Source organism: Lentzea fradiae (assembly GCF_900100955.1).
Classification (GTDB): Bacteria; Actinomycetota; Actinomycetes; order Mycobacteriales; family Pseudonocardiaceae; genus Lentzea; species Lentzea fradiae.
This window is the reverse complement of the sequence record NZ_FNCC01000016.1, coordinates 113164-169626: the sequence shown is the minus strand read 5'-3', so window position 1 is coordinate 169626 and position 56463 is coordinate 113164. Positions and strand designations below refer to the sequence as shown.

Below are 56463 nucleotides of genomic sequence, written 5' to 3'. Positions count from 1 at the left end.
GCCGGAGTGTCCGAAGACCCCGAACCGCGGAATGTCGAGCGCGTCGGCGATATGCGATATATCAGCTGCGGCGGACGCGACCGTGCGGTCCGGTACCGGGGTCGACCCGCCGTAGCCAGGTCTGTCGTACGACACCCAGCGCACACCCGGCCGGAACAGCGGTTCCGGTGGCAGGCCGAGGTTGGGTGTGCCGTGGTGCCAGAACACCGGCACGCCGTCACCGTGGTCGTACACGCGCAGCGTGCGGTCTCCCAGCCGAAGATCCACGTGTCAGCCCATCTCTTCCCTGACGTCGAGCGCGAGCTGCCGGTCTCCCAGCGGCGCGGAGAGCCGGACGGTCAGCGGTACCTGACGCACCTCGTGCGTGCACATCGTGCCGGGAGGCTGCTTGGTGACCGTGACCAAGGTGATCTGGACGACCTGGGCGGACTCGGCGGTCACCTCCGCGCGCGCCTCCTTGCAGTTGCCGCCGAGGCCGAAGACCTCGACGTCACGGCCGTCGCCGAAGACGTACGCCTCGGCGCGGTAGAGGTCTGACAACGATGTCGCATTGACCTTGTCGCCCGGTACGGGCGTGGCGTCGGGCGGTACGACGGGCTTCTGCTCCGAGATGGAGACGGGCGGCCGCACCGTGGTGTCCGTGGGGTTCGTGCCGGACGAGCCGGTCGAACCCGGTGCGGACGTGCCCGTCGCGGACCCGGACCCCGGCGAGCCGGACTCCTGCGAGCCGGCTCCGGGTGTGCCGGACGAGCAGCCGGTGAGCAGGGCGGCGAGAGCAACGACAGCGACGGCGTTTCTCATGCGCACCATCCTCGCAAACCGGGACAAGGGGTCCCGGTGAAGTGGGCGGTGCCCGGCCGGCGGGGCAGGTGCCGGCCGGGCACCAGGGGGAGGGAGGTCTACTTCTGCTCCTGCCGTGACGTCAGCACGAGCGTGCGTTCACCGAGGGGTTCGGCCAGCTGCACCGTCAGCGGGGGGAAGCGGATGTCCATGGTGCACATCTGCTTGGTCAGTGGCGTGGTCTCGACCAGCTCGACCTTCACCGACTGCGCGGTCTCCTCCAGCACGGACGCGCTGGCCTTGCCACAGCCGCCTTCCTGACCGATGACGCCGAGGGTCTTGCCGTCGCCCTGCGTCCACGCGGTGCGCGGCTGGTCGGGCGCCAGGTTGCTGGCGTCGATCTTCGTGACGGGTTTGCCGTCCGGCGGCAGCTCACCGGGGGCGATGCCGGGTGGCGCCTCGGAGGGCTCCGACGGCGCGGTCGGCGCGGCGGTGGGCAACGTCGGACCGCCACCCGCACCGGTGCTCGCGTTCTGCGCACTGCCACAGGCCGAGATGACCAGCAGCAGGACGCCAGTGCCAACTACGGTTCCTATGTGCCTCATGCACCAAGGACGGAACCGCGGCCACGACGGGTTGCAGCGACTTCCCTTCACAGTTGCCGCGACACGGCGGTGACGGCCTCGCGCAGCGCCTCCAGGCGGGCAGCGGACGCCAGTCCTCCGTGATAGAGGTGGAACTCCTCCACCCCGGCGTCGAGGTACGCCAGCCATTCCTTCGTCAGCACGGCCCCGTCCGCGGGCTTCGGCGGCAACCCCAGCACGTACGCGGCGATCCGGGTGTCCGGCGCGACCGCCCGCAGCGCCTCGATGCCGGGCACCGCGACCTCCGAGCCGGGCCAGCACATCGCCGTGAGGACGTCGACGTCGGCGTCCACTCCCCCGGCGACGGTCGCGAACGGCCCGGTGCCCCACGGGTCCGCTGTCACGTGCAGGCCGACGCGGACCGAGGGCGCCGCGGCACGGATCTGGCTGACGAGCTTGCGCCGCAACGCCCGCACCGCTCCGGTGCGCACGGACCGGACGTCGTCCGCGAGCGCCCCCAACGCTTCCTCGACGCTGGGAGCGCCGCGGTCGACACCGGCCCGGACGGCGGCGCGCAGTGCCTCCGGGTCGGCGTACAGGGCGGTGCACGAACCGCAGAAGCAGAGCGAGAGGAGCTTCTGCTGCACCGCGTTCCAGTCGGTGCCCTCGGTCTTCTCGTGGTGGCCGCCGTGGAAGAACCCGAGCGGCCCGCAGGCTTCCAGGATGACCCCGTCCGGCGCACCGAGTTCCAGCACCTCGGAGACCAGCGCGGACGCGTACTCGACCACGTCCGGCTGGGAGGTGCACAGCGCGTACGGGTAGCGGTCGCCGAACGCGTTCACCACGGTCACGTCCGGGTGCAGGTCGCCCAAGCGCGAGTTGTGCGTCAGCACAGTCCACGCGTACACCGGCAACCCGGCACCGCGCACCAGTGCGGACGCTTCGCCGAACGAGTCAGAACCGTCCATCCAGGACGGTTCGGCTGGCACAAGTCGCCCGTACTTCTCGGCACGCACCGGCAGGTAAAGCGCGGCGTGCCGGGCGTCGACCAGCCGATGCACCGGGTGCAGCGGTGTCGCGGCCCGCACTGTGTGGTACGACGCGGCCAGAGCGATGGCGTCGACGCCGAGGCGTTGGTAGCGCGCCACGGCGTCCGGGTCACCGATCAGGTCCCACGGATACGCGTGGACAACCGACTTCACCACCGGGGTCGCTTCCTCTCGTAGCTCGGGTCGAACTTGCGCATGTAGCTCGTGTCGTCGCGGGCCGTGATGCCGCACCGGGTGTAGTTCTCGGCGAGCCGGGCCAGCGCGTCGCGGTCGAGCGAGACACCGAGCCCCGGCGACTTGGGCACCGGCACGGCTCCGTCCACGAAGGACAGGACACCGGGCTCGACCACCTCGTCGGCCGCGTTCCACGGGTAGTGCGTGTCGCAGGCATAGTTCAGGTTCGGCGTGGCGGCGGCGAGGTGCGTCATCGCGGCCAGCGAGATGCCGAGGTGCGAGTTCGAGTGCATCGACAGGCCGATGCCGAACGTCTGGCAGATCATGCCGAGCTGCCGTGACCGCTGCAGGCCACCCCAGTAGTGGTGGTCGGACAGGACCACCTGCACGGCGTTCCGCTCCACCGACGGCCGGAGGTGCTCGAACGCGACGACGCACATGTTGGTGGCCAGCGGCATCGGGGCCGTCGCGGCGACTTCGGCCATGCCGGGAATGTCCGGTGTCGGGTCTTCCAGGTACTCCAGCACCCCGTCGAGCTCCCGGGCGACCTTCAGCGACGTCGCGGGCGTCCAGGCCGCGTTGGGGTCGAGCCGCAGCGGGTGGTCCGGGAACGCCTCGCGCAACGCCCGGATCGCCTCGACCTCCTGCTCTGGCGGGAAGACACCGCCCTTGAGCTTGATCGACCCGAACCCGTACGCGTCGACCAGCGTGCGGGCCTGCGCCACGATCCCGGCGGGGTCAACGGCCTCACCCCACTCGTCCGGCTCGCCGCCGGGGTGCCCTGCCCACTTGTAGAACAGGTAGGCGGAGTACGGCACGGCCGACCGGACAGCGCCGCCCAGCAGGTCGTGGACCGGGCGTCCCAGCGCCTTGCCCTGGATGTCCAGGCAGGCGACCTCGAACGGCGAGTACACGCGGTCCACGGTGCTTTCGGCGGTGATGTCGCCCGTCAGCCCGTGCTTGTCCAGCCCGACCTCGCCGCCCAACAGGGCCGCGACCCGTGCGTGCATCTCGTTGAGGGCGAAGACGTCCAGACCGATCAGAGCGTCCACAACGGACCGTGAGCGCTCCAGGTGTGCGAGGTCGCCGTACGTCTCCCCCAGCCCTGAGATGCCTTCGTCGGTGTGCACCTCGACGATCGTGCGCAGCGCCCACGGCTCGTGCACTCCGGCCGCGTTCAGCAGCGGCGGGTCGCGGAAGGCGACGGGCGTCAGGACGATCTCGGTGATCTTCACGGTTCCCCCTCAGGCCAGCAGGGCCCGGCCGGCGGCGATGATCTTGTCGAGGGCGGCGAGGTGCTCGTCCGACGGGTCGGCGAGCGGCGCGCGCACGCCGCCGACGTCGAGGCCGTTCGCCCGCACCGCCGCCTTGACCAGCGAGACGGCGTAGCCGGGGACCTTGTCGCGCAGCTCGACGAGAGGCTTGTAGAACTCGTGCAGGAAGCGGTTCGTCAGCTCGGTGTCACCCACGCGCACGGCGTTGTAGAAGCCGATCGAGATCTCCGGTGCGAAGCAGAACACCGCCGACGAGTACAGCTCGACGCCGATGCCCCGGTACGCGAGCTGCGTCATCTCCGCGGTGGGCAGGCCGTTGAAGAACTGGAACGGCTTGTCGACGGCGGCGCGGACCGCGAGCACGACGCGCTGCATCTGGTCGAGGTCTCCGAGGCCGTCCTTGAAGCCCACGACGTTCGGGATCCGCGCGACCTCGACGGCGGACTCCGGGGTGAACCGCGCGTTGTTGCGCTGGTACACGATGATCGGCAACCCGGTGACGGCGGCGGACTCGGCCACGTACCGCACGAGACCGGCGTCGGGGCTGGTGACCAGGTAGGGCGGCAGGAGCAGGACGCCGTCGGCGCCGGAGCGTTCAGCGGCCCGGATGAACTCCTTGGTCGCGACGACCGAGCCTCCCGCACCCGCGAACACGGGCACCCTGCCCGCCGTGGTCTCGACCGCCACGGCGACCGCCCGTTCGAACTCCTCCAGGCCCAGCGCGTGGAACTCGCCGGTGCCGCACGCGACGAACACCGCGCCCGGTCCGGCGGAGACACCGTGCTCGATGTGCTCGGCCAGCACGTCGTAGGCGATGTTCCCCTCGGTGTCGAAGGGCGTCACCGGGAAGAACAGCACACCATCGAGTCGCATACCTACACACTCATCCCTTGATCGCTCCGGTGGTGATCCCACGCAGAAAGGACTTCTGCAGCGACAGGTGCACGACGAGGCTCGGCACCAGCGCCGGCAACGCACCGGCCGGCACGATGCCCGTCCCGACCGTGTCGCCGGACCGGAGGGGTTCCCGTGAGGCGACGCCGGCGGCGCCGCCTCACGGGGTGGGTGTCGACGGCACCGCCGCCACTAGCCGTCGAGCCCACGTCTTGGTGGCCGGGTGGCCGCACCGCTGTCACCCAGTGAGAGTCGTGGTGGCCCTGCTTATTCAGGTATATGAACCACAGTCGTACTTGTGAACCTGTTGCAGGACTGTAAGAATCGGCACAGCAACGTGTCAAGGCCGTGTCGCGGCACGGTTCCCGAGGAGGCCAGGTGGCGTCGCCGATCGACAAGGGCACGGCTCGTCCGGGTGCGGTGAAGTCCGCCGACCGGACGGTGGAGCTGCTGGAGGTGTTGTCCGCGTCCGATCGCAGGCTGACGCTGACGGAGCTGCACCGCGAGCTCAGCTACCCCAAGTCCAGCCTCTACATGCTGCTGCAGACGCTGGTGGCGCGCGGCTGGGTCGAGGTCGACTCGGACCGGGGCACGTACGGCATCGGCGTGCGCGCCCTGCTCGTCGGCACGTCCTACCTCGACCACGACCCGGTGGTGCGGGCGGCGATCCGCGTGATGGAGCAGGTCCGCCAGCAGGTCAACGAGACGGTGCACCTCGCCAGGCTGGACGGCGCGGACGTCGTCTACCTGGCCAGCCGCGAGTCCGAGCACCACCTGCGCGTCGTCTCCCGCGTCGGCCGCCGGCTGCCCGCGCACTCGACGTCGCTGGGCAAGGCCGTGCTCTCGACGCGCACGCCGGAGGAGATCGACCAGATCCTCCCCGCCGAGCTGGCGCCGCTCACGCAGAACACCGTGACGGACCGGGCTGCGCTGCACGAGCAGCTGGCCGGGTTCCGCAACGCCGGCTACGCCCACGAACGCGAGGAGAACACGCCGGGCCTCGGCTGCTTCGCGGTGGCGCTGCCGTACCGCAACCCCGTGCTCGACGCGATGAGCTGCTCGGTCCCGCTCGGCAGGCTCGATCCCGACCACGAGCGGCAGGTCGTCGCCGCCCTGCTGGACGCCGCGAGGACCATCACCGAGCTGCTCCGCCAGTTCGGCCGCTGAACATCCGACGACGACGGAGGGGTCCACCATTGTGACCGCACGCATCCTGATCACCGGCGCCGCCGGCAGGGTGGGAACGTTCCTGCGTTCCCGGCTCGCCGCGGAAGGCCGTGTCCTGCGGCTGCTCGACATCGCGGAGCTCCCCGCGGCCGCCGAGGGGGAGAACGTCGAGATCGTCCAGGCCACGCTGACCGACATGGCCACGATGGAGGCCGCGACGCGGGACGTCGACGCGGTGATCCACCTCGGTGGTTACAGCCTCGAAGAGTCGTGGGACAAGATCCTGCACGTCAACATCGACGGCACGCACACGGTGCTGGAAGCCGCACGGCGGTCCGGTGTGCGGCGCGTCGTCCTCGCCAGTTCCAACCATGCCGTGGGCTACGTCGAACGCGCCAACGGCACCGCCGGCGACTACCTCTTCCCACGTCCGGACACCTACTACGGCGTGTCCAAGGTGGCGAAGGAGGCGCTCGGGTCGCTCTACGCCGACCGGTACGGCATGGACGTGATCGCGCTGCGCATCGGTTCGTGCTTCGAAAAGCCGCTTGACGTGCGGATGCTCGCGTCGTGGCTGTCGCCGGACGACTGCGCGCGCCTGTGCGAGGCGTGTCTTTCCGTTCCGTCACCGGGTTTCCGGGTCGTGTGGGGTGTGTCCGCCAACAAGCGCGGCTGGTTCTCTCTCGACGAGGCCCGCGCGCTGGGGTACGAGCCGCAGGACGACTCCGAGACGTACGCGCCGGAGGTGCTGGCGCGGGACGGCGAGCTCGACCCCTCGTCGTACGCTGCGAAGTACGTGGGCGGCGCCTGGTGCGGCCCCGACTTCGACACGGCGGCCAAGGAGGCGGGACGATGAGCGACCTCGTGCAGGGGTACGACCCGAGGACCGGGGAGCCGATCGGCGACCCGGTCGCCGAGAGCCCGGGCACGGAGGTGGACCGCATCGCCTCGGCGGCGGCTGTCGCGTTCCCCGCCTGGTCGGCGGTCGCGGCGGCGGACAGGGCCGTGGTGCTGGAGAAGGTCGCGGACGCGCTGGACGCCGAGTCGGAGCTGTTGGTCTCGACGGCCGACGGCGAGACGGCGCTGGGCGCGCCGCGACTGACGACGGAGCTGAAGCGCACGACGAACCAGCTGCGGCTGTTCGCGGAGGTGTTGCGCGAGGGCAGCTACGTCGAGGCCACTTTGGACTCGGCGGACCCGGACATCATCCCGCCGCGGCCGGTGCTGCGGCGCGTGCTCCGTCCACTCGGGACGGTCGCGGTGTTCTCGGCGTCGAACTTCCCGTTCGCGTTCTCGGTGGCCGGCGGCGACACCGCGTCCGCGCTGGCGTCCGGGTGTTCCGTTGTGGTGAAGGCACATTCGGCACACCCGGCCACCTCGCGCGAGACGGCGCGGATCGTCACGGACGCGTTGCGCGAGGCAGGTGCGCCCGAAGGTGTGTTCGGCATCGTCTACGGCACCCAGGCCGGTGTGGCGCTGGTGCAGCACCCCGCCGTCCGCGCGGTCGGCTTCACCGGTTCGACGGCGGGCGGTCGTGCGCTGTTCGACCTCGCGCAGGGACGACCGGACCCCATCCCGTTCTACGGTGAGCTGGGCAGCGTCAACCCGACGGTGATCCTGCCCGGCGCGGCGGCGGGAGAGGACATCGCCGCCGGGTTCGCGGCGTCGCTGACGATGGGCGTCGGGCAGTTCTGCACGAACCCCGGTCTGGTGTTCGCGCCGGAGGACCTGGTGCCCGCGCTGGGCGAGGCGGTCGCGGCGACCTCGGGCGGCGCGATGCTGACCGAGCGGATGTGCGACTCGTACACGGCTTCCACGGACGCGTTGGCGGCGTCGGACCTGGTGTCCGCCGTGTCCACGGGTGAGCGTCCCGACCAGGCGTGGGCCGTGGCGCCGCGGCTGTTCAGCGTCCCGGTGGCGGTGTTCGAGGAGAACGTCGGGAAGCTGACCGAGGAGCATTTCGGCCCGGCGGCGCTGGTCGTGACGTACTCGTCGCCCGCGGAGCTGCACTCCGCGCTGGCGAAGCTGCCGGGTTCGTTGACGGGCACGGTGCACGCCGCCGAGTCCGACCACGCGGAGGCCGGTGCGATCGCGGAGATCCTCCAGCGCGTCGCGGGCCGGTTGATCTTCAACGCCTGGCCGACCGGTGTCGCGGTGGCGTGGGGCCAGCACCACGGCGGCCCGTGGCCCGCGACGACGAACCCGCTGCACACGTCGGTGGGCGCCACGTCGATCCGCCGCTGGGTCGCCCCGGTGACGTACCAGTCGTGGCCGGACGCGCTGCTGCCCCCGGAGCTGCGGGACGCGAACCCGCTCGGGATCCCCCGCCGGGTCGACGGCGTGCTCGGCGTGCACTGACGGCTTGACCTTGGAGTGCACTCACAGGTTTAGCGTGGGTGCATGAGAGTCGCCGAGCTCGCCCGGGAGGCCGGGGTGCCACCGGACACCGTGCGCTACTACGAGCGCGCGGGTCTGCTGGCACCTCCGCCTCGCACGCCCTCCGGCTACCGGCAGTACCCGTCGTCGGCCGCGGACCGCATCCGGTTCATCCGCGACTGCCAGCGTCTGGGGCTGACGTTGCGGGAGATCTCGTCGCTGCTCGCCGTCCGCGACACGGGTGAGTGCCCGTGCGAACCGGCCGACGAGCTGCTGCGGCGGCACATGGCCGAGATCGACGCCGATATGGCGCGGCTCGCGCGGCTCCGCACGGACCTGGCGGACATGGTCGGCTCGTGTGCGCCGTGGTGCCCACCGGAGGGGAGGTGAGAGCCGTGGACGAGTGCTGCACCTGTTGCGAGTGCTGCTGACGCCCGGTCAGTGAGAGGTCTGGCGAGGCGCCCGCCGGACCCACTCCGCGATGATCTCCGCGCACTCCGCCGCCTCGGCCGTCGCCGTGTCGACCTCGACGTCGTAGGTCATCCCGCGGTGCACCAGGTCGGCCTGCACCGCGGCCATCCCGACGACCCTGTCCCCGCGCGCGAGCTCGCGGCCCGCGGCGACGGTGGCATCACACCGCACCCCGACCCACACGACGGCGAGCCCGTCGAGTGCCTTCTCCCACCGCTCCCGCGACTCGGCCCCGCCGAGGAACACGTCGTCCACGACGACCCGTGCCCCGGCGCGCACCATCGCGGCGACCCCGGCCATCCACGCGTCCTCGAGCAGCCGGAACTCGGCCCCGGTGGTGACGTCGCCGTCGTCGGCGAACCCGATGCCCTCCGACCCGAGCTGAAGCCGGGCGGGCATCACGTCGATCAGCGTGTCGACGCCGATCGCGAGCCACGCCTCCGGCAGGACCGCCTGCAGGCATCTCGCGATCCCCGACTTGCCCGAGCTCGACCCGCCGTTGAGAACGATCACCTGAGCACTCGACGACACACCCCGACCGTACCCATCCGCGGCCGGGCTCACGCCTGCGGCGCGGTCAGACGCGGGCGGCGCCCGCCTTCCGCTCGGCCTTCAGCTCGCGCTGGTAGTGGAGGAAGTCGACCTCGACCGTGTGCCGCTTCGAGGCGATGTACCGGCGCCGCAGCCCCTCCCGGTAGGAGGTGATCTCGGCCTTCATCTCCGGCACCGGCGGCAGCGCCGCCCGGCCCGACTCCAGGTCGGCGATCCACTCGGCCTGGGCCTCCGCCAGCGGCATGATCGCGCCGAGCGGCTGGATGAGGCCGACGAAGTACAGCCCGGGGTGGTCGGGGTCCACGACCCGCCGGTACAGCGACACCTCGTTGTCCTCCGACGACACGGCCGGGAACTCCGCGCCGTCCAGGAACGGGAAGTCGAACTTGTACCCGGTGCAGTAGAAGATCACGTCGATGTCCTCGCGGCTGCCGTCCTCGAACACGACACCGGACCCGTCGAGCTCCCGCACGTTCGGCTTCACCGTGATGTCGCCGTGGCCGAGCCGGGTCAGCAGGTCGTCGGACACCGTCGGGTGCGCGGAGAAGACGCCGTGCGACGGCTCCGGCAGGCCGTAGTCGGAGAGCTTGCCGCGGGACAGCCGCAGCATCATCGACATCGACAGCGTCTGCAGCCACTTCGGCGCGAACCGGGCGAGCGGTGACGTCGTCAGGTGGTCGGTCGGCATCCCGAACAGGTACTTCGGCATGATGTGCGCGCCACGCCGCATCGCCAGGAACGTGCGCTTGGAGACGCGCGAGGTCTCGACCGCGATGTCGCAGGCCGAGTTGCCGATGCCGAGGACGAGGACCCGCTTGTCCGCGAATGGCTCGGGCGTCTTGTAGTGGTGCGCGTGGATCTCCTCGCCGTCGAACGAGCCGGGGAAGGCCGGTTCGGGCATCCGGGGCGACCAGTGGTGGCCGTTGGCGACGATCACCGACCGGTAGACCCGCGAGGTCTCCTCGCCGCTGTCGCGGTCCCTGGACGTGACGGTGTAGCCGCCCGGCGCCGCGGTGACCGACACGACCTCCGTGCGGAACCGGATGCGGTCGCGGAACCCGAAGTGCTTCACGAAGTCGTCGAAGTACTCGGCGATCTGGAAGTGCGACGGGTACACCGGCAGGTGCGACGGCATCGGGTACGACTTGAACTCCATCATCTGCCGCGAGGTGTTGATGTGGAGCGAGCGGTACGCCGACGACATGCCGTTGTCGTTCTGGTAGCGCCAGTTGCCACCGACCTCGGAGCCCAGCTCCAGGCAGTCGTACTCGATGCCGCGGGCGCTGAGCACCTGACATGCGGCGATACCGGACGACCCCGCCCCGATGACACACACGCGTTCCATGAGCTGAAGTATTTTCAGGTTTGATCGGCGTGTCAACGCCGCCCTCGCAACCGGTCACCCGCAGGGTGGAACGGGGTGTCCCCGGGCCCGCCGGGACAATACGTTGTGCGCCATGCGAAAGCTTCTCGTGGCAGTCATGTCCGTACTGGCGTTCGGGATCTCCACCGGCACCGCGGCGGGGTCGCCGCTGCCGTTCCCGGAGATCTTCGCGACGAACAACACCGCGACCATCACCGACCCGGACGACCCACGGCTGCGCGACCGGCTCGTGCGGTTCGACCACGAGGTGCGCGGCATCGTGCTGGCCAACGGCGGCGCCACCGCCGGGTCGACGCTGCTCGACGGCGTGTTCTGGTCGGGCGACCGGCAGCAGCTGACGTTCGAGCGCTCCCGCAAGTTCGACGTGACGCTGAACGAACAGAGCCTGCGACACGCCGCCGGGACGGTCGCGAAGCGCTTCCGGCAGGAGTCGGTGCTGACGTTCCGCTTCCTGCCCGCGAGCTCCCCCGCGGTCGACGCCGTCCAGGTCGAGGTCCCCGGCGTCACCGCGCAGCAGGTCCGGCAAGGGCTGCTCAACGACGCGGTGGCCCGCGAGACGCTCGGCGGCGGCAGCATCACGTTGCAGGACAAGGCGATCCTGATCGCCGATGTCGACGACCTCCCGGTCGTGCGCGCGTTCGTCACGGGCATCGGAGGTGACATGGGCAAGGCCAAGGTGCGCAGGGGAACCTGGGAGTTCGTGTCCGCCTCGGCGGAAACTGCTTTGTGGAGCAAGCGAAACGCCGCCTAACCTCGTGGGCATGGCAGCAACCCTGGTCCGCGGCAAGAACGTGGACATCCGCATGTGGACTCGGCCGGACGAGGTCGAGGAGTTCGCCCTGCGGCAGCTGCAGAACATCTCCGCGCTGCCCTGGGCCTTCAAGCACGTCGCGGTCATGCCGGACGTGCACTACGGCAAGGGCGCCACGGTGGGCTCGGTGATCGCGTTGCGCGACGCCGTCTCCCCCGCGGCCGTCGGCGTGGACATCGGCTGCGGCATGACCGCCGTGCGCACGTCGCTCACGGCGAGCGACCTTCCGGACACGTTGCGCGGTCTGCGGTCCCGCATGGAGGCCACCGTCCCCGTCGGGTTCGGCCAGCACAAGGCGACGGCGTTCACCGACAGGGACGCGTCCGACTGGTCGACGTTCTGGAAGCGGTTCGACGACCTGACACCGGCCGTGAAGGCACGTGCGGACAAGGCGATGCACCAGATGGGCACGCTCGGCGGCGGCAACCACTTCCTGGAGGTCTGCCTCGACACCGACCAGCGGGTGTGGGTGATGCTGCACTCGGGGTCGCGGGGAATCGGCAACGAGCTGGCGCAGCACCACATCGCGGTGGCGCGCACCCTCGCGCACAACGCCGAGCTGCCGGACCCGGACCTCGCCGTGTTCCTCTCGGGCACGCCGGAGATGGCGGCGTACCGGCACGACCTGTACTGGGCGCAGGACTACGCGCGGCGCAACCGCGCCGTCATGCTGCGCCTGGTGTGCGACGTGCTGCGCGCCGAGTTCCCGCACGTCGCCTTCGAGGAGCCGATCTCGGCGCACCACAACTACGTCGCCGAGGAGAACCACTTCGGTGAGGACGTGCTGGTGACGCGCAAGGGAGCGATCCGCGCCGGTCGTGGCGAGCTGGGCATCATCCCGGGCTCGATGGGCACCGGTTCGTACATCGTGCGCGGGCTCGGGAACCCCGACTCGTTCGAGTCGGCGTCGCACGGCGCCGGCCGCAGGATGTCGCGCACCAAGGCCCGCAAGACGTTCACGACCGACGACCTGGCCGCCCAGACGAGCGGGGTGGAGTGCCGCAAGGACTCCGGTGTCGTGGACGAGATTCCGGGCGCCTACAAGGACATCGACACCGTGATGGCGAACCAGTCCGACCTCGTCGAGGTGGTCGCGAAGCTCAAGCAGGTGGTTTGTATCAAGGGTTGAATGTTTGCCGGGAAGTCGCGTGGGAAAGCCTCCGGACAGCTCTTACCCAGCCTGTCTTGGAGGTTTTTCCATGTCAACGGGCGCCATCATCGGCCTGGTGGTCGCGGTTGTTGTGGTGCTGGTGGTACTCGCGTTCGTGCTGAGGCCCGCCATGCAGCGCAAGAAGCTGCGCGACCGCTTCGGCCCCGAGTACGACCGCGCGGTGTCGCAGAGCGACAGCAGGACCGCCGCGGAGAGGGAGCTCGCGGAGCGGGAGCACCGCCACAGCGAGTTCGACCTGAGGCCGCTTTCCGCTTCGGCACAGGACAGCTACCGCCAGCACTGGGCCGACGTCCAGGCCAAGTTCGTCGACTCGCCGGAGAGCGCGATCGCGGACGCCGACCGGCTCGTGACCGACCTGATGGCCGAACGCGGTTACCCCACCGAGGGGTACGAGGCGCAGCTGAGCGTGCTGTCGGTCGAGCACGCGCGCACTCTGGAGCACTACCGCAAGGCGCACGACATCTCGGAACGCCACGAGATCGGCGAGGCGAGCACCGAGGACCTGCGCACCGCGATGGTGCACTACCGCGAGATCTTCACCGACCTGCTCGAACACGGCGCCGACACCCGCGAGGAGCACAGGGCCGTGCGAAAGGAGAAGTCCGATGTCTGAGACCCCCACCCACGCGGCGGTTCCCACGCCTGCCTCGGCGAGGCCGCAGCACACGGACAGTTCGGTGCGCACCGAGCGCGGCTCGCAGTCCGACCGGACGCAGCAGGCCGAGCGGCACGTGGACCGCACGCAGCACACCGAGCGGCTGCCGGAACAGGGTCAGCGCCAGCAGACCCAGGCACAGCACCACGTTCCTTCGCAGCACACCGCGTCCGACCGGACGGCGACCGACCACACGGCGTCCGACCGGACGGCGACCGACCGGACCTCGTCCGAGCGGGCGCAGGACTCCGCTGCCGGGAACCGGACGGCCGGCAAGCTCGAGGACGAGTGGAAGGCCGTGCAGTACGACTTCGTGGACGACCCGAAGTCGGCTGTCCGCAAGGCCGACCAGCTCGTGACGCGGGCGATCGAGGAGCTCACCGCCCGGCACCGGTCCCTCACCGAGCAGCTCGAGGGAAACCGTGATCCACAGACCGAGGACCTGCGACTGGCCCTCCACCGCTATCGGGAACTCTTCAAGTCGCTGGTCGCCGTCAAGTAGGTGTCGAAGCCCCGGCGTCGTGGCCGTAACAGGCGACGGCGCCGGCAGGCATGTCCGCACCCGTCCCGTCAGCCGGGCAGTTCGCGGATCTCCATCTCCAGCACGTCGATCTCGTCGCTGATCGCCTCGTCGAGCATGTCGTCCAGCAGCTTGCGGCACTCCACCGACCCGCAGCGCGACTGGCCCGCGCCGAACCGCGGGACCTGCTCCCACCACACCGCGGGGTTGTTCCAGAACGACCCGGAACCCTGGTCGACGCCTTCGAGGCAGCGCAGTTTCCCATCGGTCTCCGGAAGAGCTCGCACGAACTCGATGAACACGGCGAGGGCGTCGGGATTGCTCACCGGGACGGCGCCGTAGCCGCGCAGGCAGTCTTCGAGTTCAGCGAGGAACTCCGCCTTGAATGACACGGCACACCCCCGCTCCTCCCGCACCGTTGCGGAGATCCTGAGTTCGTACCATCAACAGTACCGCCGCGTCGCGCACGGGAAACGAGTGCGAACGGGCGGTATCTCCCTGTTCTCACACGAGGTGCGGTAACCCGCAGTCACCGGGAAAATGAACCCGTTGGGGCCCGAAAGAAGTTCCGGTCCACTGTGGACAGAGGGTTGCGCACTGCGGCTATCGGTCGGCGTGCAGCCTCGCGACGAAGCTGAACCGATCACCCCGGTACAGCGACCGGGCGCGTTCGATCGGCCGCCCGTCGAGGTCGTAGGTCACGCGGTGCAGCAACAACATCGGCAACGCGGGGTTCGTGCCGATCAGCAACGCCTCCCTGGGCGTCGCGAGCACGGTCTCGACCCGTTCCTCCGCCTCGGCGAACCGGACGCCGAGCCGTTCGGTGAGGCAGGCGTAGAGCGATCCCGCCGGGTCGAGCTTCTCCAGCAGATCGGGAAAACGGCCGAGGCCGAGGTAGGTCGATTCGAGCCCGATGCGTTCGCCGTCGGCGAGCAGCACGCGTTCCAGGTGCACCACCGGGTCACCCGTCTCGATCGCCAGATCGCGCGCCAGACCCTCGTCGGCGCCGAGCTGTTCGACCGTGATCACCGTGCGGTCCGGCTGGACACCCTGCCTGCGCATGCCCTCGGTGTAGCTCACCAATGCCAGCGGCTGGACGAGCTTCGGCGGGGCCACGAACGTTCCGCTGCCTTGGCGGCGCAGCAGCTTGCCTTCGAGGACCAGTTCTCCGACTGCCTGGCGGAGCGTGACGCGCGAGACGGAGAACCGTTCGGCGAGCTCTCGTTCGGACGGCAGGACTGTGCCCTCACCGAGGGTTTCCACGAGGTCGAACAGCTCGGCTTTCACCGCGTAATAACGCGGGACTCTGCCGTGTTCTGGGATGCCCGCGCGAACGGGTCGATCAGCGCGGTGCGGCGGGACGCGGTTCACGTGGCGTGAGCCTACGTGACGCCCTGTGCGCTCAGCCCACGAGCGTCGGAGGGTCCGGGATCTGGTAGCCGGACGAGCCGAGGTTCGTCTCGAGCGACTCCCGCCAGGCACCGGAGTCGATCATCTTCTGCAGCGCGGCCTGGACCTTGGCCTTGCTGGTGGGGTCGTTGCGGTGCAGGCCGACGCCGTACTCCTCCTTGCTGAACGGCTCCCCCACCACTCGCAGCAGCTCGGGGTTCTGGGCGGCGTACCCGGCGAGCAGGACGTCGTCGGTGGTGACGGCGTCGACGTTGTCGGCCAGCAACGCGGTGACGCAGTCGCTGAACTTCGCGTACTCGACGAGGTTCACGTCCTTGGCGAACTGCTCCTTGACGTACGCGGCGGAGGTGGAGCCCGCGGTGGAGCACAACCTCAGGTCGGAGTTCAGGGACTTCGGGCCGCTGATGCGCGTCTCGTTCAGGCGCACCAACAGGTCCTGGCCCGCGACGAAGTACGGGCCGACGAAGTCGACGATCTCCTTGCGCTTGTCCGTGATCGAGTAGGTGGAGACGACGATGTCGGCCTCACCGCTGGTCAGCAGGGTCTCCCTGTTGCCGGGCTGCGCCTCCATCCAGGTGATCCGGTCTTCGGTGACACCCAGTTCCTTCGCGATGAACTTGGCGACGTCGACGTCGAACCCGCGGTAGCTGCCGTCGAGCCTGCGCACCGACAGGCCCGGCTGGTCGTACGACACCGCGATCGAGATGCTGTCCCTCGAGCTCACTTTTCCAACCATGGTGGACTCGTCACCGCCGCCGCACGAGCTCAGCAGGAGCGCGGCGGCGCACGTTGTCGCAACCAGGCGGAAGTTCGCTCTAGGTGTCATTTTTCCCTCTGCAGCGTCGATAGACGGGCATGCGCCGACCCATCAGGGTGGTGCTTGTCGGCGTTGCGGGAAACCTAAGCGGCGGCAGGACGCGTGTCCATAGTTCCGCACAAATGAAACGTTCGGAATCGTTGCGGTAACCCGTCAGCGCAGGCGGCGGGGCCCCACGTCGTGCAGAGATGGCGGTGGACCGACAACGACACGGGCACTGCTCACGAAAGCGCCCGCGGCGGAAGCAAGAACAGGTTCAAGCGTCAACGACCGCACCTCCGGAAGGTCCTCCGCGAGCGCCGCCAAACGGAGTACCAATTCCTGAAGGGCTTTCAGATCCGCCGGTTCGTCACCCCGGTAACCGGTGAGCAGAGGAGCCGCTTTCGGCGCGGCGACGAGTTCGGCCGCGTCGGTGTCGGTGAGCGGCACTGCCCGGTAGGCCCTGTCGCCGAGCAGGTCGCTCACGAGACCCGACAGTCCGAACCAGACCAGCGCGCCGAAGCTCGGGTCGTCCTGGATGCCCAGGACGCAGCTGACTCCCTTGGGGGCCATGCGTTGCACGTACACGCCCGGCTCGCCGGACAGCCCCGCCAGGTCGTGGTAGGCGGCCCTGACCGACTCCGGCTGGGCGACGTCGAGCCGGACCCCGATGAGGTCCGTGCGGTGACGCAGGCGCTCGCTGGTGGCTTTCATCGCGACCGGATAACCGAGTTCCGCGGCCGCGCTGACGGCTTCCTCGGCGCTGTTCGCGATTCGGAATGGCACGACCTCGATGCCGTAGCAGCTCAGGAGATCGACCGCGGTGAGGTCGTCGATCTCCCGCTGCTCAGCCACTCCGTCCACAAAGGAGCGTGCCCGTGCGGTGTCGATGCCGTCCGGTCTGGTGAAAGTGCCCTGCGGCGCGGCTCGCCAGTGCGCGTAACGGGTGACGCGCGCCAATGCGAGCACGGCGCGTTCCGGACTGGCATAACTGGGAATCGAGCCCTTGCCAGGCATTTTCAGTTCGTCCGGAATGCCCTCCACCGCGAGGAACGTGGAAACGATCGGTTTCGTGCTGTGCGCCGCTTCTTTGATGGCTCTCGCATACGCGCTGCCCGGAACCGCGATCGGCGGCACGAACACGACGACGAGCGCGTCGGTGTCCGGCCGGTCGAGTGACTCCTTGACGGCCTTGGCGAACTCCTCGGGCGTGGCCTGGGCGCCGACGTCGACGGGGTCGTCGACCAGGTCGAGTCCCTGGGCGAGCAGCGTGTCGGCGGCGAGCAGGCCGATCGCGGTGGAGTTGCCGACGACGGCGACGCGTCTGCCCGCGGGCAACGGCTGGTGCGCGAGCAGGAGCGCGGTGTCGAACAGCTGGGCCAGCGAGTCGACCCTGATAACACCGGCCTGCTCGAACAGCGCCTGCACGCTCGCCTCGTCGACCTTCGCGGCGGTGGCGGCGAGACCGGGGACGACCGCGTGCCGCCCGGACTTCACCGCGACGATGGGCTTGGTGCGGCCGAGCCTGCGCGCGAGCCGCGCGAACTTGCGCGGGTTGCCGAACGACTCCAGGTAGAGCAGCACGACGTCGGTGGACGGGTCGGTCTCCCAGTACTGCAGCAGGTCGTTGCCGGAGACGTCGGCGCGGTTGCCGGCGGAGACGAACGTCGACAGCCCGAGCCCCCAGCCCGCGGCGTTGGCGAGGATGGCCGTGCCGAGCGCGCCCGACTGGCAGAAGAAGCCCGCCCGGCCCCGTGCGGGCAGGTGTGGCGCGAGGCTCGCGTTCAGGCGGACCTTCGGGTCGAGGTTGAGGACGCCGAGCGCGTTCGGCCCGACGACCCGCATGCCGTGCGCCCGCGCCTCGGCGGCGAGCCTGCGTTCGGCCGAGAGACCGTCCGGTCCCGTCTCGCCGTAGCCCGAACTGACGACGACGAGCGCCTTCACGCCCTTGGCGAGACAGCCGTCCATGACCTCGTCGACGCTGGCCGCGGGAACGGCGACGACGGCGAGGTCGACGTCGTCGGGGATGTCGAGCACCGTCGGGTACGCCCGCACGCCCCGCACGGCGCGGTGCTCGGCGTTGACGGGATAGACGGGGCCGTTGAAGTCGGCTTCGAGGAGGTTCTTGAGGACCGCGTGACCGATCTTCGTGGGATCGGTGGACGCGCCGATGACGGCGACGCTGCGCGGGTGCAGCAGGTTGTGCACGCTGCGCGCCTCGGCGGCCTGCTCACGGGCCCGCGCGACGGCGACGGACTCGTCGGTCGGGTCGATCGCGAACTCCAGGTGCAGCACGCCCTCCTCGAACGCCCTGCTGACCTGGTAGCCGGCGTCCCGGAATACCCGGACCATCTGCCCGTTCTCGGCCAGCACCTCGGCCTCGAACCGGGTGAGCCCGACCTCCCTGGCCGCGGCGGCCAGGTGCTCCAGCAGGATGCTGCCCAGCCCGCGCCCCTGGTGGCCGTCCTCGACGACGAACGCGACCTCGGCGCTCGGCCCGTTGTGCAGCCGGTCGAACCGGCCGACGGCGACGATGTCGTCACCGAGCAACGCGATCAGCGCCACCCGGTCGTGGTGGTCGACCGTGCTGAACCGGTCGAGGTCGCGCTGCGGGATCCGCGGGTACGGCCCGAAGTAGCGGAAGTACCGCGTCCGCTCGGACAGCCTGCCGTGGAACTCCCGGAGCTTCTCGGCGTCGTCCGGCGTGATCGGCCGCAGGTGGACGGTGCCGCCGTCGCTGAGGACGACGTCCGCCTCCCAGTGGCGGGGAAAGTCGAACGGATCTCTGGCGCCCATCTCGGCTTCAGTCCCTGGGGTCGTGAGGGTCGAGCCCGTACAACGGGAACGCCGCCCGGCGCGCGTCGCGGATCGCCCTGTCCACCGGATCTTCCACGTCACCGCCCCACGGCTGATATCCAGGGTCGCATCCGTCGCCCATCGTCGACGGCAGCTCCCAGCCCGGCGCGAGGCGTGTCGCGTGCGCGACCCAGTCCGCGGGCAACGGCGTCGCCGGGTCGACGTCCCGGTCCAGCACCGTGGCCAGCAGGTGCGTCCACGACCGCGGCACGACCCTGAGCAGCTCGTACCCACCGCCGCCGAGCGCGAGCCACTTGTACCCGCGCTCGGTCACCAGGTCCCGGAACGCCTGGTAGATCGCCCGATGGCCGTCCACGCTGAGCGCGAGGTCCGCGAGTGGGTCCTCCTGGTGCGTGTCGACACCGCACTGCGTGACGAGCACCTCAGGCTGGAACGCCTCTAGCAACGACGGCACCGTCGCGTGGAACGCCCGCAACCATCCGCCATCCCGCGTCCCCACGGGCAACGGCACGTTGACCGCGCTCCCCTCGGCCCCGGCCCCGCCCAGTTCCTTCGCCCACCCGGTCCCCGGCCACAGGCTCATCGGGTGCTGGTGCAACGAGATCGTCAGCACCCTCGGGTCGTCCCAGAACGCCGTCTGCACCCCGTCCCCGTGGTGGACGTCGACGTCGACGTAGGCGATCCGCTCCACCCCGCTGCGCAACAACCACTCGATGGCCACCGCGCAGTCGTTGTAGACGCAGAACCCGGCCGCGTTGTCCGGCATGGCGTGGTGCAACCCCCCGGCGATGTTGACCGCCCGGTCGGCCTCCCCCGACGCGATGGCACGCGCCGCGGCGAGTGACCCGCCCACCACCAGCGCCGACGCCTCGTGCATCCGCTCGAACACGGGGTTGTCGGGCGTCCCCAGCCCGTGCCCGACGTCCCACCCGGCCGTGGGAGCCGCCCGCACCGCGTTCAGGTAGCCGGGCAGGTGCACCAGCTCGATCTCCTCGTCACCGGCCGCCTCGGGCGCGAGCAGCTCGACACCGTCCAGCACCCCCAGCTCGGTGGCCAGCCGCACCGTCAGGTCGAGCCGGACGGGGTTCAGCGGATGGTCTCCACCGAGGTCGTAGGCGAGGAAGGACCTGTCCCAGACGACAGCGGCTGGCTTACCCATGCCCAGCAACCTACCCACCGGCGGCCGATCCGACTGGTCACAGCTCGGACGCGACCCGCCCACCCGCGTGCCCCGGACCCCCGGCGCCACCTACAGTGACGCCTCGGCCCGCCTCTCCGGGCCCCGAACCGGAACCGATCTCACCGAACAGGGGTCAGAGGCGACATGCAACTGCGACCAGCCGCCCTCCTCCTCGCCCTGGGCCTGGCCCTCGCCACCGTCACGGGCTGCAGCGAACAGGTCACGGGCTCGGCCGTGGCCGGCGGCGACGCGCCCGCCACCGACCCGGCGTCCCCCTCGACACCGAACTCGACCTCGAAGAAGGCGCCCACCAGCACGGCGCCGACGAAGCCCGCCGACCCCACCGGCCAGAAGCAGGGCGACGTCAAGATCACCACCAGGAAGAAGGCCACCGGCCTCGAGACCTGCGGCGTCCTCAAGGCCGCCGACATCGAGGCCGCGACCGGCGGCAAGTCGTCGGCGGACGGCGGCTGCATCCACACCACCACCGGCCCGTCCACCGTCATCACCCAGATCGTGACGGTCCCCGAAGCGGTGGACGAGGAAGGCGAGAAGAAGCAGATCGAGATCGGCGGCAACACGGCGTGGCAGGTCTCCGCCTCCCCGGAGGACTGCCAGATCACCGTGATGCTGACCGACGACCCGGCCGTCATCACGCAGGCGTTCTCGGTGAGCGTGCTGGCGATCGAGGAGATCGACACCTGCGGAACCGCCCGCAAGCTCGTCCAGCAGGGCTTCGACCGCATCCCGAACGCCTGACCGGCACACCCTCACCCGCCCCGACGCGGCCCCCGCCCGACCTCGCGTACGGCCCGGCTGGCGCGCCCGCAGCCTGGCCGACCGGCCAGGCTGCGACCTTCCACCAGGCTGCGCCTGACCTGCTGACCAGGCTGCACGTGACCTACAGGCCGGCTGCACATGATTGGCCGGCCAAGTGCGTGCAACCTGCTGGCCAGGCTGCACGCACCCCACCGACCACCCACGTCAGTCGCCGGTGGCGACCTCCCGGTCCAACGCGCACCAGTTGGACCACGACCCGGCGTACAACGCCGCCGGCTTCTCCGCCGAGGTGATCCCGGCCACCTCCAGCGCCAACACGACGGACGAGGCCGTCACACCCGACCCGCAGTACGCCCCGACCGGACGGCCACCGGACACACCGAGCCCAGCGAACCGCTCCGCCAGCTCCGCGGACGTGAGCCACCGCCCATCCGCTCCGACATGGCCGGTCGTCGGCGCGTTGAGAGCGCCGGGGATGTGCCCGGCCTTCGGGTCCACCGGCTCGGTCTCGCCGCGGTAGCGCGCAGCCGCCCGTGCGTCGAGCAGCACGCCCTCACGCGCCAGCGCCGCCGCCTCGTCCGCGTCCAGCACGGGCATCTGCCCCGGCCGCACCACCACGTCACCAGCCTCGTCACCGGTGAGCGCGGGCGGCTCCTCCGCCGTGACGGGCAGCCCGGCGGCCTCCCACGCGGCGAACCCGCCGTCCAACACCGCGACCTCGGCATACCCGGCCCACCGCAACAGCCACCACGCCCGCGCGGCGACCGAGCCGTCCCCCGCGTCATAGGCCACGACCCGGCCGCCCTCACGCACACCCGCGCGGCGCAGCACCTCCTGCAACCGCTCGGGGTCCGGCAGCGGATGCCGGCCGCCGATGCCGGGCGGGGCGGACAGTTCCGTGTCCAGATCGACGTACACAGCGCCAGGTACGTGGCTGACCTCGTAGTCTTGACGTGCGGGTGGACCGCCGAGCCGCCACCGGACGTCCAGCACGACGGTGACCGGACGCGCACGCAGCGCATCGGCGAGAGCCTGAGGAGTGATCAACGGATGCACGGCTCACATCCTGCACCCGCGCGGACACCTGTGTCCCCCGGCACGACTACCATTGACACCATACGAAGGGGAGCGGGTGTGAACGACCTCATCGACACCACGGAGATGTATCTCCGCACGATCTACGAGCTCGAAGAAGAGGGCGTGGTGCCTCTGCGCGCCCGCATCGCCGAGCGCCTCGGCCAGAGCGGCCCGACGGTGAGCCAGACCGTCGGCCGCATGGAACGCGACGGCCTGGTGGTCGTGGCGGAGGACCGCCACCTCGAGCTCACCGAGCAGGGCCGCAACCTCGCGATCGCCGTCATGCGCAAGCACCGGCTCGCCGAGCGTCTCCTCGTCGACATCATCGGGCTCGAGTGGGAGCACGTGCACAGCGAGGCGTGCCGCTGGGAGCACGTGATGAGCGAGGCGGTCGAACGCAAGCTCATCAAGCTCCTCGGCAACCCGACCACCTCGCCCTACGGCAACCCGATCCCCGGCCTCGACAAGCTGGGCGACGGCGAGCCCGCCCCGCCCGCCGAGGCGGACCTGCTGCGCGTGGACGAGGTGGCCCGCCGCGGCGGTGGCCGCGTCGAGATCCGTCGCATCGCCGAGCACGTCCAGCTCGACCCGGATCTGATGGCGGAGCTGAAGGACGCCGGCGTGGTGCCGGGCGGCACCGTGGAGGTCGGGGCGCTCGGTGGCGCCAAGGTGGTGCAGGTACGCGGAGGCAACGGCCACCTGGCCGAGCTCGACCCCGCGGTAGCCCACGCCGTCCTGGTGCTCGCCCGGTGACCAAGGCGACCACTCCGGCGGCGAAGGCGGCCGAGGCGTTCCAGCGCCTGCACGAACGCGCGCCCGAGGGCATCTGGTCGGCTCCCGGCCGGGTCAACCTGATCGGCGAGCACACCGACTACAACGACGGCTTCGTGCTGCCGTTCGCGCTGCCCCACCGCATCGCGGTGGCGGCCTCCGCCCGCACCGACGGCGTGCTGACCGTCAGCACGACCGGGGACGACGGCGGAGTGCAGACCGCCGCCCCCGCCGTGGTGACCGAGCTAGCCCCCGGGACCGTCAAGGGGTGGCCCGCGTACCCCAGCGGTGTCGCCTGGGCACTGCGTGAGCAGGGAATCGCCGTCACCGGCGGTGCGGACCTCGTCATCGCGGGTGACGTTCCCGCTGGTGCCGGCCTCTCCTCCTCGCACGCTCTGGAGTGCGCCGTCGCCCTCGCCCTGCTCGGCCTCGCCGACGTCGACGCCGAGCTGCCGGACATCGCGCGCTGGGTGCAGCGTTCCGAGAACGACTTCGTGGGTGCGCCGACCGGAATTCTGGACCAGACGGCATCGCTGAGCTGCGTCGAAGCGCATGCCCTGTTTTACGACGTGCGCTCCGGCAAGTCGGAGCAGGTCGCGTTCGACGCGGCTGCCAGTGGGCTCGAGGTGCTGGTCATCGACACTCGCGCCAGCCACTCCCACGTCGACGGCGGCTACGGCGCCCGCCGGGCGGGCTGCGAGCGGGCCGCCGAGATTCTCGGTGTTCCCGCGCTGCGGGACGTCGACGTCGCCGAGCTCGACCAGACGCTCGTCCGGCTGCCCGAAGAGCTGCGTCCGCTGGTGCGGCACGTGGTGACTGAGAACGACAGGGTCCTGCGCACTGTCGAACTGCTCCGCGCGGGCCGGCTCGCCGATGTCGGTCCGCTCCTGTCCGGTTCGCACGCGAGCCTGCGGGACGACTACCGGGTCTCGTGTCTCGAGCTCGACGTCGCCGTCGACTCCGCGATGGAGGCCGGTGCCCTCGGCGCCAGGATGACCGGCGGCGGCTTCGGCGGTTCGGCCATCGCCCTCGTGCCCGTCGACCGGCACGCCGAGGTCGAACGGGCCGTGCTCGCCGGTTTCGCCTCGCGCTCGCTCACGCGGCCGAGGCTCTTCACGGCGGTCCCGTCCGCGGGTGCGGGCAGGGACCGGTAGCGAACAACGATCTCGACCAGGAATGCGAGGACTGTGGTGAAGCTGCTCGTCACGGGCGGGGCCGGTTACGTCGGCAGCGTCTGCGCCGCCCGGCTGCTCGAAGCCGGACACGAGGTGGTCGTCCTCGACGACCTCTCGACCGGGCACGAGGACGCCGTCCCCGCGGGAGCGCGCTTCATCCGGGGTGACATCGCCGAGGTGATCGGCGAAGTCCTCGCGGAAGGGTTCGACGGCGTTCTGCACTTCGCGGCGAAGTCCCTCGTCGGCGAGTCCATGGAGGACCCCGGCAAGTACTGGACGGGCAATGTCCTGACAGCGATTCGCCTGCTCGACGCGATGAAGGAGCACGGCACGCCGAAGCTCGTCTTCTCCTCGACTGCCGCGACGTACGGCGAGCCGCAGGAGGTGCCGATCCCCGAGACGGCCCCCACCGCGCCGACCAACACCTACGGCGCCACCAAGCTGGCGATCGACCACGCGATCACGTCGTACGCGGCCGCGCACGGGCTGGCGGCGATGAGCCTGCGGTACTTCAACGTCGCCGGCGCTTACGGCAGCATCGGCGAGCGCCACGCGACCGAGACCCACCTCATCCCGCTGGTGCTGCAGGTCGCCCTCGGCCAGCGCGAGCACATCTCGATCTACGGCGAGGACTGGCCCACCGAGGACGGCACCTGCGTCCGCGACTACATCCACGTCGCGGACCTCGCGGACGCCCACCTCCTCGCGCTCGAGCACGCCACCGCGGGTGAGCACCGGATCTACAACCTCGGCAACGGCACCGGCTTCTCGGTCAAGCAGGTCATCGAGACCTGCCGCGAGGTGACCGGCCACCCGATCCCGGCCGTCGTCGCGCCGCGGCGTGCCGGTGACCCGGCTGTCCTGGTCGCCTCCGCCGAGCGGGCGCGCACGGACCTCGGCTGGAAGCCGGAGCGCGCCGACATCTCCGGCATCGTCCGCGACGCGTGGGAGTTCACCCGCGCCCGGCACGGGGCCTGACCCGCGATGACCGACTTCGCCTCCTTCGAGAGCTACAACGCCACCCCGCGCCTCGGTTCGCTCGCGCTGTCCCCGGACGGCACCCGGCTCGTCACGGTCGTCTCCACGCTCGCCCCGGACGGCAAGACGTGGCAGGGCGCTCTCTGGGAGGTCGACCCCTCCGGTGAACGGGAGGCCGTCCGGCTCACCCGTTCCGCCAAGGGCGACTCCTCCCCCGTGTTCGCACCGGACGGGTCGCTGCTGTTCTTGTCGGCACGACCGGATCCGCTCGCGAAGCCGGGCGAGTCCAAGGACAAGAAGGCGTTGTGGCGGCTTCCGGTCCACGGAGAGGCCGCCGAGGTTCTGCGACCGGGAGGCGGAGTCGGTCAGCTGCGTGCTGCCGGTGAGACTGTGCTGTTCACGTCGTCGGCGCACCGCTTCTCGGAGTTCGGTGACGAGGACGACGCCAAGCGCAAGGCCCGTGAGGACGCTGGAGTGACAGCGATCCTGCACGAGTCGTACCCGATTCGGTACTGGGACTCCGACCTCGGCCCCGCCTACCCACGCCTCTTCGCCGCCCCTTTGGGGGACGTCAGCGTCGAGAGCGTCGCCGCTCTCAGCGAGGACACCGAGAGCAGGCTCAGCGACGACGACATCGCGCTCAGCCCGGACGGGAAGTGGGCCGTCTTCGGCCACGACATCGACGTCAGCGCCGCCTACGGCCGCAGGACCGAACTCCGGCTGGTCGCCACGAGCGGCGGCGCGCCCAGGACGATCGCCTCGGCGGACGGGTACTCGTTCGGAGGCGCCGCCTTCACGCCCGACTCGGCGGCGGTGATCGCGGTCCGGCACCGTGAGTCCACAGTGGATCTGCCGCACCACCGCGAGCTGGTGCGCATCGACCTGACCGACGACTCGGTCACGCCATTGGCGCCCGAATTCCAGGAGGAACCGGACCGCCCGGTGGTGAGCCCGGACGGATCGGCTGTCTTCTTCACCGCCAGCTACCTCGGGCACCAGCCGGTCTGGCGCTTGGACCTCGCGTCCGGCGAGATCACGAAGCTGACCGTGACCGGCTACTACAGCGACCTGGTCGTGAGCCCGGACGGCAAGACGCTGTACGCGTTGCGCAACTCGGTCGACCACCCGCCACAGCCAGTGCGGTTCGCCGCCACCGGAGCCGACCAGGACCCCGAGCGGCTGCTTGCCCCCGGTGCCCTCGACTCCGTACCCGGCACCCTCACCGAGATCTCCACGGTCGTCGCCGACGGCCGCACCGTCCGTGCCTGGCTGGTGCTGCCGGAAGGCGCCTCGGCCGACTCTCCCGCCCCGCTGGTGCTGTGGGTCCACGGCGGACCGGTCATGAGCTGGAACGGCTGGACGTGGCGCTGGAACCCGTGGCTGATGGCCGCTCGCGGCTACGCCATCCTGCTGCCGGACCCGGCGCTGTCCACCGGCTACGGGCCCGACTTCATCAAGGCGGGCTGGGGCCGGTGGGGCGCCGAGCCCTACACCGACCTCATGGCCATCACGGACGTCGCGGTCGAGCGGGACGACATCGACGGCTCCCGGACCGCCGCCATGGGTGGCTCGTTCGGCGGCTACATGGCCAACTGGATCGCCACCCAGACCGACCGTTTCCGGGCGATCGTCACCCACGCGTCCCTGTGGCACCTCGACGCCTTCTCCGGTGGCACGGACAGCTCCTACTTCTGGATGCGGGAGATGGGCGACCCCCTCACGCAGCCGGAGCGGATCCTCGAGAACTCCCCGCACCTGCGGGTCGCGGACATCAAGACCCCGATGCTCGTCATCCACGGGGACAAGGACTACCGAGTCCCCATCGGTGAGGGGCACCGCCTGTACTTCGACCTCGTCCGGCACGGCGTCACCGCGAAATACCTTTACTTTCCGACGGAGAACCACTGGATCCTCACCCCCGGCAACTCTCGGGTCTGGTACGAGACGGTGTGGGCGTTCTTGGCCGAACATGTCCTGGATCAGGGCTGGGAGCGGCCGGAACTGCTCTGAGCGCTTCTGAGCAACTGGCGGGCGTTGTCCAGGTACTTCCTGGACAACGCCCTCATCTCTGCCGGAGGGAACGCCGCGCTGGCCGCGGCGCGGAGGAGCTTCGTCAGGGAGTGGCCGGGGCAGGCGTCCTCGGCCGCGTCGAGCGCGATGGACGCGAGACCTCCATCGCCGCGCTGGTAGGCGTAGAAGGCGAGCAGGCAGGCGGCTTCCGCGCGTTCGGGTGCCGGGCACGTCCTGGTGAGCTCGAGCCACAGCCGCTCGGCCAGTCTGGCCACGGGCAGTGCCGCGAACCCCATGCTCGCGTCCCGCACCTCGGGTTGAGCCAGCGCTCTCGCCAACGCGACGATCTCCGCGTCCGGCAACGGTCCGCGACGTTCGGCGACCGCGTCGATCGCCTCACGTACCCGGCGCAACTCGGTGCCGGGGTCGGGCTCGCCTGCGCTCGCCATGAGTTCGTCGAGCAGTGCTGATCGTCGTTCCAGCGCCTCGGGTGAGTCCAAGGCGGCGATTGCCGCCATGGCGGCGCGCGACTCGAACGTCACGTTGCCCTCGTGTGCCGATGCTGCCGCCAAGGCGGACAGCTCGGGATCGGGCAGCGTGCCGTGGCAGTCGAGGTCCAGGTAGCACAGCCATCGGGCGTCCTTCTGGAACGAAGGCAGCCAGACCGCTTCAACGACGTCGACACCCGAGCACCCCAAGGTGTTTCTGAGCGTGGTGACGAGTGGTCCGTGCGGCAGATTCTCAGGTATGTGCTCGGACGGCGCGCACACGACCACGAGAACCACCTCGGACGCGCCTTGTTCTCGAAGCGGCACCTCCAGTTGAGCCGCCAGAAAACCTCTATGTCGAGGACGCGGCAGGTCGACGCGCATGGTCATGCTGACCAGGTTGTCCTTCAGCACGAGCACGACGAGCGAGTCTGCGGGGTGGAAGCCGATCAGGTGTGGGATCGCGGCGTAGAGCTCGCTGACGTCACGAACTCGGACCGGTGTCGGGAAGGCGGTGGGCATGGGCTCACAGTGGCGGACGAGGAGCCGCGGAGCACTGGGCCGGCGCGAAGTTGTGGACAACTGCGCGGTTGTGGACAGGTCGAGATCTTCGAGCGCTCGGTAACGAGGTTCTGTCAGGGGTGGGTGCTAGGGTGCCGCGCTTCGGTCCCCGGACGAGCAGGAACCGAAGCGCGGCACCAACTCAGAACGCCTGGAAAACGGTGTGCCAGCCACCGACGATCGGCAGTTCCACCGACGACCTGGCAAGGTCCAGCGACAGGCCGGCACCCGGCTTCGGGCGCAGCGTGTAGTCGTAGTCGCTGGAGATCAGCACGAACTCGAGCCGGTGACCCGCCTGCAGGACGTAGTCGTCAGGCACGATCGGCACGTCCACGTCGTAGAACTTGCCCGGCTTGATCGGCGACGTCCGGTCGGGACGGTCCCTGTTCTGCGGGTCCGTCGAGCCGCGCGTGATGACGTGGGACGTGCCGTCCGGAGCCCGGTCGACGAGCAGCGTCGTCACGTTCGCGGCGGGACGGTCGAAGGCGAGCCGCAGCTGCGCCGTCGACTTCCCGGACAACCTCACCGGCTTCCGCGCCGGCTGCGACGCGTAGGAGAGACGGTGCGGGGACGTCGCCTGGTCGATCAGCGACTCCGCCGTCTTCGTCGCGTCGTCGGTCAGCTTCTCCACGCCGCGACCGGGCAGGACCGCGAGGCCGCCCTTGGTGGTTCCGCCTGCGGACAGGCGCAGCCGCACGTCGGACGTGCCCGGCGCGGGCCAGTCCTTCTCGTCGACCCACGTCTTGTCCTCGCGCTGCAGCGTGGCCTTCGGCTCCTTGTCGACACCATTGCGGTGACCCCACAGGTACTGGGTGAACCAGCGGTTCAGGGTGCGCCGCCACTCGGCCGACCGCAGCGTGTCGGGGTCGGTGTGCCCCGACTGGTGCAGCCAGATCTTCCGCGGTACGCCGACCTTCTTCAACGCCGAGTACCACTGCTCGACGTGCGTCATCTTGACGTTCCAGTCGTTGAGCCCGTGGACGGCGAGTACTGCGGCGCGGACCTTGCGGGCGTCGTTGAGGTAGTTGCGCTTGTCCCAGAACCGGTTGTAGTCGCCAGTGATGCGGTCCTGGTCCTTCGCGATCTCCGCGATGATCGGCTTGCAGATCTCCCTGTCGGCGCGCGTGTAGACGTACTCCGCCAGTACGTCGGCGTCCTCGCCCTGGAACGTGCCGGGCGCGACCACGGCGCCATCCGCGCGGTAGTAGTCGTACCAACTGGAGATCGCGGCGATCGGCACGATGGCTTCGAGGCCGCGCACGCCCGTGGAGGCGACGGCGTTGGGCAGCGTTCCGTTGTAGGAGACGCCCATCATGCCGGTCTTGCCGGTCGACCAGGTCGCCTTGATGGCTTCGCCCGTCGCGGTCCGTGCGGACGCACGGCCGTTGAGCCAGTCGACGACGACACGGGCGCCGATCGTCTCGTTGACATCTCCCGTCGTCGGGCAGCCCGTTGACTTGCCGGTGCCCAGCGACTCGGCGTAGACGACCGCGTATCCGCGCGAGATGAAGTACGCCTCGTAGCGGGCCGAGGTGATCGGGTTGGGGCCGAGTGCGGCGGTGATCCGTTCGTCAGCGGAGGATTTCAGCAGACGTCCGTTGCGCTTGTCCGGCACGTACAGTTCGACGTCGACGTTGTGGTTGGGGACGTCGTTGCCGCCCGAGAAGTACGGGCTGACCATGTACACGACCGGTACCTTGAGGCCGCGTTCGGTGGCGCGTGGCCGGACGACCTCGGTGTAGACCTCGTCGTCCTTGCCGTCGCGGTCGCTGTCGACCGGGGCGCGGACCCAGAGGCTCTCCTTCACCACGTCTTTCGGGTCGAAGACGGGCTGTGCCTCACCGTCCTTGAACACCGGCCCCTCCGCGGCCTGGGCCGTGGCGGGCAGAAGTGGCAGAACTAGCACCGCAGCCAGCAGTGCGACTCTTCGTGCGCCCCTCACGAGGCACCCCCAATGCGGAAGCCAGGGACAGGATTCGCCCTGCACCCTTCCCCCTGACCGCAAGGCGTGTCACCCGTCGAACGGCCCTTGACCTGAGAGCATGGGCCGTGCCCATTTCCAACTTCGTCCGTGCGCTGCCGAAGGCCGAGCTGCACGTCCACCTTGTGGGTGCGGCTTCAGTCGACACCGTCCTCACGCTCGCCCGCAACCACCCCGACGGACCTGTGCCGACCGACGAGACAGCACTGCGACGGTTTTACGAGTTCACGGACTTCCGGCACTTCATCAACGTCTATAGCGTCGTCAACGACCTCGTCACAACGGGCGAGGATGTCCGCACGCTCATCGTCGGATACGCCCGTGACGCCGCACGCAGCAACGTCCGGTACGCGGAGCTGACGATCAGCGCCACGAGCCATCTGCGGGCTGGCATTGCTCCTGACGAGCTCGTCGAGGCGTTGGCAGCGGGGCGCCAAGAAGCGCTCGCGGTGCACGGCGTGACGTTGCAGTGGATTTTCGACGTGCCCGGTATCTGGGATCGCGACTGGGGCATGACGAGTGCGCGGTTCGCGACCGAGTACAGGCCAGAGGGCTTGGTCGGGTTCGGGTTGGCGGGGTTCGAGTCGGACTCGCCCCGGGCCAAGTTCCGCGATGCGTTCGCGATGGCGCGGGACGCCGGGCTGCACATGGTGCCGCACGCCGGCGAGACCTCGCCACCGAGCGAGATCTGGGCCGCGGTGCAGGACCTGCGTGCGGAACGGATCGGGCACGGTGTGAGCGCCGTGCAGGATCCGGAGTTGGTGCGACATCTCGCTGACGAGGGCGTCGCCCTCGAAATGTGCCCGACGTCGAACATCCGCACCGGGGCCGTGAAGTCATGGGACGAGCACCCCTTGCCGCAACTGGTGGAGGCCGGGGTGCCGATGACCATCAGCACCGACGACCCCGGCATGTTCCACACCGACCTCGACCAGGAATATTCGCTGTGCCATGAACGGTTCGGGTTCGGACGTGACGACCTCGCTGAACTGGCACGGACCGCAGTGCGCGTGTCGTACGCGTCGGCGGAATTGAAAGACCAGTTGCTGAAGGAGATCGACGCGCTGTGAGTGATGTGTGCGTGGTGACGACGACTGTCGACTCCGTCGAAGCCGCGGAGTCGTTGGCGAAGAACATCGTCGAGGCGCGGCTCGGCGCTTGCGTGCAGATCGTGCCGATTCGGAGCGTCTACCGGTGGGACGGAGAGGTGCGCGTCGACGTGGAATGGCAGTGCGTCGTGAAGACGTCCGCTGGTCGTGCCGATGAACTCGTCACGCACATCAAGTCACAGCACAGCTATGACGTCCCCGAGGTCGTCGTCACCCCCGTTGTCGGGGGCAACGACGACTACCTCGCGTGGGTGTCAGAGGAGACCTCGTAGGTGACGCGGCAACGGCTCGGTGTGCAGGACTCCGAGCCGTTGAGTCGCTCTCGTCAGTGCCACGTACAGCTCACTGGGTGACATGCGCTGGGGTTCGACGACGAGGACGACGTCGAACTCCAGTCCTTTCGACGAGCGCGGCGGCATCCAGCCTTCGCCGATGACGACGATCGTGCGGTCGTCGTGTTCCGCCGCGTGGGCGTCGAGTTCGTCGCGGACTGCGGCCGATATATCGGTTACGCGGCGGGCCCACGGCCTCACGCCTGTCCTGCGCACCGAGACCGGTGCCGTCGCGTCAGGGTCGACAAGCTTCAGGACCGGGACCGCAGCCTCCATGATCTCGCCGGGCGTGCGGTAGTTGACCTCGAGCCGACGGTAGGTGAACCGGTCGAACACCGAGCCCCAGCTGCGGACACCGCCTGCGGCCTGGCGCTGGGCGAGGTCGCCGACGACGGTCATGGACTTGTTCGGGCAGCGCCGCAGCAGCACGCGCCAGTCCATTGGCGACAGTTCTTGTGCTTCGTCGACGACGACGTGCCCGTACGTCCACGTGCGGTCGGCGGCGGCGCGCTCGGCGAGAGAGCGGTGGTCGCGGACCTCGTGGCGGGCGGCCAGTACGTCGGCGTTGACGAAGTCGGTGACGATGTACTCGTCGGAGTCGGCGCGCTTGTCGATGGACAGGACGTCCATCACTCCGCGGGCGTATTCGAGTTGTTCCTCCTCCTCGCGCTTGGCGGCGCGTTCCGCCGTGCCGTCGGAGCCGAGGAGGTCGGCGAGTTCGTCGAGCAACGGCACGTCGGACACCGTCCAGGCGTCGGCGTCCTCGCGGTACAGCTCCGGCACGCCGATGCGGAAGCAGCGGCCCGCGTACAGGTCGGCGAGCAGCTGTTGCGGGGTGAGCAGCGGCCACAGCCGGTCGACGGCCGCGCGCAGTTCTGAGCTGGAGCGGAGCTCGTGGCGGACATCCTCTTCGATCTCGGGCCAGTCGACGCCGATCAGGCGCATCGCCGGGGCGACCAGCTCCTCGGCGAGCGCCAGGAAGAAGTACTTGCGGGCGGCGTTGTGCGGCAGCCCGTAGTAGCGGGTCTTCTCGCGGGCGACGGCGGCGATGTGTGCGTCGAGCGGGACGACGACGTCCTCCAGTTCGATGCCGATGGGTTCGTCGGGGAGCTCCTGTCTGTCGGCGACGGCGACGGCAAGCAGGTCCAGGACGGACAGGTCGCCTTTGAGGCGTTGGACCGACGGACTGTCCTCGGCGTCCGTGGCGACGCCGGGGTAGAGCTCGCCGGGTGTAGCGAAGACGACGTCGGTCTCCCCCAGGGACGGCAGGACGTCACCGACGTAGCGCAGGAAGCCTGTGTTCGGGCCGACGATCAGCACGCCGTGCCGGGACAGGCGTTCTCGGCGCGTGTACAGCAGGTAGGCCACGCGGTGCAGGGCTACCGCGGTCTTGCCGGTGCCGGGGCCGCCCTCGATCACCAGCACGCCAGGACCCGAGAACCGGATGATCTCGTCCTGCTCGGCCTGGATGGTCGACACGATGTCGCGCATCGTCGCGCTGCGGGGTGCGTTGAGGGCGTCGAGCAGTGCTGTCGTGTCGGTCAGCAGTTCGTCGTCGTGGAAGTCTCGTAGCTGACGGTCACGCACTCGGTAGTGCCGGCGTAGGACGACGCCTTCGGGGTTCGCGGAGGTCGCCGTGTAGAACGGCCGTGCCGCCGGTGCTCGCCAGTCGAGCAGCATCGGGTTGTAGTCGTCGTCGAACAGGCCGACGCGCCCGATGTAGGCGCAGCCGCCCCCTTCCGAGTCGATGCGGCCGAAGCACAGTCCTTCCTCGGCGGCGCGGTACTTGCTGACCTGCCTCGTGAACGCGTCTACGGCGGCCTCCCGGTCCAGCCGGTGCGTGGTGGTGTCGCGCAGTGCGGCCGCGAGGTTCTCGGCCGCTTTGTTCCGTTCCTGATCGAGCTTTTCATACAGAGCGGTGATCCGTGCCTGTTCGCTCGCCAACACCTTGCCCCCTGTGATACAATAAATCCATCTTCTCGGAAAATTCATTCCGAAAGCGCAAAGCCATTCTTTGTAGCATGAATCTGCCGCGCGCGAAACCCCTTGAACGACCTGTCCTCCTGACGGCGTGAGCTGCGGGAACGCTTGCACGGACGCGCTGGCCTCAGTTGCACGGCGCCGGTTGACTCTGTTGAACAGCGGGCGCGCACCATCCGTCCGGCAGGGTCTTCGCAATTCGTCGTGCGTCGTAGCGGAAATGTAGGATCGGTGGCGCTGTGCGCACTGCGGTCGATGCCGGAATGGACGTGGTCGAAGCATGAAGCTGGTCATCCTGGGCGGAGGTGGCTTCCGTGTGCCGCTGGTGTATCGCGCACTGCTCGCCGACAGGTCTCCCGGCCGCGTCACGGAGGTCGTTCTGCACGACCTCGACGCCTCCCGGCTCGCCGCGGTCTGCGGAGTGCTCGCCGAACTTGCGGCCGACGTCTCGGACGCGCCCACTGTGACGGCGTCGACGGACCTCGACGAGGCGTTGCGGGGTGCCGACTTCGTGTTCTCGGCGATCCGCGTCGGCGGGCTTGGCGGACGTGCGGCGGACGAAAGCGTCGCGGCCGGATGCGGAGTGCTCGGCCAAGAGACCGTCGGTGCGGGCGGCGTCGCCTACGGGTTGCGCACCGTTCCTGTCGCGCTCGACATCGCGCGGCGGATATCAGTGCACGCGCCGGATGCGTGGGTCATCAACTTCACCAATCCGGCCGGCATGGTCACCGAAGCCATGACGGCGCACCTCGGCGACCGGGTCATCGGCATCTGCGACTCCCCCGTGGGGCTCGGCAAGCGCGTCGCGCGGGCTGCCGGGGTGGAGGTCGCGGACGCGTGGCTCGACTACGCCGGGCTCAACCACCTCGGCTGGCTGCGTGGTGTGCACGTTCGTGGGCACGATGTGCTGCCGGATTTGCTTGCCGATGCCGAGCGGCTGGAGTCGTTCGAGGAAGGCAAGCTCTTCGGCGCCGAGTGGTTGCGCTCGTTGGGCGCCATTCCGAACGAGTACCTGCACTACTACTACTTCACGCGTGAGGCGGTGGCGTCCGGTGCGTCGCGTGGGGCGTTCCTGCTGGACCAGCAGAAGCGGTTCTACGACGCGCCGTCGTTGGAAAGCTGGGAGCGGACGCGCCTCGAACGCGAGCAGACGTACATGGCTGAGACCCGCGATGAGGAGCGTGACGCCGACGATCTCGACGGCGGCGGCTACGACCAGGTCGCGCTTGAGTTGATGCACGCCATCGCGTCCGACAAACGGGCGACGTTGATTCTCAACGTCCCGAACAGGACGACGTTGACTTGTCTAGATGTCGATGCCGTTGTCGAGGTGCCGTGTCTTGTCGATGCCAACGGAGCCCGTCCCGTCGCGGTCAGCCAGGTGCCTGACGAGGGCGTCGGGCTCGTCACCTCGTTGAAGGTCGTCGAGCGCGCCACGATCAAGGCCGCTATCAGCGGTGAGCGTGCGCACGCCGTGAAGGCGCTCGCGTTGCATCCGCTGGTCGACTCCGTCGCCGTCGCTCGCAAAATCGTGGACACGCACCCGCTCCTGTTCGGGGGCGACGCACGGCGGGGCACCGCGTGACCAGGGTCTAGTGCCGAGTGGTGGGGTTCTTAACTACGCTCGTCCGCAAATGGACACCACCACCTCTCGCCGCGTGCCGCTCGTCGTGGGCATCGCCGCGCTCGTGCTGCTGCTGGACCAGGCCACCAAGTTCTGGGCCGAGAGCGCGCTGACGGGTCGCGCACCCATCCCCGTGATCGGGGAGTTCCTGCAGCTCAGGCTCCTCTACAACCCCGGCGCCGCGTTCTCCATCGGCGCGGGGTCGACGTGGGTCTTCACCATCATCGCCGCCGTCGCCGTCGTGATGCTCGCGCGATACGGCACGCAGCCGCAGACGAGGCTGCGGGCTTTCGCGCTCGCGTTGATGCTGGGCGGGGCGACGACGCACCTGCTCGACCGGCTGTTCCGGCAGCCGGGGTTCGCGCGGGGGCACGTCGTCGACTTCATCGACTACAACGGCTGGTTCGTCGGCAACGTCGCGGACATCGCGCTGGTCTGCGGCGCGATCCTGCTCGTGCTGGTCAGCTTCGCCCCGACGAAGCAGCCCGCTTCGTGAGGGTGTCGGCGCGGCGGGTCGTCTCGGGCAGCCGGTAGCGCGGGGCGAGGCGCAGCACCTCGGCGCACGCGCGGTCCAGGTCGATCTTATGGCCGACCGACACGAAGACGGGCTTGACGCCGTCCTGGGTGCGCAGTGCTCTGCCGACGACCTCGTCGTCCATGATGAGGTCGCTCATCGACCCGCGCCGTTCGCCGGGCTGGGTGAAGGTGCCCATGGCGTTCTTGGCGACGCCGATGCTGGGGATACCGGTGTGCACGCCGAGGTGACACGCCAGACCGAACCGGCGCGGGTGCGCGAGACCTTGACCGTCCGCGACCAACAGGTCCGGGGTGACGGTCACCCTGTCGAGAGCGCGGAGCAGCACCGGCATCTCGCGGAACGCGAAGAGGCCGGGGATGTAGGGGAAGTTCGTCGTGTCCTCCACGACGACCTCGTCCAGGACGTCCAGCGTCTTCGCGTCGAACACGACGCAGACGCCGACGACCTCGTCGTCACCGCGGTAGCCGACGTCGAGGCCGGCGACGGTGTCCGTGCGCAGGCCGGGGGCGCTGGTGACGATCACTTGACCGCGCAGTCGTTCTTGGGTCGCGACGGCGTCCTCAACTGTTCTGGGCCACTCCACGGGCGACAGTGTGCCGTGACGCCTGGTAGTGGGCGGCGAGGAGGTCGTCGCCGAAGTCACCTGAATGGCGACGCCAGACGGTGTGGACGTGGTTGGCCTCGCTGGCTGTGTTGTCGTACTCGATGAGCAGCTCTGGCCCCTGGACGCGGTAGTAGTGGCCCTCGCCCCGGCGTAGTGAGCCTTCCCAGGAGAAGTGCAGGCGTTCGGGGTCGAGTTGGGCGAACTCCTCGTCGGCCAGTTCGAAGGCGAGGCGGTCGAGGTAGAAGCGGACCAGGTCGACCAGCAGCTCGGCGGCCGGCTTGCCGAGCTGTGAAGGTGTGACTCCGACCGGCTCGGACGGACTGATGCGCGGGGAGTTCCCGGTGCGGATGTCGCGTGGCGCCGTGTCCGACACGACGGCGAGGCGGCGGGCGGTCGGGCCCATTCGGTCGAGGAGTTCGCGGGCCAGTTCCTCTTCCAGGCGCAGCGGCTGGCCGACCACGTGGCCTCGGTAGGTGACGCGGGACGGGTTGGCGCCGAGGAAGAACGGTGTCGCCGCGATGCGGCCTTCGGCGACGACGACGTTGACCGACAGGTGGTGCCCTTCGATGCGCCAGCCCCACGGCTCGTCACTGCCGGGCGTGCCGAAGAGGATCGTCCAGTAGTCGCCGCTGTGGCGGTCGCGAGTGCCGCCCTCACGGTGGTCGAGCACGTCTTCCAGCGCCATCACCTCCGCGGCCTGCGCGTAGGCGTGCGGGCTGAGGACTGTCGCGAGCATGCCGTGGACGGCTTTGCGCTGGTCGCGGCCGAGGTCGCCGAGGGCCAGGCCGGGACGGGTGCCCGGCGTGTAGGCCCAGCGGTGCCTGAGGTCGTCGTCGGTGACAGCGCGGATGGCGTGTTCGCGCTGGCCGGCGTCGAGCGCACTGATATATCGGCGCGTGGCGTCGGCGACGTCGTACAGCATCTTCCGAACTTAACCGGCCTCCGTGCGGGCGGCACAGATCGCGGTCGGGTGGTGTTCGAGCTCAACGGTCCGGCGAACGTGCCCGAGTTGCCTGCGGTGTCGACAGGTCGTTGATGTGGCATGACCGGGTGTGAACGGCTGGACGTTGACGTTGCGATGTTGACGGTGATGTTGACGACGGGACATGGCGACGTTGATGGCGTCAATGTCCCGTCGGTCGGCATCGGCGTGTCGGCTGGCGTGCCGGTATATCGATCGGGTCAGGCGTGGCAGGTGATGGGGCCGCCGTGGAGTTCTGTCATGTCCGTCCACACGCGGACGAGGTCGACGCGTTCGGTGAGCGGCTTGCCGTCCAGTTCGTGGTAGGCGCGGTGGATGTTGCCGACGAAGCGCTCGGACTCCTGCCACGACGCGAAGCGTGTCGGCTCCGCCTCGCGGGCCACCTGCATCGGGGTCTTGCCCGCGGCGTGGCCGGCGTTGGCCTGGTCGTAGAGGTAGGTGGTGTAGGCGACGAGGTCGTCGAGGACGCGGGTGATGTCGTCGCCGCGTAGCAGCGGGCCGTGGCCGGGGACGAGGACGTCGGCGTGGAACGAGCGCAGGAACGCGAGCGCGGACAGGTAGCCCAGGATGCTGCCCTCTGCGAGGAACGGTTGTCCGCCCGCGAAGACCAGGTCGCCGGTGAACAGGACGCGGTCGTCCGGCAGCCACACGACGGTGTCGCCGCGGGTGTGCGCCGGGCCGGGGTGGTGCAGCTCGACCACGCGTGTGCCGAGGTGCAGGGTCAGCGACTTCGTGTAGGTCAGCGATGGCGGGCGGACCTCGATGTGGCCGTAGTCCGGGCCGGTCAGCACCTGGGCGGCGAGCAGGCCGGAGCCGATGACGTCCTCGCGGCACGCCTCGTGGCCGATGATCACGGTGGACGGCGGGACGAGCCAGTTGCCGAAGGTGTGGTCGCCGTGGTGGTGGGTGTTGACCACGTAGCCGGGGTCGGCGCTGGTCACGGCCGCCACCGAGGCGAGCAACGCGCGGTTGCGCGCCTCGGTGGACGTGGTGTCGACGAGCAGGAGCGAGTCGTCGGAGCCGAGGACCACGCCGGTGTTGTTGATCATCCAGGACCCGTCCGGCTGGACGTAGGCGTGGACTCCCGGCGCTACTGGGACCAGCGCGGGCCGTTCCGCGGAAGAATTCACTCGTTCGAGCGTAGTGAGAACAGGTCAGCCCTGGGCGATGTACGCCTGCAGCTGGTCCTGGGACTGTTCGAGCTGCCCGATGCGGCTCTTCACGACGTCGCCGATGCTCACGATCCCGACGAGCTGTCCGTCGGACACCACGGGCACGTGGCGGAAGCGCCGTTCGGTCATCACGACCGTGAGGTCGTCCACCGTGTCCGTCGGCGAGCAGGTGTGCACGTCGACGGTCATGATCGATGAGATCGGGGAGGACAAGAGTTCGGCGCCTGTCTCGTGCAGGCGGCGGACGATGTCCCGCTCCGAGACGATGCCCACGACGCCGGAGGGGTCGACGACGACGATCGCGCCGACGTTGTGCTCGGCCAGGGCTCTGAGGAGCTCGGACACCGGTAGGTCCTGGTCGATGGTCGCGACCGCCGATCCCTTGGTCCGCAAAACGTCGGCAATCCTCATTTGCGCCTCCGATCCTGTCGGTCCGGTAGGCAACTCAGGCTAGAACCGATCGGGGCGGAACGGGAGACAGTGCCCCCAAGAGAGCAGGGGACGCGCTCGAATGCACGAACGCGTCCCCCGCGGTGTCGCGCCTGGTCCGGCGTCGGCTACGCGGCTCCTCCGCGGCGACGCATGGCGAACTGGCGCGGCTGGACCACCGGCACCCGCTGCTGAGGCAGCGTGAAGTGCGTGTTCTGGTCCTGCTTGGACCGCTTGCCCGCACGGCGTGCGGCGCGGTTGCCCGGCTCGGGCTGGGTGTTGTCAGGCATGCGAAAGCCTCCTCGCGAAGAGGGCGTGCAAGAGCCACGGTGGAAGACGGCCGTGGAAGAAGGACCCGCGGAAGGGTCACCAAGCGCGACGACAGGTCGCGGAGCGAGCGGCTGAACCGCTGCGAGGGCTTCATCAGATGAAGAACATGGCCGCAACGCTAGCGACGTCGTCGCGGCCTGCCAACCGAATTAATCGCGGGCCTCACCCGCGGGGGCCGGACCGGCGGCCCCCGCCACAGCAGGCCGGATCAACCTCGGGCACGGGCGGCCGCGGCACCGGCGCCCAGCATCACCAGGACGATGGTCGCCATCGCCCACTTGCGGGACTTCGTCAGCGGAGTGGTCTCGACGGCCAGCGAGAGGTCCTCACGTGGCTGGGTCCGCTGGCGCGCCACCCGCGCCGGAACCTGTTGTGCAGGAACGGAAGGCGGCGTCACGGCCGGAACGGGAGGCACGGCGGGCACCGGCGGGACGACCGGCGCGACCACGGCGTCCGGTGGGGGCACGGGAACGGGCGTCGGCACAGGGGACGACGACACGGGCGGGACGGACGGCACCTCGGGGCGAGGTTCCGGGACCTCGACCTCGGGCGGCATCGGCGCCGGCAGGCAGCCCGCACCGTCGACCATGCCCATCCGCGGGCCCGATGACAGCTCCACCGCGGACGTCCCGCTGATCCGGTAGACGCGGCTGCGGTGGTGGTGGCCGTTGTTGACGGCATAGAGGGTGCCCGCGGAGTCGGCGATGACGGCGCCGTACGTGGACCCGCCCGGCAGACCGGGGACGTCGGTCCTGCTCAGCACCTTGCCGGTCGCCGGGTCGAACGTGACGACCTCGCCCGGTCCCACGCCCGCCGCCGACACGCCCGTCAGCATTCCGGTCGCCGGGTCCGGCGTGAAGTCGTCGAGCGCGAGCGCGGGCCAGCCGAGCACCACGGTTCGCACGATCTTGAGGTAGGCCGGGCTGGCGGGGTCGATGTCGATCGAGTGCAGCAGCGCGTGGTCACGCACGTAGAAGGTGCTGCCGACGACCGCGCCGGCCGTCACGTCGTCGGTGCGGAACCAGTGCGCGTCAACGGGCCCGAGGTCGTCGACCGCTCCCTTCGTGTCGATCAGGACGACGTGCGAGGGGCGCTTCCACCAGTGGTGGCCCTTGGACGTGAGCCCGACCAGCCTGCCGAGCTTCGCCGAGTACCCCAGCGCATTCACGGAGTAGTCCAGGTGAGCTATTTCTGTCACTCCACCGGATGACACGTCGAGGGCCGAAAAACTCGAAAACTTTCCCCTATCGAGTGAACGCACCAGATAAGCGTCACAGTTCTGCGGAGCGGCCTGCGCAACGGCGCTGGTGAACGGCGCGGAAAGCACGACGAGGGCGGACGCGGCGCTCAGCGCGAGCGAATCGCGCCACCACCGGGATGGAGCAACCCAATACGACAACCGGGTATTGGTAGTGTCGCCGCGCATTTCCACCTGACCATTACTCGTCCACCGGACCTTGCTGTACCGGTCACAGTAGACCGTGGTCTAATCCCACACCAAGAAAGGGGCCGAATTGAGCATTTACCTCAGCGGCGCGCTCTGGGTTCTCGGTGCCGCCGTCATCTCCGCCGTTCTCGTCGTCGTCACCCGCCGGTTCGGCTCGGACGAGGTGAGCGAGAAGAACCTCGGTGCGGGCGGTTCGGTGTTCAGCATCGTCGCCGGTCTGCATGCCGTGCTCGTCGCGTTCATCCTGATCGCGCTCTTCGACTCGGCCAACGCCGCGGAGGAGCAGGTGCAGCGGGAGGCCAACGCGCTCGTCGCGGTCAACTGGTCGGCCGGGTCGCTGCCGGAGCCCGCCCGGTCGAAGGTGGACCAGCTCACCCGCGACTACGTGGCGACCGTCGTCGACGACGAGTGGCCGCGCATGCAGGAGGGAGAGGAGGTCGGCAACCGCGGCTGGGTCACGTTGAACCTGCTCAAGGAGACGATCGCGACGGCGGCTCCCGACGGCAGCTGGCAGGAGGACCGCAAGACCGAGGCCGCGAACCAGCTCTGGGACGTCTACCAGGCCAGGCAGGAGCGGCTGGACGCGGCGGACAACGGCGTCAAGCCGGTCGTGTGGCTCGCGCTGCTGATCGGCACGGTGCTGTCGCTGCTCTTCCCGTTCCTGTTCGGCGGCCCGAACCTGGTCTCGCAGCTGCTCATCACGGTCACGCTGACGTCGACGCTGGTTCTGCTGCTGTTCGCGATCTACCAGTTGCAGAACCCGTACAGCGGAGGTGTTCTCATTCCGCCGGACGCGTTCACCTCCGCGCTCGACCGGCTGAGCTAGCGCGAATCGGTCGTTCCGTCCGCTTCCTCGATCTCCACGTGCAGCACTTCGCCGTCGATGACCTCGGGCAACGGGTTGGGCTGCGTGAAGTAACGATTCGCGAATGCGCCGACGGCGCGGGTCGAGGCGGCGTCCACGCCACCGCCGATGACGCCGCCGAGCACCGGAACGCCCTTCGCGGCGAGGGTGCCGAGCTTTTTCGTGCCGTATTTCGTGATGAGCGCCGAGGCGGCCTTCTTGGTGAACTGCTTGATGCCGGCTTTCTTGAACAGCTCGGTTCCGGCATTGCCGAGCAGGCACAGCAGGATGGCCGTCTGCACTTCCTCGCTGTCCACGTCGTGGCCGCGCAACGACGCGATGGACGCGATGAGGTGCGTCTGGATCACGTACGTGGCCGCGACGTTGGACGGCAGCGAGACGGGCAACGTGATCAGCCCGCCGAGGTTCGTCAGGAAGCCCTGGGCCCCGGCGAGCGCCACGTGGGTGCGGACGAGGTGCTTGATCGCGGCGTCCTGGCCGCCCTTCTTGGCGAGCGCGTCGGACGCGGCCTCGCGGGCGCTCTTGAACGGCCCGAACCCGTCGACTCCCGCGCGCAGCAGGTAGTCGGCCACACCCTGCTGGACCTTGTTCAGCTCACCTTTGGACTCAGCCACGCCTCCGAGATTACGCGTCCGGCCCGCCTGATGAGTGGCCAACAGGCCGTGATCAGCGGCGATGGCGCCGAGCGATGATCACGTCGTGGATGTCTTGCGACACAGGGAACCCGCTGGCGGACACCTCACCCGGCCGCGGCGAACTCCCTGACCAGGTCGGCGATCACGGTCAGGTCCTCCTCCAGGGCGAAGTGGCCGGTGTCGAGCAGGTGCAGCCGCGCGTCCGGCAGGTCGCGCAGGTACGCCTTCGCGCCGGGCTCGAGGAAGTACGGGTCGCCCCTCCCCCACGTGATCAGCGTCGGCGGCTGGTGTTCGCGCAGGTACGCCTGCCACCGCGGGTACTGCTCGACGTTGGAGTGGTAGTCGAGGAACAGGTCGACCTGGGGTTGCGGGCGCAGGTCCAGGTAGTGCTGGTCGAGCGTCCACGTGTCGGGTGAGATCGTCTCCGGGTCGCGCGCGCCTTCGAGGTAGGCGAACTTCGTGTACTCGGCGGCGAGCAGGTCACGCGCGAACCGCGGGTCGCGGTTGCGGATGAAACCCCAGGCGAGGTCGGACAGACCGTCCTCGTACGCGTTGCCGTTCTGCACGACCAGGCCCTTCACCCACTCGGGGTGCCGGGTGGCGACGCGGAAACCGACGGGCGCGCCGAAGTCGAAGACGTACATCGTGAAGCCCGTGAAGTCGATGGCCCGCAAGAACTTCTCGATCGTGTCGGCGAGGAAGTCGAAGGTGTACGGGCGGTCGGGCGCGGCGCTGTGGCCGGAGCCGGGGTGGTCGGGCGCGACGATGTGGAAGTCGTCCTTCAGCTCCTCGATCAGCCGCGCGTACTGGTGCGATGCCGACGGGAAGCCGTGCAGCAGAAGGAGTTTGGGCTTCGCCGGGTCGCCGGCCTCCCGGTAGAAGACGTCGAGGCCGTCGATGTCGGCGGTGCGGTAACGGGTCACACGGGTCTTTGTCGTCATGTTGAATTAGGCTAATGGGTAGTCGGCGTGATGTACAGTTAGGTTGTGCTCGCGATCGACTTCGTCAACACGCTGACCTCCGAGGAAGACCGGCTGGAGGAGTGGCTGTCCGCGCAAGGGCTGCCCTGGTCGCAGGAGGTCGTGGTGTTGCGTGGCCAGGTGGAGGCGGCGATCCTCGCCGCACGGGACGGCCGGGAGCCGGACCTCGCGCCGGTGAACGCGGCATTGCGCGGCGCACCGTCGTTCGAAGTGCTGACCTGGGACGACGGCGTGGTGGTCACGCGGTCGCGGGAGGGTGACGAGGTCGCGCGGGCGCTCGCGACGCTGGCCGGTGCGGCGGCGGAACTGCTGGCGTCACCGGCGGTGCGGAAGGTGAAGACGTGCGAAGGGCCGGGGTGCCGGCTGCTGTTCGTGCCCGCGCACCCGCGACGCCGGTGGTGCGATCCCGCGACGTGCGGGAACCGGGTGCGGGTGGCGCGGTACTACCAGCGGCACAAGGACTAGCGGCTGACCCAGTCCGGAAGCGGTTCGCGTTCCGCCAGCCACTCCCGCGGTGGCTTCGCGACGATTCCGCCGACGATCGCGGCCGTCGTATCGATGTCGCCGCCCGCCGTGACGCACGTCGTGATCGCGGCGCGGTAGTCGTCAAGGTGATGTGCCGCAACCCAAAGCGTGAACGGCACCGTGTCCTGTGCCGTGACGCGGGAGCCGTTGCCGAGCACGTACGCGGCTTCCTCGGCGTTGTCGATCTTCCGTGCTTTCTCGATCCCCTTGCGCACCAACGACTCTTCGAGGTGGTCGAGAACGCCGCCGAGGAAGTCCCGCGGTGGTGTCCCGGTGAGCCGGGACACCACCGCGAGCGCCGACGCGTGTGCCACCGCGACTCCGCCGGCGATGCCCTCGGGATGCTGGTGGGTCACCTCGCTGGCACGGATCGCTTGCGTCGTAATGGTTTTCGGGTCGTCGTTGAAGTACGCCCCCAAGGGCGCGATTCGCATCGCGGCGCCGTTGCCGCACGAACCCTGGCCGTTGAACGCGCTGGAGGCGGCTTCTTTCCACGGCATGCCTTGGCGAATCTTGCGCAGGATGGTGAAGGCACCCGCACCGTAGCCGCGGTAGGGCTCGCAGCGATCGGCGAACGTCACCGCGAGCCGGTCCGAGTCCACCTCACCGTGGTCACGGAGCTCGGCGACGAGGTTGCAGGCCATCTCGGTGTCGTCGGTCCACTCCCACGGCCCTCGTGGCGGCCTACCGGCCACGAGGTCGGGCAGCGAGCGGCCGACCATGAAGAACTGTGCGCCCAGGGCGTCGCCGACGGAGAGGCCGGCGAGCGAGTCGTATGCGAGGTCCAGGCGCGCGCGTGAATGCAGAACAGTGCGCATCACCTGCGATTTTAGCCGCTCGGGCCCCTCTGCGGGCCGGATTCAGCGAGCCTGCCCGGCGGGGGTGAAGACGAAGCTGTCGCGGAACGCGCCGTCGCCGCGCCGCGTCGCCATCAGCCGCAGCTCCGGCATGAAGTGGAAGAACACGAGCGACCCCGACCGGTCCGGGTAGCCGAGCGTCTTCGAGTAGTTCGGGTTCGTGCCGCCCAGCCACAACGGGGGCTCGCCGTACTCCGCGATCACGTCGTCGAGCAGGCAGTCGTCCTCGCCCAGGACACCCGGGATCCGGCTGTCGGTGTCGAGCGAGAGCCAGCCCTGCCGGTGCGCGAGGTCCGCGTAGACCGACGCCATGACGTCCTCGCTGCGGTGGCCGAGCACCTCGTGGACCGCGCCGCTGACCATGGCCGCGTTCGCCGCGCCCCGCTTCACGAGCGTGTCGAGCTCGGACTGCCACCGGTCGGTGCGGTCGTCGGCGTAGGCCAGCGCGTCGAGCAGGGTGAGGATCACCGCCTCGCCGCCGTACATGCCGGGTCGCCGGACAGCCGCGTTGAGCTGGCCGAGCAGGTGACCGCGCAGGTCGTCGAAAGAGCGCATCTCTCCCCCTTTGCCGTTGTTCTACCAGGTGCGGGCACGTGAAACAGAATCGCCTTCGCAACCGACAGAAAGATCGACGACTGGGGAGGTCACATGGCGGCGAGCACCGCGCAGATAGTCGCGCACTGGGTCGAGCACGAGGTCGAGATGACCGTCGACTGGAGCACGGCCCACGAACGCTGCTGGCGGTGCGGCTACCGGACGAGACTCGAGAAGTGCCACATCGTGCCCGTGGCGCTGGGTGGCAGCGACGCCGCCGACAACCTCGTGCTGCTGTGCGCCCGGTGCCGCCGCGAGGCGCCGAGCCACGAGGACCCGCGGTACATGTGGCGGTGGCTGCGCGCGACGGGCGTGTCGTCCCCCGACAGCACGTACTGGACGATGCGCGGCTGGGAGGAGTTCGAGGTCATCTTCGGCCGCAAGCCGCTGGAGGTGTTCCGCGAGGCCGAAGTGGACCACCGCTCGCTCAACGCCGAGTGCCGGGCGCTCGCCGCGGACGAGTTCGCGAAGACCGTCAGCCACTTCGGCGAGGGCAGGCTCAACCCGTCGACCATCGCGTGCGTCATCGCGGAGATCGAGAAGAAGCTGGCCGACCGGCACGGGATCACGTTGCCCTGACGGCGAAACCGCCTGCCGGGGAGGCGACTCCCCGGCAGGCGGTCAGCGGTCGGGTCAGCTGCAGCCCGAGGTGCTGCCGCAGCCTTCGCACAGGTAGCAGGACCCGGCAGGACGCATCTTCGTGCCGCACGTCATGCACAGCGGCGCGTCGGCGGCCTTGCCCAGGTGCAGCTCCAGCAGCTCGGTCGAGCTGCCGACCTGCTTCGGCGCGGACGTCTCGACCGCGGGCTCGACGGACTTGGACGCCTCGACCGAGCCGCGCAGGCCCTCCAGGTCCACATCGGACGATGCCGGAGCGCCGTACTCGCCCGCCACCTGTGCCGAACGCTCGTCGGCGGTGAAGATGCCGAGCTGCGCGCGCTTGTCGTACGGCAGGTAGTCGAGCGCGAGGCGGCGGAACAGGTAGTCGAGCACCGACGTCGCGATGCGGACGTCCGGGTCGTCGGTCATGCCCGCCGGCTCGAAGCGCAGGTTCTGGAACTTCGAGACGTAGAACTCCAGCGGGATGCCGTACTGCAGGCCCACCGAGATGGACATCGAGAACGCGTCCATCACGCCGGCCAGCGTCGAGCCCTGCTTGCCCAGCTTGACGAAGATCTCGCCGAGGCCGTTGTCCGGGTAGGACCCGGCGTGCAGGTAGCCCTCGGCACCGCCGACGGTGAACGACACCGTCTGCGACGGGCGCTTCTTCGGCAGGCGCTTGCGGACCGGGCGGTACTCGACGACGGTCTCGGAGGTCTTCTCCTCGGCCTTCTTCGCCGACTTGCCCGCCGACAGGGGCTGGCCGACCTTGCAGTTGTCGCGGTAGATCGCGAGCGCCTTCAGGCCGAGCTTCCAGCCCTGGTAGTAGATCTCCTCGACGTCCTCGACGGTCGCCGTCTCCGGCATGTTGACCGTCTTGGAGATCGCGCCGGACAGGAACGGCTGCGTGGCCGCCATCATCCGCACGTGGCCCATCGGCGCGATGGACCGCTCGCCCATGGCGCAGTCGAAGACCTCGTAGTGCTCGCGGCGCAGGCCCGGCGCGTCGACGACGTGGCCGTGCTCGCCGATGTACTCGACGATCGCCTCGACCTGCTCGTCCTGGTAGCCCAGGGCCTTGAGCGCGCGCGGCACCGTCTGGTTGACGATCTGCATCGAGCCGCCGCCGACGAGCTTCTTGAACTTGACCAGGGCCAGGTCCGGCTCGATACCGGTGGTGTCGCAGTCCATCATCAGGCCGATGGTGCCGGTCGGGGCCAGCACGGACGCCTGGGCGTTGCGCCAGCCGTTCTTCGCGCCGGTCTCCAGCGCCTGCTGCCACGCCTCGGTCGCGACCTTGTGCACCGACGAGTCGTTCGCGTGGTAGGTGCGGATCAGGTCGTTGGCGGCGGCGTGCTTGCGCATGACGCGCTGGTGCGCCGTGGCGTTGCGCTTGTAGCCGTCGTAGGGGCCGACGACGGCCGCGAGCTCGGCGGAGCGGCGGTACGAGACACCGGTCATCAGCGAGGTGATGGTCGCGGCGAGCGCGCGGCCGCCCTCGGAGTCGTACGCGTGGCCGGTCGCCATCAGCAGCGCGCCGAGGTTGGCGTAGCCGATGCCGAGCTGGCGGAACTTGCGGGTGGTGTCCGCGATCGGCTCGGTCGGGAAGTCCGCGAAGCAGATCGAGATGTCCATCGCGGTGATGATCAGCTCGACGGCCTTGGCGAACGTGACGGCGTCGAACCTGCCGTCGTCACCGAGGAACTTCATCAGGTTGAGCGACGCGAGGTTGCAGCTCGAGTTGTCGAGGTGCATGTACTCCGAGCACGGGTTGGACGCGGTGATGCGGCCCGACTCGGGGCAGGTGTGCCAGTCGTTGATCGTGTCGTCGTACTGGATGCCGGGGTCGGCGCACTCCCACGCGGCCTTCGCGAGCTTGCGGAACAGGTCCTTGGCGTCGACGCGCTCGATGACCTCGCCGTCCTGCCGCCCGCGCAGGCCGAAGTCGCCGCCGCTCTCGTAGGCATGCATGAACTCGTCGGACACGCGGACCGAGTTGTTCGCGTTCTGGTACTGCACGGACACGATGTCCGAGCCGCCGAGGTCCATGTCGAACCCGGCGTCGCGCAACGCGCGGATCTTGTCCTCTTCGCGCGCCTTGGTCTCGATGAACTCGACGACGTCCGGGTGGTCGACGTCGAGGACGACCATCTTGGCCGCGCGGCGGGTGGCGCCACCGGACTTGATGGTGCCCGCGGACGCGTCGGCGCCGCGCATGAACGACACCGGGCCGGACGCGGTGCCGCCGGAGGACAGCAGCTCCTTGGACGAACGGATGCGCGAGAGGTTCAGGCCGGCACCGGAGCCGCCCTTGAAGATCAGGCCCTCCTCGCGGTACCAGTTGAGGATCGACTCCATCGTGTCGTCGACCGCGAGGATGAAGCACGCGCTGACCTGCTGCGGCGAGCTGGTGCCGACGTTGAACCACACCGGCGAGTTGAAGCTGAAGATCTGGTGCAGGAGCATGTAGGTGAGCTCGTGCTCGAAGATCTCGGCGTCCGCGTCGCCCGCGAAGTAGCCGTGCTCCTTGCCCGCGCCGACGTAGGTCTTCACCACGCGGTCGATCAGCTGGCGCAGCGACTGCTCGCGCTTGTCGCTGCCGACGGCACCGCGGAAGTACTTGCTGGTGACGATGTTGGTGGCGTTCACCGACCAGAACTCGGGGAACTCGACACCGCGCTGCTCGAAGTTCACCGAGCCGTCACGCCAGTTCGTCATGACGACGTCGCGGCGCTCCCACGTGACGTCGTCGTAGGGGTGACGGCCCTCGGTGGTGTAGACGCGCTGGACCTTCAGCGCGGCCGGCTTGGCAGCCGCCCGTGCGGCTGTCTTCTTGGCTGAGCCGCCGACGGTCTCGGTCACGGTGGATCTCCCTCGTGTGGTGCTGAGAAAAGTAGGTTTCGCGCCGGAGTGCGCGAAGATCACTGCTCCTGAGCCGCTTCGGCCCGGGCAGTGCGAAGATCGAGAATTTCCTTCTCGAAGTCCTCGACGGACGAGAAGGAGCGGTAAACGCTCGCGAAGCGCAGATATGCGACCTCGTCGAGTTCGCGCAGGGGCCCCAGAATGGCCAGCCCCACCTCGTGGCTCGGGATTTCCGCACATCCCGTCGACCGGATCGACTCTTCCACTCGCTGGGCGAGCACCTGGAACGCGTCCTCGTCGACCGGGCGGCCCTGGCACGCCCTGCGCACGCCGACGACCACCTTGTCGCGGCTGAAAGGCTCCGTGACCCCGGAGCGCTTGACCACGGCGAGGACCGCTTCCTCGACCGTGGTGAACCTGCGGCTGCAGCTGTTGCAGGAGCGCCGACGGCGGATCACCTGACCCTCGTCGACCTCACGGGAGTCGACCACCCGTGAGTCCGAATGGCGGCAGAACGGACAACGCACGCCACCTCACCCCTTCCCCCGCGCAGCGTTCATCGCAGCAGCCGCACTGGTCGGGTTACCCACAACCTGTGGACTACTTACAACGGTGCAACCACTAGATGTAGGGGTAGAACCTAGATCGCTGCGGACGCGGACGCAACTCGACACGACGCGTGGCGCGTCACCCTGTCGGAGGAACCGGCGATGATCAGCGGCGATTACACAGCGACGCCCGCCTCATGACGGAGCGAACACGTCGAGGCGGGCGCGGAGACACAAGATGTGGGGGCGGAGCTACGGGGTGACCCCCACCTGCTGGAGGTAGAGCACGCCGAGCGCGACGACCGTCAGGGCGCTCAGCACGCCGACGGCGACAAGCTCGAACAACGACTCGCGCCGCTGCCGGACCTCGCACGAGCTCGACTCGCGCGCGGCGGGCACGACGACCTGGTGCGGCTTCGTCGCTGGTCGGCGCGGCATGACGCGGGGACCCGAACGGAGGGGACGGCCCGCTGCGACGTCCGCGTCCCCGGCCACGCGCAACCGCTTCTCGACGAGCACCGCCATGACGCCCTCCATCGCAGGTCAACCACCTTGATCGAACAGGGGTTCGATCGAACGTCCGTGCGAATTTCTACCACGCCGGACCACCTCGCGCCAGAACACGCGGGCAAATAACTCGAACAGGTGTTTGATCTGCGCAACAAACACGACTACCGTCGACCACGAAGATCGACGGAGGCCGGAATCCCATTCGAACTGGGGGCGGCGAGGAGGACAGCGACCGTGGCAGGCAAGACGATCGACCCTGAGCCCGCTCTCGCGCAGGCACAGGTGAGCGAGATCGCGGGAAACGCCGGCCTGACCCTGCGTCAGCGCAAGGTGCTCGACGTCATTCGCGACTGGGTCGACCGCTTCGGCTACCCGCCGAGCGTGCGCGAGATCGGCGAGGCCGTGGGGCTCACGTCGACCTCGTCGGTCGCGTACCAGCTGCGCGCGCTGGAGCGGAAGGGCTTCCTGCGCCGCGACCCTAACCGCCCGCGCGCGGTCGGGATGCTGCCCACCGAGATCGACCCTGGTCTCGACCCGATGTCCAAGCCGACGCCCGCGTACGTGCCGATGGTCGGCCGCATCGCCGCCGGTGGCCCGATCCTGGCGGAGGAGTCGATCGAGGACGTGTTCCCGCTTCCCCGTGAGATCGTCGGCGAGGGCGAGCTGTTCCTGCTGCGCGTCGTCGGTGACTCGATGATCGACGCCGCGATCACCGACGGCGACTGGGTCGTGATCCGCAAGCAGCCGACCGCCGACCAGGGCGAGATCGTCGCCGCGATGATCGACGGCGAGGCCACGGTGAAGACGTTCAAGCGCAAGGACGGCCACGTCTGGCTGATGCCGCACAACCCGGCGTACCAGCCGATCAACGGCGACGAGGCCACGATCCTGGGCAAGGTCGTCACGGTGCTGCGGCGTCTTCCGTAGCGTTCACGCACTCGTGGGCGGGCACCTCTCGGTGAGATGCCCGCCCACGAGTGTGTTCGGGGCCGCCCGAACTGATATATCGGATATCAGGCGCGGCGGCGCATCCGCAGGCCGATGACGAGGGCGACGACGAGGACGACGCCGCCCAGCGACAGGGCCAGCGGCCAGTTCTGCCACGACGAGCTCGACGGCGGCGCGGCCTGCACCTGGTCGTCGCCGGACTCCGCCGCCGGGGGCGCCGACGTCGTCGCCGGCACGATGGGCTGGGCCAGCGCCGCAGCGCCCGCGACGGCGCGGATCGGGGTGCCCACGCCCTCCGACGCCGACAGCAGCGTGCCGTCCGGGTCGAACGCGATGGCCTCGCCCTGAGGCTCGTCCGGCAACGGGATGCGGACCGGGTCGCCTTCCAGCGCCTTGACGACGTCGCCGCCGGGCACCGGGTACAGGTAGGCGTCGGTGTAGGTCCGCAACGCGATGACGGAGCCGTCAGCTGTGGAGGCCGCGCCCGTCACCAGGCGCGAGTCGAGCTTGCCCTCCAGCGGTCCACCGGGCGTGTCCGTCGTCGACAGCGACACGCGTGCCACCTGCTCCAGCGGTACCGGCGCGTCGGTGCGCAGCGGGGCCGCCGGTCGGTACACCAGCGCGGAACCGAGGGGTTCCTTGGTGATGATGTACGGCGTGCCGGACTTGTCGACGATCAACGCCTCGGCGTCGTGCTTGCCGTCCGGGTAGGTGAACCGGAACACCTCCACCGCGCCCGACGGCGACACCTTGTGCAACGCGACGGTGGGCCGGGACTTGTTGTTGTCGCCGGTGTCGGACGCCCACAGGGTGCCGTCCGGCGTCAGCGCCAGGTCCTCGACGTCGTACGGGTTGATGGGCGCGGTGATCGTGCGGGTCACGACGCAGTCGCGGCCCATGACCTGGATGCGCAACGTGCCGTCGTCGCTGTCGTTGACGGCGTAGAACTGCTTGCCGTCGGACGCGAGCCCGGATAGCTCCTGCATGGCTACCGGGCACACGTCCACCGGTGGAGGCGGGAGGATCAAGCAGGGGTCCCGTTCGTCGCGAACTCCTCGAGGACACCGGCCAGGTCCGGGCGCACGCGTGCGCTGAGCAGCGTGCCCGACTCCGTGTGCTTCTCGGACAGCACCTCGCCGTCGCGGTGCACGCGGGCGACGACCTCGCCGCGCGCGTACGGCACGTGTGCCTCGACGACGACCTCGGGACGCGGCATCAGCTCGGCGATGCGGACCCGCAGCTCCTCGATGCCGAGGCCCGAGTGCGCCGACACGAACGACGCGTCCGGGAACAGGTGCCTCAGCCGGGCCATGCCCAGGTCGCCCACCGCGTCGATCTTGTTCACGACGAGCAGCTCGCGCGGCATCGGCGCGCCGGACTCCTCGTTGATCTCGGCGAGGACCTCGCGCACCGCCTTGACCTGCTGCTCCGGCATGGCGTCGGAGCCGTCGACCACGTGCACGAGCAGGTCGGACTGGCCGACCTCCTCCAGCGTGGACCGGAACGCCTCGACCAGCTGGTGCGGCAGGTGCCGGACGAAGCCGACGGTGTCCGTCAGCGTGTACGGCAGGCCCTCCGGCGTCAGCGCGCGGCGCGTCGTCGGGTCGAGGGTGGCGAACAGCGCGTCCTCCACCAGGACACCGGCGCCCGTCAGCGCGTTGAGCAGCGAGGACTTGCCCGCGTTGGTGTAGCCCGCGATCGCGACGCTCGGGATCTCGTTCGCCGTGCGGCGGCCCCGCTTGGTCTCGCGGATGACGCCGATCGCGGCGATCTCGCGGCGCAGCTTGGCGATGCGCGCGCGGATCCGGCGCCGGTCGGTCTCGATCTTGGTCTCACCGGGACCGCGCAGACCCACGCCGCCGTTGCCGCCGCCGGCACGGCCACCGGCCTGCCTGGACAGCGTCTCGCCCCAGCCGCGCAGGCGCGGCATCAGGTACTGCAGCTGGGCCAGCTCGACCTGCGCCTTGCCCTCCTTGGACCGCGCGTGTTGCGCGAAGATGTCCAGGATGAGCGCGGTGCGGTCGATGACCTTGACCTTGAGCTTCTCCTCCAGCTGACGCAGCTGGCCCGGCGACAGCTCACCGTCGCAGATCACCGTGTCCGCGCCGGTCGCCTGCACCACGTCGCGCAGCTCGGAGACCTTGCCGGACCCGATGTACGTCGCCGCGTCAGGCTTGTCGCGCCGCTGCACGACGCCCTCCAGCACCTGCGAGCCGGCGGTCTCGGCGAGGCGGGCGAGCTCGGCCATGGACGCCTCGGAGTCGGCGGCCGTGCCCTCGGTCCACACCCCGACGAGCACGACCCGCTCCAGGCGCAACTGGCGGTACTCGACCTCGGTGATGTCCTCGAGCTCGGTCGACAGACCTGCGACGCGGCGCAACGCGGCGCGCTCGGCGAGCTCGTAGTCACCGGTCGAGAAGTCGTCCTCCTCGTCCCAGGTGGCGTCGAACTCCGGGTCGAACTCTGTGCTCTGGATGTTTTCCGTCATTTGCCCTTCATCGTCCCACGGACTGTTCAGTCCCCCGGATACACCGCGAGGTAGATCGCCACACGGGGAACATCCGGTTTGACCGGTTGAGCGGCCAACTCATCCATCAACGCTGCGAGCCGCCGCTTTAGTTCCTCGGGGTCGACGGTGACGACCAGACGGCTCTGTTCCACGTCCTGGAGCCCGATGTCGGCAACCTCGCCGAGGAAAGCGTGCAGCATCGCCTCGCCGACGGCGACCGCATTTTCGCTGTTGTCGAGCTGCCAGGAAAGACCTGTCGACCGGTAGGGGATCTCCTTGGCGCCCCGGTTGCCCGCGCGCGGGGGCAACGGCTCCAGGAAACCCGCGGCCACGAGCTTGCGGACGTGGTGCAGCGTCGTGGCCGGGTCCTTGCCGAGCCGGTCGGCCAGCTCCTTGTTGGTGAGCGGTCGTTCGACCGTCAACCGGATCATCCGCAGCCGCAGGTCCGAGCTGAGGGCGGCGGCCTCCTCGCTGGTCGCGGGCCTTCGGTTGCCGTGGGGGGACATGGCGCGAGTGTAAGTGATTGACACTTTCCAATCACTCGGCGCAGACTCCCCCGCATGGCGCTTTGGGGGCACCCCGACTTCCGCAGGCTCTGGACCGGCGACACCATCAGCCAGTTCGGCGCGACCGTCGGGATGACGGTCGTCCCGCTGCTCGCGGCGGGCGTGCTGGACGCGACACCGTTCGAGATGGGCCTGCTGGCCGCGGCGAGCACGATGGCGTTCCTGGTGATCGGCCTGCCCGCAGGCGTGTGGGTCGACCGGGTGCGCCGCAAGCCGTTGATGATCGCGATGGACCTGGTCCGCGCCGCGCTGATGATCAGCGTGCCGGTCGCGTGGTGGCTGGACCTGCTCGCGCTGCCGCAGCTCGTCGTCGTGAGCCTCGCGGTGGGCGTGTGCACTGTCTTCTTCGACGTCGCCTACCAGTCGTACCTGCCGTCGCTGGTCGGACGCGGCCAGCTCGTCGAGGGCAACTCGAAGCTGCAGGCCAGCATGTCGGTCGCGGAGGTGTCCGGACCGGCGGTCGGCGGGTACGCGGCGCAGTTCCTCGGCGCGGCCAACGGCGTCCTCGCGACCGGCCTGGGCTACCTGAGCTCGGCGTTCTTCCTGGCCAGGATCAAGACGGCCGAACCGGTGCCGCAACGCCACCCCGACCCGCACCTGCGCCGCGAGATCGCGGAGGGCCTGCGGTTCGTCTTCGGCAACGTCACGCTGCGCATGATCGTGGCCTGCACCGGCACGTCGAACTTCTTCCACGGCATCCAGAACGCCGTCATGGTGCTGTTCCTGCTGCAGGTCGCCGGGCTGAACGAGGGCACGGCCGGCCTGGTGCTCAGCGCGGGCGGCGTCGGCGGCGTGCTCGGGGCGGCGTTCGCGCACCGGATCGGGCTGCTCGTCGGCCAGGCCAGGATGATCTGGCTCGTCCCCGTGCTGACCTGGCCGTTCACCCTGGCGCTGCCGTTCGTGTCGGACGGGTGGGGTCTCGTGCTGCCGATGCTCGGGCTCGCGGTGACCATGTTCGGCGTCGTCGTCTACAACATCGGCCAGGTGAGCTACCGGCAGGTGATCTGCCCCGACCACCTGCTCGGCAGGATGAACGCCTCGATCCGCTGGGTGGTGTGGGGCGCGACACCGCTGGGCGCGCTGCTGGGCGGCGTGCTCGGGTCGTGGATCGGGATCGTGCCGACGCTGTGGGTCTCCCTCGCCGGCACGGTGGCCGGGATGGTGTGGCTGCTGCTGTCACCGTTGCGGTCCATGCGCGATCTGCCCGCCGGGGATAGCGTCGTCGCCCATGGCTGATACCTCGGTGCTGCGGGACGGTCTCCACTTCGGCGAAGGGCCGCGACGCGGCCCGGACGGTCGCCTCTACTACTCCGACTTCTACGCGGGCGAGGTGCACGCCCTCGACCTCGCGACGGGTGACGACGAGGTCGTCGTCGCCTTCGACGGCCAGCCCTCCGGCCTCGGCTGGCTGCCCGACGGGAGCCTGCTCGTCGTGTCGATGCTCGACCGCACGGTCCGCCGGCTCGACGGCGACGACCTCGTCGTGCACGCCGATATATCGGATATCGCGACGTTCCACGCGAACGACATGCTCGTCGACGCCAGCGGCCGCGCATACGTCGGCAACTTCGGGTTCGACCTGCACGGGGTCATGGACGAGATCGGCCTGGAGGGCCTGCTCGACCCCGGCTACGACCCGCTCGGCGCCAAGCTCGCGCTCGTCCGGCCCGACGGGACTGTCAGCGTCGTCGCCGAGGACCTCAAGTTCCCGAACGGGATGGCGTTGCTGTCCGGACCAGACGGCGGCGACGTCCTCGTCGTCGCCGAGACTCTCCGGCTCGGGCTCACGGCGTTCTCGGTCGGCGGCGACGGGTCGTTGAGCGACCGCCGGGTGTGGGCCGACGTGAAGGAACACGGCATCGCCCCGGACGGCATCGCGGGCGACGGCGACGGCGTGTGGGTGGCGCCGGCGTTGCAGGCGGCCGCGTACCGGATCGCCGAGGGCGGCGCCGTCACCCGGAAGGTGGAGACGACGCAGCCGTGCTTCGCCGTCGCCGTCGTCGGCGACAAGCTCGTGTGCCTGACGGCGCCCGACTCGCACCCATCGGTGGTGAGGCCCGCCCGGCTCGGGAGGATCGAGGTCATCGACCTCAGCTGATATCCGATATATCGGATATCAGCCGCACACCATGAGATGACCGCGTGCGCCGGTCGTTGTCGTCGGAGACAAGCTGACCGCGTGCGCGGCGAAAACCCCGATGGAGATCGTGAACTGATGCGGCGCCGCGGAGAGCCTGGCGAACAGGGGCTCAGACGAGGGCGTCCCACCAGGACTTGTCCAGCTCGCCGCGGGCGACGAGCACGGCGGGTCCGGTGAGCGTCGACGTCGTCGGCTCGATGGTGACCGACACCTGACCGCCGAGGACGTCGACGGTCGCCGAGCCGGTCGTGCGGCCCTGACCGGCGAGCCACGACGCGACGGCCGCGACGGTGCCGGTGCCGCACGAGCGGGTCTCGCCGACGCCGCGTTCGTGCACGCGCATGCGCAGGGCGTCCTGGCCGATGACGTTGACCAACTCGACGTTGACGCCGTGCGGGAACATCACCGGGTCGAAGCCCGGCGGCACGGTGAGGTCGAAGTCCTCGACCGGTTCCTCGGTGACGCACGCCAGGTGCGGGTTGCCGACGTCGACCGCGAAGCCGCCGATGCCGTGGCCGTCGACCGCCGCGATGGACGTGCCGGTGACCCTGGCGGGGCCCATGTAGTTCGTGACGGAGCCGTCCGGGTGCGTCACCACGGTCCGGTCGCCCGCGCGCGTGCCGACGACGAACTCGCCCTGGGCCTGGTGGCCCGCGTCGACGAGGTAGCGGGCGAAGACGCGCAGGCCGTTGCCGCACATCTCGGCGATGGAGCCGTCGGCGTTGCGGTAGTCCATGAACCACTTGCCGCCCGACTCGCCACTCGTCCGCACGACGCGCAGCACGCCGTCCGCGCCGAGGCCGCGCTGCCGGTCGCACAGCGCCTGCACGCGCGCCACCGTCAGGTCCAGCTGGTCATCGAGGTCGGGCAGGACGACGAAGTCGTTCTCCG

Annotated in this window: 57 protein-coding genes (2 of these 57 cut by a window edge); 23 read left to right on the top strand and 34 right to left on the bottom strand. The window is 69.5% G+C overall.

Annotation, left to right across the window (positions count from 1 at the left end):
- The 6 genes from BLT23_RS32795 to BLT23_RS32770 form a co-directional block, all read right to left on the bottom strand.
- A protein-coding gene (locus BLT23_RS32795) for an alpha/beta fold hydrolase (protein ID WP_090056721.1) crosses the window boundary here: on the bottom strand, window positions 1-267 show its start. 555 nt of this gene lie to the left of the window's left edge; 267 of the gene's 822 nt are visible here — the first part of the coding sequence; it begins with the start codon at window positions 265-267; its stop codon lies off the left edge, out of view.
- Window positions 268-270: 3 nt separating this feature from the next.
- Window positions 271-801, bottom strand: a complete 531-nt coding sequence (locus BLT23_RS32790) for a hypothetical protein (protein ID WP_090056718.1) — start codon at window positions 799-801, stop codon at window positions 271-273.
- A gap of 98 nt (window positions 802-899) precedes the next feature.
- On the bottom strand, window positions 900-1385 hold the full coding sequence (locus BLT23_RS32785) for a hypothetical protein (protein WP_090056714.1): 486 nt from the start codon (window positions 1383-1385) through the stop codon (window positions 900-902).
- A gap of 47 nt (window positions 1386-1432) precedes the next feature.
- Window positions 1433-2569 (bottom strand): hypothetical protein, encoded by a 1137-nt coding sequence (locus tag BLT23_RS32780; RefSeq protein ID WP_090056711.1) that lies wholly within the window; start codon window positions 2567-2569, stop codon window positions 1433-1435.
- Window positions 2563-3822, bottom strand: coding sequence for a glucarate dehydratase family protein (locus tag BLT23_RS32775; RefSeq protein ID WP_090056707.1), 1260 nt, complete (start codon window positions 3820-3822; stop codon window positions 2563-2565). The genes BLT23_RS32780 and BLT23_RS32775 overlap by 7 nt, the downstream gene beginning before the upstream one ends.
- Window positions 3823-3831: 9 nt before the next feature.
- Window positions 3832-4734, bottom strand: a complete 903-nt coding sequence (locus tag BLT23_RS32770; RefSeq protein ID WP_090056703.1) for a 5-dehydro-4-deoxyglucarate dehydratase — start codon at window positions 4732-4734, stop codon at window positions 3832-3834.
- Window positions 4735-5133: 399 nt separating this feature from the next.
- Here BLT23_RS32770 and BLT23_RS32765 point away from each other — a divergent pair, with 399 nt between their 5' ends.
- Genes BLT23_RS32765 through BLT23_RS32750 form a run of 4 tightly spaced genes read left to right on the top strand, consistent with a single transcriptional unit; the run spans window position 5134 to window position 8688 of the window.
- Window positions 5134-5922: an IclR family transcriptional regulator gene (locus BLT23_RS32765; RefSeq protein WP_245744437.1), complete on the top strand. Its 789-nt coding sequence runs from the start codon at window positions 5134-5136 to the stop codon at window positions 5920-5922.
- Window positions 5923-5950: 28 nt separating this feature from the next.
- Window positions 5951-6778: an NAD-dependent epimerase/dehydratase family protein gene (locus BLT23_RS32760; RefSeq protein WP_218133959.1), complete on the top strand. Its 828-nt coding sequence runs from the start codon at window positions 5951-5953 to the stop codon at window positions 6776-6778.
- Window positions 6775-8280, top strand: coding sequence for an aldehyde dehydrogenase (NADP(+)) (locus tag BLT23_RS32755; RefSeq protein WP_090056696.1), 1506 nt, complete (start codon window positions 6775-6777; stop codon window positions 8278-8280). The genes BLT23_RS32760 and BLT23_RS32755 overlap by 4 nt, the downstream gene beginning before the upstream one ends.
- A gap of 42 nt (window positions 8281-8322) precedes the next feature.
- Window positions 8323-8688 carry a heavy metal-responsive transcriptional regulator gene (locus BLT23_RS32750; RefSeq protein WP_090056692.1) on the top strand — a complete coding sequence of 122 codons (366 nt, stop codon included), beginning with the start codon at window positions 8323-8325 and terminating at the stop codon, window positions 8686-8688.
- A 48-nt stretch (window positions 8689-8736) separates the two neighbouring features.
- On the opposite strand, the gene cpt is transcribed toward BLT23_RS32750, so the two are convergent.
- Window positions 8737-9282, bottom strand: a complete 546-nt coding sequence (cpt, locus tag BLT23_RS32745) for a chloramphenicol phosphotransferase CPT (protein WP_090056689.1) — start codon at window positions 9280-9282, stop codon at window positions 8737-8739.
- A 64-nt stretch (window positions 9283-9346) separates the two neighbouring features.
- The gene (locus BLT23_RS32740) at window positions 9347-10666 is read right to left on the bottom strand and encodes an NAD(P)-binding domain-containing protein (RefSeq protein WP_090056685.1); all 1320 of its coding nucleotides are present in this window, start codon (window positions 10664-10666) and stop codon (window positions 9347-9349) included.
- A 112-nt stretch (window positions 10667-10778) separates the two neighbouring features.
- Here BLT23_RS32740 and BLT23_RS32735 point away from each other — a divergent pair, with 112 nt between their 5' ends.
- The 4 genes from BLT23_RS32735 to BLT23_RS32720 all read left to right on the top strand — a co-directional run bounded on the left by BLT23_RS32735 (window position 10779) and on the right by BLT23_RS32720 (window position 13844).
- Window positions 10779-11456: a hypothetical protein gene (locus BLT23_RS32735; RefSeq protein ID WP_176947030.1), complete on the top strand. Its 678-nt coding sequence runs from the start codon at window positions 10779-10781 to the stop codon at window positions 11454-11456.
- 10 nt (window positions 11457-11466) lie between these two features.
- Entirely contained in the window at window positions 11467-12645 is a 1179-nt protein-coding gene (locus tag BLT23_RS32730) for an RtcB family protein (protein WP_090056678.1), read from the top strand.
- A gap of 70 nt (window positions 12646-12715) precedes the next feature.
- Window positions 12716-13300 carry a hypothetical protein gene (locus BLT23_RS32725; RefSeq protein WP_090056674.1) on the top strand — a complete coding sequence of 195 codons (585 nt, stop codon included), beginning with the start codon at window positions 12716-12718 and terminating at the stop codon, window positions 13298-13300.
- Window positions 13293-13844, top strand: a complete 552-nt coding sequence (locus BLT23_RS32720; RefSeq protein ID WP_143036116.1) for a hypothetical protein — start codon at window positions 13293-13295, stop codon at window positions 13842-13844. Before BLT23_RS32725 ends, BLT23_RS32720 begins: the two co-directional genes overlap by 8 nt.
- A gap of 68 nt (window positions 13845-13912) precedes the next feature.
- On the opposite strand, the gene BLT23_RS32715 is transcribed toward BLT23_RS32720, so the two are convergent.
- The 5 genes from BLT23_RS32715 to BLT23_RS32695 all read right to left on the bottom strand — a co-directional run bounded on the left by BLT23_RS32715 (window position 13913) and on the right by BLT23_RS32695 (window position 20044).
- A complete protein-coding gene (locus BLT23_RS32715; RefSeq protein ID WP_090056666.1) occupies window positions 13913-14254 on the bottom strand; it encodes a hypothetical protein in 342 nt (113 codons plus the stop codon).
- A 211-nt stretch (window positions 14255-14465) separates the two neighbouring features.
- Complete coding sequence (locus BLT23_RS32710) at window positions 14466-15233, bottom strand: GntR family transcriptional regulator (protein WP_090056662.1); 768 nt, start codon at window positions 15231-15233, stop codon at window positions 14466-14468.
- A gap of 31 nt (window positions 15234-15264) precedes the next feature.
- Entirely contained in the window at window positions 15265-15996 is a 732-nt protein-coding gene (locus BLT23_RS32705; RefSeq protein WP_245744435.1) for a glutamate ABC transporter substrate-binding protein, read from the bottom strand.
- Window positions 15997-16242: 246 nt separating this feature from the next.
- Window positions 16243-18864, bottom strand: a complete 2622-nt coding sequence (locus BLT23_RS32700; protein WP_090056655.1) for a bifunctional acetate--CoA ligase family protein/GNAT family N-acetyltransferase — start codon at window positions 18862-18864, stop codon at window positions 16243-16245.
- Between the two features lie 7 nt (window positions 18865-18871).
- Entirely contained in the window at window positions 18872-20044 is a 1173-nt protein-coding gene (locus tag BLT23_RS32695; protein ID WP_090056652.1) for an acetoin utilization protein AcuC, read from the bottom strand.
- A gap of 165 nt (window positions 20045-20209) precedes the next feature.
- On the opposite strand from BLT23_RS32695, the gene BLT23_RS32690 reads away from it, so the two are divergent.
- Entirely contained in the window at window positions 20210-20824 is a 615-nt protein-coding gene (locus tag BLT23_RS32690; protein WP_090056648.1) for a DUF3558 domain-containing protein, read from the top strand.
- 225 nt (window positions 20825-21049) lie between these two features.
- On the opposite strand, the gene BLT23_RS32685 is transcribed toward BLT23_RS32690, so the two are convergent.
- The gene (locus BLT23_RS32685) at window positions 21050-21901 is read right to left on the bottom strand and encodes a sulfurtransferase (protein WP_090056645.1); all 852 of its coding nucleotides are present in this window, start codon (window positions 21899-21901) and stop codon (window positions 21050-21052) included.
- 78 nt (window positions 21902-21979) lie between these two features.
- On the opposite strand from BLT23_RS32685, the gene BLT23_RS32680 reads away from it, so the two are divergent.
- The 4 genes from BLT23_RS32680 to BLT23_RS32665 are packed head-to-tail and all read left to right on the top strand — an operon-like array spanning window position 21980 to window position 26856.
- A complete protein-coding gene (locus tag BLT23_RS32680; protein WP_090056641.1) occupies window positions 21980-22675 on the top strand; it encodes an iron-dependent transcriptional repressor DtxR in 696 nt (231 codons plus the stop codon).
- Window positions 22672-23847 carry a galactokinase gene (galK, locus tag BLT23_RS32675; RefSeq protein ID WP_090056637.1) on the top strand — a complete coding sequence of 392 codons (1176 nt, stop codon included), beginning with the start codon at window positions 22672-22674 and terminating at the stop codon, window positions 23845-23847. The genes BLT23_RS32680 and galK overlap by 4 nt, the downstream gene beginning before the upstream one ends.
- A gap of 36 nt (window positions 23848-23883) precedes the next feature.
- Window positions 23884-24846, top strand: a complete 963-nt coding sequence (gene galE / locus BLT23_RS32670; RefSeq protein WP_176947029.1) for a UDP-glucose 4-epimerase GalE — start codon at window positions 23884-23886, stop codon at window positions 24844-24846.
- A 6-nt stretch (window positions 24847-24852) separates the two neighbouring features.
- Window positions 24853-26856 (top strand): S9 family peptidase, encoded by a 2004-nt coding sequence (locus BLT23_RS32665; RefSeq protein WP_090056630.1) that lies wholly within the window; start codon window positions 24853-24855, stop codon window positions 26854-26856.
- Here the strand turns inward: BLT23_RS32665 and BLT23_RS32660 are convergent.
- Together BLT23_RS32660 and BLT23_RS32655 are read right to left on the bottom strand one after the other, a co-directional pair.
- A complete protein-coding gene (locus BLT23_RS32660; RefSeq protein ID WP_090056627.1) occupies window positions 26826-27866 on the bottom strand; it encodes a DUF4192 domain-containing protein in 1041 nt (346 codons plus the stop codon). The two genes, BLT23_RS32665 and BLT23_RS32660, sit on opposite strands and share 31 nt — an antisense overlap.
- A gap of 181 nt (window positions 27867-28047) precedes the next feature.
- A complete protein-coding gene (locus tag BLT23_RS32655; RefSeq protein WP_090056624.1) occupies window positions 28048-29847 on the bottom strand; it encodes a Xaa-Pro dipeptidyl-peptidase in 1800 nt (599 codons plus the stop codon).
- Window positions 29848-29954: 107 nt separating this feature from the next.
- Here BLT23_RS32655 and add point away from each other — a divergent pair, with 107 nt between their 5' ends.
- Window positions 29955-30956, top strand: coding sequence for an adenosine deaminase (gene add, locus BLT23_RS32650; protein WP_245744433.1), 1002 nt, complete (start codon window positions 29955-29957; stop codon window positions 30954-30956).
- Between the two features lie 14 nt (window positions 30957-30970).
- Window positions 30971-31267 (top strand): divalent-cation tolerance protein CutA, encoded by a 297-nt coding sequence (cutA, locus tag BLT23_RS32645; RefSeq protein ID WP_245744431.1) that lies wholly within the window; start codon window positions 30971-30973, stop codon window positions 31265-31267.
- Here the strand turns inward: cutA and BLT23_RS32640 are convergent.
- Window positions 31250-33274, bottom strand: coding sequence for a helicase domain-containing protein (locus BLT23_RS32640; RefSeq protein WP_342713714.1), 2025 nt, complete (start codon window positions 33272-33274; stop codon window positions 31250-31252). The two genes, cutA and BLT23_RS32640, sit on opposite strands and share 18 nt — an antisense overlap.
- 313 nt (window positions 33275-33587) lie before the next feature.
- Here BLT23_RS32640 and BLT23_RS32635 point away from each other — a divergent pair, with 313 nt between their 5' ends.
- A complete protein-coding gene (locus BLT23_RS32635; protein WP_090056613.1) occupies window positions 33588-34892 on the top strand; it encodes a 6-phospho-beta-glucosidase in 1305 nt (434 codons plus the stop codon).
- A gap of 49 nt (window positions 34893-34941) precedes the next feature.
- On the top strand, window positions 34942-35427 hold the full coding sequence (gene lspA, locus BLT23_RS32630) for a signal peptidase II (RefSeq protein ID WP_090056610.1): 486 nt from the start codon (window positions 34942-34944) through the stop codon (window positions 35425-35427).
- Here lspA and BLT23_RS32625 read toward each other — a convergent pair.
- The 6 genes from BLT23_RS32625 to BLT23_RS32605 all read right to left on the bottom strand — a co-directional run bounded on the left by BLT23_RS32625 (window position 35393) and on the right by BLT23_RS32605 (window position 40412).
- The gene (locus BLT23_RS32625; protein ID WP_342713713.1) at window positions 35393-36052 is read right to left on the bottom strand and encodes an endonuclease V; all 660 of its coding nucleotides are present in this window, start codon (window positions 36050-36052) and stop codon (window positions 35393-35395) included. The two genes, lspA and BLT23_RS32625, sit on opposite strands and share 35 nt — an antisense overlap.
- On the bottom strand, window positions 36030-36995 hold the full coding sequence (locus BLT23_RS32620; RefSeq protein ID WP_090056606.1) for a DUF3500 domain-containing protein: 966 nt from the start codon (window positions 36993-36995) through the stop codon (window positions 36030-36032). Before BLT23_RS32620 ends, BLT23_RS32625 begins: the two co-directional genes overlap by 23 nt.
- 260 nt (window positions 36996-37255) lie before the next feature.
- Complete coding sequence (locus BLT23_RS32615) at window positions 37256-38185, bottom strand: MBL fold metallo-hydrolase (protein ID WP_245744427.1); 930 nt, start codon at window positions 38183-38185, stop codon at window positions 37256-37258.
- Between the two features lie 24 nt (window positions 38186-38209).
- On the bottom strand, window positions 38210-38638 hold the full coding sequence (locus BLT23_RS32610) for a CBS domain-containing protein (protein ID WP_090056598.1): 429 nt from the start codon (window positions 38636-38638) through the stop codon (window positions 38210-38212).
- A gap of 146 nt (window positions 38639-38784) precedes the next feature.
- Entirely contained in the window at window positions 38785-38946 is a 162-nt protein-coding gene (locus tag BLT23_RS41085; protein WP_176947028.1) for a hypothetical protein, read from the bottom strand.
- Window positions 38947-39194: 248 nt separating this feature from the next.
- On the bottom strand, window positions 39195-40412 hold the full coding sequence (locus BLT23_RS32605) for a DUF6923 family protein (RefSeq protein WP_425434437.1): 1218 nt from the start codon (window positions 40410-40412) through the stop codon (window positions 39195-39197).
- Window positions 40413-40500: 88 nt separating this feature from the next.
- Here BLT23_RS32605 and BLT23_RS32600 point away from each other — a divergent pair, with 88 nt between their 5' ends.
- Window positions 40501-41259 carry a bestrophin-like domain gene (locus BLT23_RS32600; protein ID WP_090056591.1) on the top strand — a complete coding sequence of 253 codons (759 nt, stop codon included), beginning with the start codon at window positions 40501-40503 and terminating at the stop codon, window positions 41257-41259.
- Here the strand turns inward: BLT23_RS32600 and BLT23_RS32595 are convergent.
- Together BLT23_RS32595 and BLT23_RS32590 are read right to left on the bottom strand one after the other, a co-directional pair.
- Window positions 41256-41912: an EcsC family protein gene (locus tag BLT23_RS32595; protein ID WP_090056587.1), complete on the bottom strand. Its 657-nt coding sequence runs from the start codon at window positions 41910-41912 to the stop codon at window positions 41256-41258. The genes BLT23_RS32600 and BLT23_RS32595 overlap by 4 nt on opposite strands.
- Before the next feature lie 125 nt (window positions 41913-42037).
- Window positions 42038-42874 carry an alpha/beta fold hydrolase gene (locus tag BLT23_RS32590; RefSeq protein WP_090056583.1) on the bottom strand — a complete coding sequence of 279 codons (837 nt, stop codon included), beginning with the start codon at window positions 42872-42874 and terminating at the stop codon, window positions 42038-42040.
- A 45-nt stretch (window positions 42875-42919) separates the two neighbouring features.
- Here BLT23_RS32590 and BLT23_RS32585 point away from each other — a divergent pair, with 45 nt between their 5' ends.
- A complete protein-coding gene (locus BLT23_RS32585) occupies window positions 42920-43378 on the top strand; it encodes a CGNR zinc finger domain-containing protein (protein ID WP_090056579.1) in 459 nt (152 codons plus the stop codon).
- On the opposite strand, the gene BLT23_RS32580 is transcribed toward BLT23_RS32585, so the two are convergent.
- Together BLT23_RS32580 and BLT23_RS32575 are read right to left on the bottom strand one after the other, a co-directional pair.
- The gene (locus BLT23_RS32580; RefSeq protein ID WP_090056576.1) at window positions 43375-44256 is read right to left on the bottom strand and encodes an ADP-ribosylglycohydrolase family protein; all 882 of its coding nucleotides are present in this window, start codon (window positions 44254-44256) and stop codon (window positions 43375-43377) included. The genes BLT23_RS32585 and BLT23_RS32580 overlap by 4 nt on opposite strands.
- Before the next feature lie 42 nt (window positions 44257-44298).
- Complete coding sequence (locus BLT23_RS32575; RefSeq protein ID WP_090056572.1) at window positions 44299-44850, bottom strand: hypothetical protein; 552 nt, start codon at window positions 44848-44850, stop codon at window positions 44299-44301.
- 93 nt (window positions 44851-44943) lie between these two features.
- On the opposite strand from BLT23_RS32575, the gene BLT23_RS32570 reads away from it, so the two are divergent.
- On the top strand, window positions 44944-45468 hold the full coding sequence (locus BLT23_RS32570; RefSeq protein WP_090056569.1) for an HNH endonuclease: 525 nt from the start codon (window positions 44944-44946) through the stop codon (window positions 45466-45468).
- Between the two features lie 54 nt (window positions 45469-45522).
- On the opposite strand, the gene BLT23_RS32565 is transcribed toward BLT23_RS32570, so the two are convergent.
- The 3 genes from BLT23_RS32565 to BLT23_RS32555 all read right to left on the bottom strand — a co-directional run bounded on the left by BLT23_RS32565 (window position 45523) and on the right by BLT23_RS32555 (window position 49436).
- Window positions 45523-48351 (bottom strand): vitamin B12-dependent ribonucleotide reductase, encoded by a 2829-nt coding sequence (locus BLT23_RS32565; protein ID WP_090056566.1) that lies wholly within the window; start codon window positions 48349-48351, stop codon window positions 45523-45525.
- Window positions 48352-48410: 59 nt separating this feature from the next.
- The gene (nrdR, locus tag BLT23_RS32560) at window positions 48411-48878 is read right to left on the bottom strand and encodes a transcriptional regulator NrdR (protein ID WP_065913411.1); all 468 of its coding nucleotides are present in this window, start codon (window positions 48876-48878) and stop codon (window positions 48411-48413) included.
- Window positions 48879-49151: 273 nt separating this feature from the next.
- The gene (locus BLT23_RS32555; RefSeq protein ID WP_090056562.1) at window positions 49152-49436 is read right to left on the bottom strand and encodes a hypothetical protein; all 285 of its coding nucleotides are present in this window, start codon (window positions 49434-49436) and stop codon (window positions 49152-49154) included.
- A 222-nt stretch (window positions 49437-49658) separates the two neighbouring features.
- On the opposite strand from BLT23_RS32555, the gene lexA reads away from it, so the two are divergent.
- On the top strand, window positions 49659-50336 hold the full coding sequence (gene lexA, locus BLT23_RS32550; RefSeq protein ID WP_176947035.1) for a transcriptional repressor LexA: 678 nt from the start codon (window positions 49659-49661) through the stop codon (window positions 50334-50336).
- 86 nt (window positions 50337-50422) lie between these two features.
- On the opposite strand, the gene BLT23_RS32545 is transcribed toward lexA, so the two are convergent.
- From BLT23_RS32545 to BLT23_RS32535, 3 genes are read right to left on the bottom strand one after another with little or no spacing between them, the layout of a single operon-like run.
- Window positions 50423-51343 carry an esterase-like activity of phytase family protein gene (locus BLT23_RS32545; RefSeq protein WP_090056558.1) on the bottom strand — a complete coding sequence of 307 codons (921 nt, stop codon included), beginning with the start codon at window positions 51341-51343 and terminating at the stop codon, window positions 50423-50425.
- A 38-nt stretch (window positions 51344-51381) separates the two neighbouring features.
- On the bottom strand, window positions 51382-52845 hold the full coding sequence (gene hflX, locus BLT23_RS32540) for a GTPase HflX (protein WP_090056554.1): 1464 nt from the start codon (window positions 52843-52845) through the stop codon (window positions 51382-51384).
- A 26-nt stretch (window positions 52846-52871) separates the two neighbouring features.
- Complete coding sequence (locus BLT23_RS32535; protein ID WP_090056550.1) at window positions 52872-53372, bottom strand: ArsR/SmtB family transcription factor; 501 nt, start codon at window positions 53370-53372, stop codon at window positions 52872-52874.
- A 54-nt stretch (window positions 53373-53426) separates the two neighbouring features.
- On the opposite strand from BLT23_RS32535, the gene BLT23_RS32530 reads away from it, so the two are divergent.
- On the top strand, window positions 53427-54668 hold the full coding sequence (locus BLT23_RS32530; protein ID WP_090056546.1) for an MFS transporter: 1242 nt from the start codon (window positions 53427-53429) through the stop codon (window positions 54666-54668).
- On the top strand, window positions 54661-55530 hold the full coding sequence (locus BLT23_RS32525) for an SMP-30/gluconolactonase/LRE family protein (RefSeq protein ID WP_090056543.1): 870 nt from the start codon (window positions 54661-54663) through the stop codon (window positions 55528-55530). Before BLT23_RS32530 ends, BLT23_RS32525 begins: the two co-directional genes overlap by 8 nt.
- Before the next feature lie 151 nt (window positions 55531-55681).
- Here BLT23_RS32525 and dapF read toward each other — a convergent pair whose 3' ends face one another.
- Window positions 55682-56463 carry the 3' portion of a diaminopimelate epimerase gene (gene dapF / locus BLT23_RS32520; RefSeq protein ID WP_090056539.1) on the bottom strand. It continues 25 nt past the right edge of the window, so the window shows 782 of its 807 coding nt (coding positions 26-807); its start codon lies off the right edge, out of view; the stop codon is at window positions 55682-55684.

Bases quoted from the DNA above. Each gene is read 5' to 3' on its own strand.
- BLT23_RS32665 (WP_090056630.1), top strand. From the start codon at position 24,853: ATGACCGACTTCGCCTCCTTCGAGAGCTACAACGCCACCCCGCGCCTC.
- BLT23_RS32790 (WP_090056718.1), bottom strand. From the start codon at position 801: ATGAGAAACGCCGTCGCTGTCGTTGCTCTCGCCGCCCTGCTCACCGGC.
- BLT23_RS32590 (WP_090056583.1), bottom strand. From the start codon at position 42,874: ATGACGACAAAGACCCGTGTGACCCGTTACCGCACCGCCGACATCGAC.
- BLT23_RS32605 (WP_425434437.1), bottom strand. From the start codon at position 40,412: ATGCGCGGCGACACTACCAATACCCGGTTGTCGTATTGGGTTGCTCCA.
- BLT23_RS32620 (WP_090056606.1), bottom strand. From the start codon at position 36,995: ATGCTGTACGACGTCGCCGACGCCACGCGCCGATATATCAGTGCGCTC.
- BLT23_RS32740 (WP_090056685.1), bottom strand. From the start codon at position 10,666: ATGGAACGCGTGTGTGTCATCGGGGCGGGGTCGTCCGGTATCGCCGCA.
- BLT23_RS32580 (WP_090056576.1), bottom strand. From the start codon at position 44,256: ATGCGCACTGTTCTGCATTCACGCGCGCGCCTGGACCTCGCATACGAC.
- BLT23_RS32545 (WP_090056558.1), bottom strand. From the start codon at position 51,343: ATGCAGGAGCTATCCGGGCTCGCGTCCGACGGCAAGCAGTTCTACGCC.
- BLT23_RS32530 (WP_090056546.1), top strand. From the start codon at position 53,427: ATGGCGCTTTGGGGGCACCCCGACTTCCGCAGGCTCTGGACCGGCGAC.
- BLT23_RS32750 (WP_090056692.1), top strand. From the start codon at position 8,323: ATGAGAGTCGCCGAGCTCGCCCGGGAGGCCGGGGTGCCACCGGACACC.
- BLT23_RS32725 (WP_090056674.1), top strand. From the start codon at position 12,716: ATGTCAACGGGCGCCATCATCGGCCTGGTGGTCGCGGTTGTTGTGGTG.
- hflX (WP_090056554.1), bottom strand. From the start codon at position 52,845: ATGACGGAAAACATCCAGAGCACAGAGTTCGACCCGGAGTTCGACGCC.
- BLT23_RS32570 (WP_090056569.1), top strand. From the start codon at position 44,944: ATGGCGGCGAGCACCGCGCAGATAGTCGCGCACTGGGTCGAGCACGAG.
- BLT23_RS32525 (WP_090056543.1), top strand. From the start codon at position 54,661: ATGGCTGATACCTCGGTGCTGCGGGACGGTCTCCACTTCGGCGAAGGG.
- BLT23_RS32575 (WP_090056572.1), bottom strand. From the start codon at position 44,850: ATGCGCTCTTTCGACGACCTGCGCGGTCACCTGCTCGGCCAGCTCAAC.
- BLT23_RS32535 (WP_090056550.1), bottom strand. From the start codon at position 53,372: ATGTCCCCCCACGGCAACCGAAGGCCCGCGACCAGCGAGGAGGCCGCC.
- lspA (WP_090056610.1), top strand. From the start codon at position 34,942: ATGGACACCACCACCTCTCGCCGCGTGCCGCTCGTCGTGGGCATCGCC.
- BLT23_RS32610 (WP_090056598.1), bottom strand. From the start codon at position 38,638: ATGAGGATTGCCGACGTTTTGCGGACCAAGGGATCGGCGGTCGCGACC.
- BLT23_RS32755 (WP_090056696.1), top strand. From the start codon at position 6,775: ATGAGCGACCTCGTGCAGGGGTACGACCCGAGGACCGGGGAGCCGATC.
- BLT23_RS32695 (WP_090056652.1), bottom strand. From the start codon at position 20,044: ATGGGTAAGCCAGCCGCTGTCGTCTGGGACAGGTCCTTCCTCGCCTAC.
- BLT23_RS32785 (WP_090056714.1), bottom strand. From the start codon at position 1,385: ATGAGGCACATAGGAACCGTAGTTGGCACTGGCGTCCTGCTGCTGGTC.
- BLT23_RS32635 (WP_090056613.1), top strand. From the start codon at position 33,588: ATGAAGCTGGTCATCCTGGGCGGAGGTGGCTTCCGTGTGCCGCTGGTG.
- BLT23_RS32555 (WP_090056562.1), bottom strand. From the start codon at position 49,436: ATGGAGGGCGTCATGGCGGTGCTCGTCGAGAAGCGGTTGCGCGTGGCC.
- BLT23_RS32660 (WP_090056627.1), bottom strand. From the start codon at position 27,866: ATGCCCACCGCCTTCCCGACACCGGTCCGAGTTCGTGACGTCAGCGAG.
- BLT23_RS32720 (WP_143036116.1), top strand. From the start codon at position 13,293: ATGTCTGAGACCCCCACCCACGCGGCGGTTCCCACGCCTGCCTCGGCG.
- BLT23_RS32700 (WP_090056655.1), bottom strand. From the start codon at position 18,864: ATGGGCGCCAGAGATCCGTTCGACTTTCCCCGCCACTGGGAGGCGGAC.
- BLT23_RS32730 (WP_090056678.1), top strand. From the start codon at position 11,467: ATGGCAGCAACCCTGGTCCGCGGCAAGAACGTGGACATCCGCATGTGG.
- BLT23_RS32735 (WP_176947030.1), top strand. From the start codon at position 10,779: ATGCGAAAGCTTCTCGTGGCAGTCATGTCCGTACTGGCGTTCGGGATC.
- BLT23_RS32770 (WP_090056703.1), bottom strand. From the start codon at position 4,734: ATGCGACTCGATGGTGTGCTGTTCTTCCCGGTGACGCCCTTCGACACC.
- BLT23_RS41085 (WP_176947028.1), bottom strand. From the start codon at position 38,946: ATGCCTGACAACACCCAGCCCGAGCCGGGCAACCGCGCCGCACGCCGT.
- BLT23_RS32690 (WP_090056648.1), top strand. From the start codon at position 20,210: ATGCAACTGCGACCAGCCGCCCTCCTCCTCGCCCTGGGCCTGGCCCTC.